Source organism: Methylophaga sp. F-2, assembly GCF_056859315.1.
Genome location: NZ_JBSXOF010000021.1, coordinates 1 through 57,671 on the forward strand (window position 1 = coordinate 1; position 57,671 = coordinate 57,671).

Sequence of the window (57,671 nt, forward strand, 5' to 3'; positions counted from 1 at the left end):
AAGAAGCGAGAATTATACAGCTCTCTGCCAGACTGTCAACTTAATTTTTTACATTTTTAAAACTGTAAACCTTAAGCCAAATGCCAATTCAATCAGCCTTTTCAGGTTCCCTCATCAGCAAGAGGAGCGCATATTACGCGAGGAAATTCATGAAAGCAACACAAAACCGTAATATTTTTGTCATTTTCCTTTCCCTTTAAAAGCAGACACCCCTTTACTCACCGATAACCAATTAATAAATAAGAAGGTAATTAGCAAAACACATTCCACTTACACTGTATTTAATTCTGCTTATGTCGGTATAACCACTTTCCATAAGCCAAGCTAAGCGCTGCCAAGTAGCCGTTTAGCTTATTCAAACGTTTAAAAATCTACTTGATAATATTAGCCAACGATACTGGCCTGTATATGAACAAACTCTTTAGAAAATAAAGCCGGAGTTTTGAGACCGCCCGACAAGGATGCTAGGCATCGCTAAATTTATTATAAAAATTTAGCTGATCATTCAATGGTAGGAAATCGAACAATGGTAGGAAATCGAAGTTGTTATTGATGGTATTAAATATGAAACGGAATGATTGATACGTCCGTATCTACTTTTCACTCGTCATAACGACCACAGATACATAATCCTAGTATGGAGAAACTTATTTTTTGGAAACAACGATTACAACTGAGTGGAGATAATTGAATTGTGCAGTTTTGTGATATGGCTCAAGCAAAGCATAAACTACAGGCAATAAAAAAGGGTTATGCTTTTAGCATAACCCTTTGAATTTGTGGTGGGCCGTCTGCGACTCGAACGCAGGACCATCGGATTAAAAGTCCGGTGCTCTACCAACTGAGCTAACGGCCCAAACCAAGCGGCATATAATACCGTTTTCTAAATAAATGACAACCCTTTTGGCGTATTTTTTTTAAATTAATTGTGAGGTGTCTATGATCAGCATTGCTAAACCTGATGAAGCGACACTAAAAACCGCTTTAAATAACGCCGAATTAATGCTCGAAACAGGCCATGATCATCAACATGTTGCTCAGGCATTATTGTATATGGATGAAAGAAACCATCTCATGAGCAATATTGTGAGCGCCGTAGAGAACTATTTTCTATTGGAGAACGAACAGGCCAGAAGTGATTTATTAACAGCGTTTAAACGTTTCAAAACATTTGAGATTGAATCAGCAACTGAAATAGAAGCTGAATTAACCTTAGATCAGTCTTGATAAGGTGTTGGATCAGTTATGCCTGCTTGCCTGAAACCTTCTTTGCGGAATCGGCAAGAATCACATTCACCACACGCCCGGCCTTCATTATCAGCTTGATAGCATGACACCGTGAGACTGTAATCCACGCCTAAGGAAATACCTTTTTCAATAATGGCCTGCTTACTTAAGTCTATTAGTGGAGTCTCTATCGTTAACTTATGACCTTCCACACCCGTTTTTGTTGCTAAATTGGCCATCGTCTCAAAAGCAGCAATGTATTCAGGACGACAATCCGGATAGCCAGAATAATCTACTGCATTGACACCAACAAAAATGGCATCCGCTTCTAAAACCTCTGCCCATCCTAATGCAATTGATAAAAATACTGTATTTCGTGCTGGCACATAGGTAATAGGAATGCCTTCTTCGTGCTGTTGTGGAACAGCTATGGACGAATCCGTCAGTGCTGAACCACCAATGGCAGTGAGATCAATATTGATAACTTTATGTTTAGTAACACCCATGGCTTCAGCAAGTTTGGCTGAGGCGTGTAATTCTGCTCGATGGCGTTGACCATAATCAAAGCTCATCGTGAAACATTTATATCCCTGCTGCTGGGCAATCGCCAGCACAGTCGCAGAGTCAAGTCCACCGGATAAAAGAATGACGGCTTTTTTCAACGTCCTTTCTCCTCACCCCATAGATATTTGTGCATCTGTATTTGCATTCTTACGGGTAAATTGTCTTCAACAACCCACTCAGCAAGCTCAGCTGGTTGTAACTGCCCGTGAATAGGGGAAAACAATACTTCACATCGTTCATTTAGCTGATGCTGCTGTAATTTCTCTTTTGCCCAGTCATAATCATCACGATGACAAACCACAAATTTAAGCTGATCGTGAGTATTTAATAGTTCGATATTCTCATAACGATTTTTACTTTCTTCGCCTGAGCCTGGTGTTTTCAGGTCCATAACGCGGCTGACACGTTTATCCACTTTACTTATATCCATAGCCCCACTGGTTTCTAATGACACCTCATAACCACGATCACACAATGCCGTTAATAGAGGTATACAGTTGGGCTGAGCGAGTGGTTCACCACCTGTCACACAGACATATCGAGGATTAAACGCAGCGACTTTGGCCACAATCTCATCGAGGTCCATCTTTTCTCCGCCATGAAATGCATACTCAGTATCACAATAACCACAGCGAAGCGGACAGCCTGTCAGCCTCACAAACACAGTCGGCAGTCCCACTGTACGGGACTCACCCTGTAGAGAATAAAAAATTTCCGTTATACGACATTGCGCCATAAAATTACCGGCTCACTGTCTTAATTAGCTTGCTGATTGATACGTTCTAACCTGGCTTTTGCGAGTCTGGCTGCAGAACTATTTGGGTACTTTTCTACTACTTGATTCAACGTAGCTTCAGCTCGTTGGCTATCCCCCATTTCCTGTTCGCTAAACCCTCTTTTCAAAAGCGCATCTGCTACTTTTGAGCTTGTAGGATATTCATCAATAACGATTTGGAAAAGCGCAGCCGCATCAGCAAACTGTCTTAACACATATTTTGCTTCACCTTGCCAATAATAGGCATTAGGTAAATACACACTGCCCGGATATTGTTCAGGGAATTTTGCTAAGGCATCAATTGCCTGTTGGTATTGACCGCTTCGCAGCGTTTGCAGTGCAGCTTGATAGGCGGCCTCACCATTTTCAACAGCGACTGGCGCTGCATCAGTGGGAGATGGCTCATCCGTTGTTTCATTAATACCAGCATTCGCCATTGAAGTATCTGCTGGCTCATCACTGCTTACTGAATTACTCGCATCCGTAGAGGCGTTGGTTTCTAATTTTTGCATGCGCTCGTCTAAGTCAATATACATTTCTTTCTGACGTTTTTGCGCTTGCTCTAGCTCATGCCTTAATGTTTCATTGTCACCATTAAGACGTTGAATTTCATTTTGTAACTGATCAACACGAGTTATCAGGTTCATCAGCCCCTGGCCTTGAATGATTCGCTCCAGCCTTTCTACACGCTGCTGAAGTGGCTCTGTCTCTGCCCAACTAATATTGGGCAGAGTAACAGCCAGAATCACGGCACAAATGAATTTTTTTTTGCCGTTAATCTGCATTTTTCTATCGACCTAAATAAACAATTTCTACACGACGGTTTTGCGCCCAGGCAGATTCATCAGAACCATCAACTGCTGGTCTTTCTTCACCAAAACTTGTTACCTGGAATTGACTGATGTCAGCACCTTGTAACATTAAAATTTGACGAATAGATAAAGCACGGCGTTCACCTAATGCAAGGTTATATTCACGCGAACCACGTTCGTCAGTATGACCTTCTAATCTGACTGTCACATTAGGGTGTTTCGCTAAATAAGCAGCATGTGCTTGCAATGTTGCCTGATCTTCCTGGCGAACATTCGCACTGTCATATTCAAAATAAACCACACGGTTAGATAATGGATTTGAAGGATCATTCAACTCATTACCTTGGTAGCCATCTTCACCCACAACAACCTGAGTTTCTGAGCCGTACTCACTACCGTCAGCATTACCTTGTCCATTAACTCCTGATGTTTGTGCACTTAGATCCTCTACAGCCACATCACCTTCATTCATACCTTTATTGGGTGTTGAACTACAAGCAGCTAACCATAGCAATGGAACTAAGACCGCAAACAATTTTAATTTTTTCATTTAATTGACTCCTATCACTTACTTTTTAAAAGGCGACCATGCCGGTTCACGTACCGCACTACCTGATTCTCCCAGGCGTTGTTTAATTCGGCCATCAACGGACACTGCCGCTAATACACCTCTGCCTTTTTGCTCGGTTGCATATAAAATCATGCGGCCGTTTGGCGCAAAGCTCGGGGACTCATCAGCTCGCGTTTCAGTTAACACCTGAACCGCGCCTGTCTCTAGATCCTGCACGGCAATATGAAACTTACCGTTAACGCCATGCACCATTGTCATCATGCGTCCATCAGGAGAAATATCTGCAGAGGCATTATAGTTGCCTTCAAAGGTAACGCGTTCAGCACGTCCACCATCTGCATTCACTTTATAAATTTGTGGTCTGCCACCACGGTCAGAGGTAAATAAAATCTCACGACCATTTGGCATCCATACTGCTTCAGTATCAATTGCTTGTGAATTGTGTGTCACACGCGACAATTTTCCAGTGCTTAATTCTAAGACATAAATTTCCGGGTTACCGTTTTTTGATAAGGTAACCGCTAATTTTTTGCCATCAGGTGACCAAGCTGGCGCACTGTTCAAACCACGGAAAGAAGCGACTGATTGTCTTTTACCCGTGCTGAGTTCTTGCACAAAAATCTCAGATTTTGCATTTTCAAAAGTCACATAAGCCAGACGATCACCATCAGGTGCCCAACTTGGCGACATGATAGGTTGTCTTGATTGCAGCACCGTTCTTGGGCTTGCACCATCGGCATCAGAAATTTGTAAGGCATAACGCTTACTACCATCTGCATTCTTAATTTCTGTCACAAAGGCCAGACGTGTCGAGAAGACACCTTTTTCACCAGTCAGGGTTTCATAGACAATATCGGCGATTTGATGTGCAAGATTACGCATACCGGACGCGGGCACATTATAGCGTTTACCTACCAGTTGCTGTGATTTGTATACGTCGTACAATTGGAATTGTACTTGATAGTTTTCTCCATCCTGGCTGCTAACCTTACCGATCAATAAGCCTTCAGAACGTAATAACCGCCAATCCGCAAAGTTCACCTGTTGGCCTTCATGTGGCTGCGAAATTAACTCGCTCTGTTTTAATGGTGCGAAGCGACCACTACTTTTCAGATCATTACTGATAATGCTGGAGATATCTTCCGGCGGCGCGAAGCCCTCATTGCCAAAGGGTACGACAGCAATAGGTAATGCCGCTTCCGAACCGCCTGTAATTTCGATTGTTAATAACGCATGTGCCGGCCATGGCACGAAAAACATTAATAGCGCGACTGTTTTTAACCAACGTGTGAACATCGCATCCATCCTCTATTCGGGTTTAAAGATAAATTGAAAATCTCGTAATGCTGCTGCAGCTTTTGGATCTGAAGGCTGCGGTAGCGGCGCTGCTTTATATACAGCTGACTCAGCAGATCGATCAAAGACTGCATTGCCACTACTTTTAACAATTTTTACATTCTTAACATCACCACCAGGTAACAGTGACACTTGTACTGTACATTGGAGTCCAGATTGAACATTAGCCGGCCTTAACCAATAACGTTTTACACGTTGTTGAATCATCAGACTGTATTGATCGACAACACCTTTTACCCGGCGTGCTTCACGCTCTTGCTGTTCCTGCTCAAGCTGGCGCTGAAGATCAGACTCGGCAGCTTTTCTACGAGCTTCCTCTTCGGCCTTACGTTTCGCTTCTTCTGCTTTACGTTTGGCTTCAGCTTCGGCTTTGCGTTTTTCTTCCTCTAAACGTTTCTTCTCAGCTTCGGCCTTTTGTTTGGCTTCTTCTGCTTTACGCTTCTCTTCTTCTAACCGTTTTTTCTCTGCCGCCGCTTTTTGTTTTTCTTCTTCTATAAGCTTTTTCTCAGCTTCAGCTTTGCGCTTTTCTTCCTCTAAGCGTTTTTTCTCGGCTTCTACTTTTTGTTTTTCAAGTTCAGCCTGTTTACGCTCAGCTTCAGCTTTTTGTTTACGTTCTTCTTCCAGTTTTCTTTGTTTTTCTGCTTCCAGACGTTTTTGTTCTTCCGCTTCTCTTTGTTTGGCTAGATCGGCAATACGCTGTTTTTCTTCTTCTGCAGCCTTCGCTCTCTGTTCTGCTTCGATACGAGAGCGTTCTTCCATGTCCTGATATTCCTGCTCCTTACGGGCAAGTTCTTTTTGTGTTTCTTCCAACTGCTCCTGCACTTTTTGCTGACGTTCCTGCTCAGCGTTTTTCTTATCTTGCTCAAGCTTCTCCAGACGAGCAACTTCCTGCTCGACCAGGTTTTCATCTAACACGGTTGCCTGAACAATTTCTTTTTGTGGTTCCTGTGCTAATGGTTTTGGCGTTGAAGTCAAATCCATACCAATGATGAACATGGCGAAAAGCACGACATGTAACACCAGAGATGATGCGCCAGCAAAAAGATTGTCGACGATATTGTGTTTCATAATATTACTGAGCGTTCTCGGTTGATTCTGGCTGTTGGGTAATCAGGCCAACACTCGGCGCACCCGCTTTTTGCAACAGCGCCATTGCAGAAACCACATTCCCATAACTCGCTGCACTATCGCCTTTTACCATCACTGGTGTTTTGGGGTTACGACTCAAGACTGCGCTGGTTATTGCCATCAATCTTTCTGGCCCAACAGCTTCATCTTGCTTGTCGCCTACAGCCGCATAAAAGTTACCTTCCGCATCAACAGAAACAACAAAAGGCTCTGTATTTTCTGGTGAGTCAACGGGGTTTGCATCTGCCTGTGGTAACTCAACCTGAACCCCCTGAGTCAACATGGGGGCAGTGATCATAAAGATGATTAATAACACCAGCATGACGTCGATATAGGGCACGACATTAATGTCGCTCATCGCCTTGCGTCGTTGTCGTCTGTTTGAATGTACAGCCATGACCTAACCTCGGGGCTAACTATGTTGACGCTGTAAAATAGAAGAAAACTCTTCCAGGAAAGTATCGTAGCGATTGATTAAACGCTCCACTTCGTTGGAGTAACGGTTATAGGCAATAACGGCTGGAATAGCAGCAAACAGACCCATTGCGGTAGCGATCAAAGCTTCTGAAATCCCCGGCGCAACCATAGATAACGTTGCCTGCTGTACATTACCTAATGCACGGAAAGAATTCATAATCCCCCAAACCGTACCAAACAAACCGATATAAGGACTGGTAGAACCTGCTGTTGCCAGAAATGGCAGTGAGGTTTCTAATTGGTCAATTTCTCTGGCCAGCGAAATTCGCATCACACGCTGGGCGCCTTCAAGTACATAGTTACTATCTGTTGAGGTTTTCTTTAAGCGGACAAATTCTTTAAAACCGACTTCAAAGATACCTTCCATGCCCCGGCTGGTGTGTGGTCGTGAGGAAATGTCTTCATAGAGTCGATTCAGCTCGTTGCCAGACCAGAATTTATCTTCAAAATTATCCGCGTCGCGTTTTGCTTTTGCCAACTCGCTTCGCTTACGAAAAATAATCAGCCACGAATAAAATGAAATCATTAATAACACCAGCATCACCAGTTTAACAATCAAACTAGCTTCAGCGATTAAGGTGATAATCGATAGATCAGCAGTCACTATGCAACTCCGTCAAAATAAAATTAGGTATGGGTTTGGGGCGAAATGTCTCTGCATTAAGACTCGCAACTCTGACCAAAGCATCACACAACAGTTCCTCACCGCGATAGATACTTTGCTCAAAAACAATACTGGCACCGGATCTTTTCTGCAGACGGGAGATGACTTGTAAGAGGTCATTAAATACAGCAGGACGCCGATAATTAATCTGCATTGAATGCACAGCAAACAACAAACCTTGTTGTTGTCTGAGTGTACTCTGCTCAACGCCTAACGCTCTTAACCACTCCGTTCTTGCCCGTTCCATAAAGTTCACGTATTGCGAATGATACACGACTCCGCCACTATCGGTATCTTCATAATAAACCCGGATTGGCCAAACAAATTCTTGCATAAAATTATTGGCCGTCCAATGTCAGATCAGGACTTAATCCCAGGTGCAGCCAGGCACGCTTGGTCGCGACACGACCACGTGGAGTGCGCATAATAAAGCCTTCCTGAATCAAGTATGGCTCAAGTACATCTTCTATCGTGCCACGTTCTTCACCAATGGCCGCCGCCAGGTTATCTAAACCTACAGGCCCGCCTTCAAACTTCTCAATAATCGCCAGCAGTAATTTCCGGTCTAACATATCGAAGCCATAATTATCGACATCAAGTAAGTCCAGTGCCTGTCTGGCAATTTCCGCTGTCACCTCGCCGTTAAAACGCACCTCAGCATAATCTCGAACACGGCGCAGCAAACGATTAGCTATACGCGGTGTACCGCGTGAACGTCGTGCTACTTCATGAGCACCACTGGCATCTAACTTTACATTCAATATCCGGGCACTTCGTTCAACAATCGTACTTAAATCCTGTGTATTGTAGAACTCCAGCCGTTGAACAATCCCAAAGCGATCGCGTAAAGGTGAAGTGAGCGAGCCTGCCCGAGTGGTAGCCCCCACCAGCGTGAAAGGTTCCAAGTCCAGCTTGATAGAACGAGCAGCAGGGCCTTCACCAATCATGATATCGATTTGGTAGTCTTCCATCGCCGGATAAAGCACTTCCTCAACGATAGGACTCAGTCGGTGAATCTCATCAACGAACAAAACATCATTAGGTTCGAGGTTAGTCAATAAGGCAGCCAAATCGCCGGGTCTCTCCAGAACAGGCCCCGATGTTTGGCGTAGATTGACCCCCATTTCATTGGCAATAATATTCGCCAGAGTCGTTTTACCTAATCCGGGCGGCCCAAAAATCAAGGTGTGATCAAGTGCCTCTTTTCGCTGTTTAGCCGCTGAAATAAACAAGTCCATCTGCTCACGGACAACCGGTTGACCAATATAATCCTCAAGCGTAATCGGACGAATTGCACGATCAATACGTTCTTCATCGTTATTGCTCTGTGGAGAGATAAACCGTTCTTCCATGTCAGTTTCTCTGTAATGCTTGGCGGATGATTTGTTCGGTCGTCATACCTTCACTATCGAAGCTGCGTATCATTTTATCGGCTTCGTTAGGTTTATAACCCAGTGCCACCAGCGCTTCAATCGCTTCGCTTTTAGCACCGGCTGTTGTCATTGGCATTTCCGAAACAATGGTATCAATGCCCATAGCTGAGCTGACTTCTTTAAGTCGGTCACGCATTTCGACAATCAATCTTTCGGCTGTTTTTTTACCTACGCCAGGTAAACGGGTGAGACTGGCGGTATCCCCCTCCTGCACGCTACGGGCAAAAGTATCCACATCACTGCCAGAAAGAATCGTTAAGGCCAGCTTGGCACCCACCCCGTTGACTTTCAATAGACTTCTGAAAAGTAAACGTTCACGTTCAGTCGCGAAGGCATATAAAAGCTGAGCATCCTCTCTCACCACCATATGGGTGAAAAGCATCACTTCTTCATTCACTGCGGGTAAATTAAAGAAGGTCGACATGGGTGCTGATAACTCATAACCAACGCCATGCACATCCAGAACAAGTTCTGGTGGCTGCTTTTCAATAATAATGCCCCGCAAACGTCCAATCATCGACTATATCTTCCTCCGCGCCGAGTGGTGCGCATACCCGCTGGTAATTTACTCTGGCTACCACCAATAGCAGAGTGATGTGCATGTGTAAGAGCGCAGGCCAAAGCATCGGCCGCATCCTCTTCGGGTGATTCAGGTAAACTCAAAATCACCGACATCATATATTGAATTTGTGCTTTATTTGCATGGCCATTGCCGACCACGGCTTTTTTTATTTGGGTCGCCGTATATTCTGACACGGTCAATTGCTGACTTACCGCCGCACAGATAGCCGCGCCACGGGCCTGCCCCAGTTTTAAAGCAGAATCGGCGTTTTTATGTAAAAAGACTTTTTCAATCGCCATCATATCGGGTTGATAACGTTCAATCAGATCCGTTAAACCTTCAAAAATTTGCCTTAATCTATCGGCAAACTCGCCATCACCGACCATTAGACGGCCGTTGATGACGTGTTTTATTTTTTTTCCATCAATTTCGATAATGCCAAAACCGGTTTTTCTTGAACCAGGATCAATCCCCAGGATACGTGGCATACCTTATGACATCAGCTATTCAGCTGAGCCATGACCTCATCAGAAAAGTCCGCGTTGGAATACACTTCCTGCACATCATCCAGATCTTCAAATGCTTCGATCATATTGATGGCTTTTTGGGCATCATCGACATCCAGACTGACAGTGGTATCAGGATGCATGGTTACCTGTGCTGATTCCACTGGCAATTCAGCCGCATCTAGCGCATCTCTTACAGCAGCATAATCTTCTGGAGTAGTGAATACATCGATAGAACCATCATCATTGGTCACAATGTCTTCAGCGCCAGCTTCAAGCGCGACTTCCATCACCGCGTCTTCATCAGTGCCACTGGCCAGTGAAATAATGCCTTTTTTGTTGAACAGAAAAGCGACGCAACCATCCGTTCCCATATTGCCGCCACGCTTGGTGAAAACATTACGTACAGCGGCAACAGTGCGGTTACGGTTATCGGTCATACAATCAACCATAATCGCGGTGCCATTAGGGCCGTAACCCTCGTAACGAATTTCTTCATAGTTAACGCCTTCCAGTTCACCGGCACCGCGTTTTGTTGCACGCTCGATAACATCTTTTGTCATGTTCGCGCCGAGCGCTTTATCGATTGCAGCACGTAATCGTGGGTTTGCTGCTGGATCACTGCCGCCCATTTTGGCTGCAACAGTAATTTCACGAATCAGCTTAGTGAAGAGTTTGCCACGCTTGGCATCCTGCGCACCTTTTCTATGCTGAATATTTGCCCACTTACTATGACCTGCCATGTACTTATATACCTCTTTTGTTGCCAGCCTGAACCTCGCTGCTCAAGCGAATAGTCCTAAGTTATCGAACTAATGTGTTCCAGTTTTTGTATACATCACTGCGACCATAAACCTGGTCAAAATACATTGCCTGAAGTTTTTCAGTGATAGGACCACGTGTACCCTCACCAATCGGACGGTTATCCAATTCTCTGATAGGAGTGACTTCAGCCGCTGTACCTGTGAAGAAGGCTTCGTCAGCGATATACACTTCATCACGAGTGATACGTTTCTCAACGACTTTCAGGCCAATATCACGTGCCAGCGTCATGACTGTTTCACGGGTGATACCTTCCAACGCAGATGTGAGTTCAGGTGTATATAAAACCCCATCACGCACCATGAAGAAGTTTTCACCACTACCTTCACACACAAAGCCTTGTGTATCTAACAACAACGCTTCGTCATAACCGCAACTGACCGCTTCTTGCAGCGCCATCATTGAGTTCATGTAGTTACCGTTGGCTTTTGCTTTACACATAGTGATATTGACATGATGACGCGTGAACGATGAGGTTCTGATGCGAATACCTTTTGTCATATTTTCTTCACCGAGGTAAGCGCCCCAGTGCCATGCGGCAACCATGACGTGTGTGTTCAGATTATCAGCACGGATACCCATGCCTTCTGAACCATAGAAACACATCGGTCTGATATAAGCTGAATCTAAATTATTTTCACGAACCACAGTACGTTGAGCTTCGTTGATCGTTTCCTTATCAAATGGCATGCCCATGCCTAAAATTTTGGCACTGCGGAAAAGACGATCAGTGTGCTCCTGCATACGGAAGATAGCCGTGCCTTGTTCTGTTTTATAAGCACGCACCCCTTCGAATACGCCCATGCCGTAATGAAGAGTATGTGTCAGGACGTGGACTTTGGCCTCACGCCACGGTACTAATTCACCGTCGAGCCAGATAACGCCATCACGATCTGCCATTGTTGCTACTGCCATATGCTTTATTCCAAGTTCATTGATTAATCTGAGTCTGATTTCAGGCGTTATCACCTAACCAGCGCTGCCAAATCTGCACAACCTGCTGCGGAAAGTCTTGTAACTGAGTTACTGACATTAATGTGGGTCTATCCTGTAAAACACAGTGGTTGGCTTCGTTCCGATAATAACGATAGGCGTCTGCCAACATTTCCCCTTCAGCGGGTTTAAGCTTTCCGGAAGCGACTAGCGCCTCCAAAATCCTAATATTATCGGTGTAAACGAGTAATTCAGGCAAGTCCATTGACCATGCCAATACTGCATATTGCACCATAAATTCGATATCAGTGATACCACCTTTACCCTGTTTTAGATCAAATAGTTGGCTATCACTCTTATCCAGTTGCTGACGCATTTTCGCACGCATCTCTCTGACTTGCTCCGCCAGCATCGCTTCGTCGCGGGGTCTCGCCAGTATATCTTGACGAACATCCGTCACTTTTTGCGCAAGTTGACGGTCTCCAATCACGTTGCGCGCCCGCACCAGCGCCTGATGTTCCCAGGTCCATGCTTCTTTTTGCTGATACTCGGTAAACCCTGATAATGGGCTGACTAATAAGCCAGATGCACCACTCGGCCGCAAACGCATATCCACTTCATAAAGAATGCCGCCGGGAGTCACCGTATTTAGAAGGTGGATCATGCGTTGAGCCAATCGGGTATAAAACACTATTAAATCAACTGGCCGCTCACCATTGGTCATGCCTTCCTGCTCATCATCAAAAATAAAGACAAGATCGAGATCAGAACCATAACCAAGCTCCAGCCCCCCCAACTTACCATAAGCAAGAATGGTAAAACCGCACTGCTGAGGATCATCATTATCGGTAACAGGTGGATAACCATGCTTAGCAACCAAGTGTTCCCAAGCGATGCGCCACACTTGCTCCAGAAGAAGTTCTGCAAGTTCTGTTAATTGATCACCGACCCCCATCAGAGGCAACACGCCAGTCACATCCGCGGCAGCCACGTGTAGAGTGGCAATCTGACGAAACTCACGCAGACGATTCATTAATTGCTCTAAATCATCGGCATCAACAGATGATAAAAACTGCAGTAACTGTATTTTTAGCTCTTCTTTTTCGGGGACTTCATAAAGAGAGCGAGGATCGAGCAGCTCATCCAGCAACACAGGGTATTTTGCCAACTGGGTACTGATTAGCGGACTAGCAGCACAGAGCTTGACCAGTTGCGATAATGCCATCGGGTTTTCTACTAATAGCGCCATATAGGCACTGCGACGCATAATGGATTCCATCAATGGAATTAAGCGTGGCAAACACGCATCAGCATTCTCGACATTACCTGTTGCTTGCAATAACAGCGGCAATAATTTTTCCAGCCGTTGCCTGCCGGTTTGACTCAAATTTCGGCAGATATGCAGATCAAGTAATTTATCGACAACGGCCAGTATTTCAGCAGGGTCGTCGTAACCACATTGTTCAATAAACGATAACTTTTCTTCAGGCTGAGCATTGAACAAAGAAATCTTTATCCCAGCGCCATCATCGCCGGCTTGTGGCGCCGTCAGCAACTGGTCAAAATGCTCTTGTATCTGTTGCCGATAGTCTTTGAGTACTGAATAAAAACTTCTCCAATCTTCAAACCCCATACTTTGCGCAAGTCGGTTTCTTGATGGGTCATCACTGGGCAAAATATGGGTTTGCTGATCGGCCCAGGCCTGAATACGATGCTCTGTTCTGCGCAGAAATTCATAAGCACGTTTTAACTGGCTTACCGCATAAATGGACAATAATTTTCTGTCCGCTAATAAATCGAGAATGGTCAGAATAGGTCGTTGTTGCAGGGGTCGATCACGCCCGCCATAAATTAGCTGAAAAACCTGGCCAATAAATTCAACTTCACGGATACCTCCTGCGCCCAATTTGATATTGTCGTCCATGCCACGGTGATGCATTTGTCCAGCAATCATTGACTTCATTTCACGTAATGAGTCAAACATGCCGTAGTCTAAATAACGCCGATAAACAAAGGGACGCAACATATCTGAAAGGGCTTTTTTATCGGCTTCATTGCCAGTGATAGCCCGGGCTTTAATCATGGCGTAGCGTTCCCACTCTCGCCCTTGAGTCTGGTAATACTCTTCCATCGCATCAAAACTCGAGACCAAGGCACCACTTTCGCCAAAGGGGCGTAACCGCATATCCACACGAAAGACAAAACCATCGACGGTCTGGTTATCCAGCGCCTGAATTAATTTTCGTCCTAAGCGAACAAAAAACTCACTATTGCTTAGCGGTTTTCTGCCGCCTTCGGTTTCCCCTTCTTCTGGATAAGTGAAGATAAGATCAATATCGGATGACAGATTCAGCTCTCCCGCCCCCAGCTTACCCATCCCCAGCACAATCATCTGTTGTTCTTGACCATCAGGCCCTCGGGGCACGCCATTAATTTCAACTTGCCAATGATATAGGATGTCCAATGTCTGTTGGATACAGACATCTGCCATCGTCGAAAGATCTGCCATGGTCTCGGCTAAATCAGCCAAACCGGCCAAGTCTCGCCAGATAATGCGTACCATCATCCATTGCCGGAAATGACGTAATTTCTGATGTAACTGCTCCTCAGTTGTGACGTCTTGCAGCATGGAAGCCAGCTGCTGAGCAATCTCCTCCTGAGAAAGCTTTTTTTGCAGTTGTTGTGATTCAAGCAACTGCATCAGCATCGTTTCCTGTCTCTGCCCCCAGTGATTCACATAATCACTTGCCGCTAACACTTTTGGTGCTTCATTAAGCAACTCTGGGTAAGTCTTTAAGGCATGCTGCCAAGGTTCTGGCAAAACAAATGCTGAGGACATAAACACTCCGGATAACGATGAGAAAAACACTACTTTAACCTATGGTTACGTAAAGCCAAATGTCCTTCGAAAAAAATGGGGATGGGCACTTGAATAGGCTTATTGCCTTGCACACAATCTTATTTGTGTTATTTTGAATCGGGTTCTTGATTGCCTCGGGTAGTCATTAACACCATAAAATTAATGAGGAGTAAGACATATGGATTTTTTTAGACGTTTGAACAAAGTCATTCCGGTTTTATCAATCATGGCTTTTTTGAGTATCTACATGGCACCTGTTCATGCAGCAATGATCGATAATCAACAACTTATTACTCAATCTCAAAGTGACATCACAAAACAAGAAGTGTTAAAACAACTTGACCGCCAGGAAGTCAAACAACAATTATTATCTATGGGCGTTGATCTGAATGATGCGAAAGCACGTATCAATCAAATGAGCGATCAGGAACTGGCACAATTAGCAAAAAACTTTGATGAAATGCCTGCTGGTAGTGGCATTATTGGAGCCATTCTCGTTGTATTTATCGTTTTAGTGATTACTGATATGCTAGGTGCAACCGACGTATTTGGATTTGTACATGATATTAATCACTAAACAATCATTTTTTAGTGAATTCAAAAACGCCAGACTTTCTGGCGTTTTTTTTATTCTGCTTTTCTTATCTGCTTGTGCCAGTGCACCACAAACCAAAGATTTACTGAATTCACCACCTGCTAACATTCCACTACAACACGAACTCACAGAAACAGCCTTTTTTCCTCAGGAAGAATACCAATGTGGGCCTGCAGCACTGGCGACCATATTAACGTCCGAAGGTATTGATGTAGTTCCTCAGGATTTAACGGCCAAAGTCTATCTACCTGAGAAAAAAGGCAGCTTACAGGTGGAAATGATAGCAACGGCACGTAGCTATCAGCTGATGCCATATAAACTCAATTCTGATATCAAAGCCATCATTGAAGAAGTTAACTCGGGCAGACCTGTATTGGTTTTTCAAAACCTGGGCCTAAACTGGTATCCCGTGTGGCATTACGCCGTGGTTATTGGTTATGAATTAGACAATCAATTACTTATCTTGCGTTCAGGCACCGAAAAAAGACATCAGGTAAGTTTTCAAACCTTCGAACGTACCTGGCAAAGAGGCAACTACTGGGCCTATGTTTTCGTAAAACCCACTGAAGTCCCTGTCACCGCCAATCTTCTTAGTTATACCCGTGCAGCCGATGCTCTAATGCAAGTAGGGCAAGATAAGAATGCCTTGTTGGCACATAAAACCGCCACACAGCAATGGCCAGAGCAGACCTTATCTCATATGGCTCTGGGTAATGCCGAGTTCAAAGCTGGACATTACAAGGAAGCTGAATTAGCTTTTGAGAATGCCATAAGAGTTGCCCCGGAAAACGCTCAGGCATGGAATAATCTGAGCTATGCATTAATGAAAAATAATTGCCGGTTTGCGGCGACTCGTGCCATCGTCTGCGCCACCAGAATAGCTCCTGACGATGACAATTTAAAAGACAGTCTGCAAGAAATTATCGGACAACGATCAGTGCCTGGCGGTCAGTGTGAGATTCCAACGTGCCCTGAGTTTTAAAGGATCAATCATGTTAAGTCGTCTGTTCGTGTTGCTAACTTTATTCATTAGTTTCCCTGTTTTTGCTCATACAGAAACTGACTGCGCATCAGCCTTTACCACACTGGAAATTAATGCGTGTCTTAATGAAGAACTTCAGCAAAAACAGGACATCATGAAACATTATCTGGCAGCAGCAAAACAACGTTATCACGATGAAACTCAAGTCATAGAAGCGATTGAAACAGGGCAAGCCGCCTGGGAGGCTTATAAAAAAGCTTATTGTGACAGCATTTACATCATTTGGATGGACGGCACTATTCGTGTTGCCATGTCGCTTGGCTGTCAGATAAAACTGACTGAGATAAGAACACATGAAATCTGGTCGAGCTATCTCACTTATATGGACAGTACTCCAGCTATCATGCCTGAACCAGCATTAACGTATGAGTAAACTCATTGCCCAATCATAATGAGCTTGCCGGTTTTCGGATCGCGATAAACTTGGCCAACAGACTCATATCCATCAGCCCCACCCTGCATTCCCTCCGGCATCTGCGGTAACTCTTTCATCGACTGTAATTCTGTCAAAGCATGATCTGCCTGACTGTTCTCTGACTGGAAATGGTCTTGTAACTGACTGCTCATTGAAATCAATGCCGCGATCAAGCCGCAGGCAAACACCAACATTAAGTCTAGTAGATTGGCCATAGGGCCTAATGGCTCATCATCATTGCCATCAAAACGACTGTTGCGCCAACGTCTAGCCATGAGCCTGTTCCATTGAAGTCAACACCTCGTCATACCAACGTCGTCTCAATCGCCCTAAAACAAAACCGATAATGCCGACAAACAAACCCAACACCGTAGTATCGAATGCCACACTCATCGCGGTGGTTAAAATACTTAATTCGCCATTACCCAAGGCTGATAAGCCGGGGCCAAGAGGAATAAGCGTTCCCATCAATCCCAGCATCGGAGCAATTCTCGCTAAAAAGTCGCTACGTTCGATACGTTTAAACGCTAAGGTTTCAAACGCGTCAGTTTGACCAGACTGTTGCCACTTTTTTAAACCAGAAAAACGCTCGGCCAGTGCAATACCAATATCTATAACGCTTAAGGCAGCAAACAACATCAGCGCCCAAATGACCGGTTCCAGTAAAAACCCCACTAAGTGATGCATCACACCTATCGACTGTGAACTCAACATAACTTACTCCTTAGCCTTTGAAGCAGGTGCACGCGCCCCTTTTGCGATACCGACCAGTACCAATAACATCACCAGACCTAATATCAAATACAGCCAGAAACGTTGTTGCTGGTTTTGTTCTTGCTGTTGTTCCTCAGATGAATTTGTTTGTTGTTGCTCAGCCTGAGTCGCTGTTTGCTCAGTGACCTCAGCAATATGGCTTGGCGCATTAGGCAAATCCGCTTCTGGCATTTTTGCGGCGTTTAACATCTCAGCTAATTGCTGTTGGTGCTCCGCGTCTAAATAATCATTCAACCAGACATACATCGGATGTGTCGGCGCGGTATGACCACTTCCCGGCAGGCCATTTGCTGCAATCAGATCGGTAAACTGCTGTGCCAGATCGTGTAAGGTTGACTCATCTGCCTGCCAGAAGCCTTTATATGCCGCGACCAGCATAATCGCCAGCATATTGCTTTTCACATGCACATTGTGGTCTTGTTCAAGGAACTCATCTAAGCCGAGATCCAGACCATCATCGACATACACACGTTTGACTTCATCCCATACCCAGCTTTTCACAATACCGGGATTGGTCACCTGCCAGCCCCATAGATACTCTAAAAACTCACTGCCCATGGTACGCGCGCCAGCATAACCTTCATTCATCAGAGGTTTAAGCCACTGAGGATTCAAGTAGCGGCCTCGTAATTCGCTCAACAACACACTTTGTAAGGGCTCGACCCGTAAATCACTACTATCACTATGTGCCAGAATATAATTATTCGGCGCCTGACCACGGCTGGTTTCAATGGCTAAACTCAGTCCCCCCAGATAATCAAAGGCATCATTGTTATCCATGACGCCATACAAATTGCTGCCTCGCCCCAAATAGGTTTGGCCGACATGTTTTAACCGCTGTTGAAACAGGGCCTGCTGTGCCTCGCCGTCCAGCTCTGCGCCATAAGCATGGCCCATGCGATGAATATACGTTTCCGCGACTTGTTCACGATTTTCCCAAGCGCCTGAACGCTCCACCAAACGATTCACTCCCGCGCCATACGCGCCGGGAGGTGCGCCAAAAATACGGTAACTCGCTGTCAACCCGGCTTCTTGTTCAGATATCCCCGCTCGTAATGCCGCACTGGCATCTGCCACCCAACGAGCGGCTACTTGATTCTGCTCCAAAGATTCGAAACCCGGCTTTTCTTTTACCTGCAAACGTTCCAGGGCAGCATCTAAAGATAATGTTAAAGCAGGATAATCATGGCGAATCAGTCCCGAAGAGGCATCCAAAGCCATTAAGACTGCCTGCTCCAACCACACTAACTGCGAACCATACAAATCACGAAATAAACCCGATGTGGTCAGTAACATATCCCGACGAATACGCGGCGGGTTTGAAGTAGAGTCTGTAGAGCTCAGATCTAAACGCTCTAATCCGCTAAAAATCCCACGGCTATTCCAGGTCGGTTTTACACCTAACATATCGTAGGCAAAGGCGATCATCGCGCCTTCATCACGCACCACATCCGAGGCCCATAACACTAAAGCATCACTGTCCTGTTTAGCATTAGCTGGCGACTCAGCACGGGCTTTTTCAGCTAAAGCAATGCCCACTTTGTAGCCTAACCGAGATGGAATCAAACTATCATCCAGGGCATAGAAATTACGCCCCGTAGGTAAAGCCGATGGTGTGCGAATCGGATCATTCCCTTTACCGGGCTCGACAAAATGGCCGTCCAGCGCAGCCAGTAAAGCCGACATTTCTGCCGCCGGAGATTCCCGTAACAGTGGTTCCCAGTTTTCCGTGGTTTGTTTGCCATTATTCATCGACGTCAGCATGGTTTGAATGGCTTTTTCAGACCACTCACGACCAAAAACATGCAAACCTAACGGCATGAAATCTTCTTGTAGTGTGGTCAGGTAATGGCCGATTTCATGCACCAGTAAATCATCATCCACCTGCTCAAATGAGCTTAAACCACGCACTTCCAGTTCAGCTGACATATTAGCTGTCAGCTCATCTTCCAAATTCAACTCGGTAACCAAACGTTTCATTTCATCAATTGCACGGTCACGCATTGCACCGGCATTCACAGGCGCCGACTCATAACTTTCAACCACCTGACGAAGCGCCAATAATTGGTCATATAGCTCCGTACTTGCCAAAGGTGGGGTAAGGTGATCAATCATCACGGCTAAACCACGACGTTTCGCCTGAATGCCCTCGCCAACCCCGTCCACAATGTATGGATAAATACTGGGTAAATCAGCCAGAATCGCTTGTGGATAATCATTTTCCGCCATACCCACACGATGTCGCGGTAGAAACTCGTAAGTGGAATGTCGGCCTAAATGCACTAAAGCATCGGCATGAAACTCATTTCTTAGCCATTGGTAAAAGGCCATATACTGATGTGGCGGTGGAAATGATAAGTTCGCATGTAATAACTCTTCATTCAGCTCCCAGCCTCTTGGCGGTTGAGGCCCAACAAAAATATTGCCAAATTGAATACCGGGAATCAGGATTTTATGATCAAACACCATCACATTACCCGGTGCTTCTCCCCAGCCTCGTACACCTTCAATCCACTGCTGACTAATCGCCGTAATTAATTGCTCAGCCTGCTGCCAATCCATCTCGTCTGAAGGTTGCTGATAAAGGATCTGGAGTTGAGTGAGTAATTGCAAAACACGATCCCGACCAGCATGATCTGCCCCATCCACCACATGGCGGATATCTTCCATCACTCTGGCTAATAAGTGTTTTGCAATACTGGGATCTTTTAACGCTTTCGCTTGTTTTAAATTGGCGTGCAATAAACCCAGCGGTCCATTGATCATTTCCTGCTGTAGTGACTCCGGTAAGGTATGAAACCAGGACAGATAAGTTTGGTTGTCAACAGTATTCACGACGGATGACATGGCGGCCAGTGCTTCATGATCTTCTGGCAGGTTCACACCACGCTGTTGTAATAAGTCTAATAACTCCGCTGATGTTTTTGGCAGTTCACCCGTGTTGTAGCCACTATTGTTGAGTGAATGCAAAATATCGAATAAAGACTCCACCACATTTAAATTATCCGCCCCGATATTGTGACGCCCCGGCGGATGGTTGTAATAAATGATGGCGACTTTTTTATCCTGATTCGCTTTATTCTGCAGTTGTTGCCAGCGTTTTAGACGCTGTGACAATAAGCTCACTTGTGAAGCAACTGGCTCAGAAAAAGCGAGTCTGGCACCGGTGAGCTTATCGACCTCAGCAGGTGTCATCGTCGCGACGACCATCGGTTGAGAAAGTCCCTGCAACTCAGGCATAGCGACCCGGTAATGCACTGAATCCCAGCTAATCCCAGCTTCAGACAGTTCCCAGTCGGCACGAGTACTGTCACTTAAACGCATCGCTTTGATAACTGGCACATCCAGTTCTTTTAACTCATCAGTGACCGCTTGCCTATGTTCAGAGCCACCTATTACAAAGTCTTGTAATGATACTATCGAGCTGATCTGTGATTTATGTTCTGTCAGTAGCTTAATCGCAGATAAACTGGCATCCCCCCAGGCAGTAAGCACTGACACACACCCGGTCTTTTCATCAGCTATGTTTTCACAAACTGCATCCAGCAAAGCCTTTTCTCCGGGTCGTTCCCCGGTTTCATAATCGAGCAATACCACCCATGAAGGTTTTGCTGAAAACTCAAACTGCTCTGGTAAGGTGATTTTACCTTGATGATAAAGCCTGAGCTGTGCAGCTAATTGCGGACGCTGAATCGTATCTTCATGTCGAACGATATGATGCAGATGATTAATTAAACCCTGCATATTTTCACTGTTTCTTCCTAACCAGAAGAAGCGCGTGATCAGCCAGGCTTGCTGTTCAGGATGTTGCTGTAATAGCGATGCCATCCATTGTTCAGTTGATAAGCTGGGATCAGGATGTTGCATCAACTTATCAGGCGGCCCGGCTAATAATGCTTTGCCATCAAGACTTGAGGCCATCACCAGACGTTGATCACTATGCAAAGCAATAAGATTATTTAACAAACCTTTTTTGCTATATTCCACCAGTTGATTGGCGGTTTCGCCAAACACACCGCCAGCAAACACTAAATCTGACTGCTGCAATAACTGTGATTGCTTTTGTGTGGATAAATCTTGCCACTGCTCTGTTGTACGTATTTGTACAGAGACGGGCTGTTGCGATGTGTCTTTTAAAAATTCATGTGCACCTGATACCACTTCCGGTACATTCCTTGGCGTCACAATCAGTAAGAGTTGCTCAGCGAATGCTGATGCAGAGAAAAGAAACAGGACTAAACAGAGAACAATTCGGTTATACACAGCGCTTTCCATCAATATATAAAAACACTGAGCTATCAAACCATGCCGGAAACCCACACACCGCTTAACAACTCAAAGATGATTCGCCATTAAACGGTTTCCCGCTCCAACTGCACACCCCGGCCATCGGATAACAACGTTTTTATGGCAGATATCCTGGCTCACGCTTCAACGTTTCCGACTCACCTTCCCGAAATCGACTAATTTCAGTGGTTTTACATCATCGTTGTCGGAAACTTCACGTATACAGTTGCGGGGACAGCTTCGGTTAAGAATTCCCTTTTAACTCTGGTAAGAGACCATAAAGACCTGAATTATACGTACATCACTTAATAACAACCACGGTTTGGTGACGCAGACAAAATCGCACACAATATTCATGCGCCAACTAAAGCTAGACAGTCAAAATAGCGATGGCTAATATCGCACAGAGACGCCATGTTTAATCGAGTGGCTCTGCTCCCTAATTTTCAGCGAAAAAATAACAAGAGGAATAAAAAGGATGTTGAAAGAATTCAAAGAATTTGCAATGCGTGGCAATGTGCTAGATATGGCTGTGGGTATTATTATCGGTGGTGCGTTTGGCACGATTGTCAAAAGTCTGGTTGCTGACGTTATCATGCCACCTATCGGCCTGTTACTCGGAGGTGTCGACTTTTCAGACTTATTCGTTACCTTGAAAGAAGGAACTGTAGCGGGACCATATGCCACCCTCGCTAATGCTCAAGAAGCCGGCGCCGTGGTGATCAGTTATGGTGTCTTTATTAATGCGGTGATTAGCTTTCTGATCGTGGCTTTTGCTGTGTTCTTATTAATCCGCTCAGTCAATAAACTACAACGTGAAAAAGAAGCGGAACCAGCCCCTAAAGAAGCCACCAATAAAGAATGTCCGAAATGTTTTTCAACCATTCTAATCAAAGCAACCCGTTGCCCACATTGCACATCTGAAATTGCCTAAACAAAAAAGCCCCGACCAACTGGCCGGGGCTTTTTTTAGCTTTAAAGGCTGAGGGATGATTACATCATGCCGCCCATGCCACCCATTCCGCCCATATCAGGCATTGAAGGTGCATCATCTTTCGGCAGTTCAGCAATCATCGCTTCTGTTGTCAGCATCAGACCAGCAACAGAACCTGCATTTTGCAGTGCAGTACGAGTCACTTTGGTTGGGTCAAGAATACCCATATCGATCATATCGCCGTATTCGCCTGTAGCCGCGTTGTAACCGAAGTTACCTTTGCCTGCAGCGACTTCGTTCAGGATAACAGAGGCTTCAGCACCCGCATTTGTAGCGATTTGGCGTAAAGGTTCTTCCATTGCACGACGAGCAATTTTGATACCCATGTCTTGATCATGATTGTCACCACGCAGTTCACCCAGAGAACCTTCTGCACGAACCAGAGCAACACCACCACCTGCAACAACGCCTTCTTCAACTGCGGCGCGAGTTGCATGCAACGCATCTTCAACGCGTGCTTTTTTCTCTTTCATTTCCATTTCGGTAGCCGCACCGACACGGATAACCGCAACACCGCCAGCTAATTTAGCCACACGTTCTTGCAGTTTTTCTTTGTCGTAGTCAGAAGAAGATTCAGCGATTTGTGTACGAATTTGTTCAACACGTGCTTGGATTTCATCTGCACGGCCAGCACCATCAACGATAGTTGTGTTTTCTTTGCTGACAGTGATTTTCTTCGCTTGACCTAAGTGATCTAAAGTCACTTTTTCCAGGCTCAGACCGACTTCTTCAGAAATCACAGTACCACCAGTCAGAACAGCAATATCTTCTAACATCGCTTTACGACGGTCACCAAAGCCAGGGGCTTTAACCGCACAGACTTTCACGATACCGCGCATATTGTTCACAACCAGTGTTGCTAGTGCTTCACCTTCCACGTCTTCAGAGACGATCAGCAATGGACGGCTTGATTTAGCCACTTGCTCCAGAGCTGGCAGCAAATCACGGATGTTTGAGATTTTTTTGTCGAATAACAGCACGTACGGATCTTCCAGTTCTGCTGTCATAGTTTGTTGGTCGTTAACAAAGTATGGAGACTGATAACCACGATCAAACTGCATACCTTCAACGACGTCTAATTCGTTTTCAAAGCCGCTACCGTCTTCAACGGTGATAACACCTTCTTTACCCACTTTCTGCATCGCTTCAGCAATAATTTTACCAATTGAAGCATCAGAGTTAGCTGAAATAGTACCGACTTGAGCGATCGCTTTATCATCATCACATGGTGATGACATGGTACGCAGTTGTTCAACCGCAGATTGAACTGCTTTGTCGATACCACGTTTCAGATCCATGGGGTTCATACCAGCAGTAACGGCTTTCATACCTTCACGCAGAATAGCTTGTGCTAGAACTGTCGCTGTAGTTGTACCGTCACCAGCAGCATCAGAAGTGTGCGAAGCCACTTCTTTTACCATTTGGGCACCCATGTTTTCGTATTTGTTTTCCAGTTCGATTTCTTTCGCGACTGAAACACCGTCTTTCGTGACGGTAGGTGCGCCGAAGCTTTTATCTAAAACAACGTTGCGACCTTTTGGTCCCAGTGTGACTTTTACTGCGTTAGCCAGTGTATTCACACCTTTAACCATTAACTGACGTGCGTCTGCACCAAATTTGACTTCTTTAGCAGCCATTGTAGTTATTCCTCTTATTCTTTAATAAAGCAAATGAATCCAGGGATTAGCCTTCGATAACAGCAACAATGTCATCTTCACGCATGACTAACAGTTCTTCACCGTCAACCTTAACTTCAGTACCGGCATATTTGCCAAACAGTACTTTGTCACCCACTTTTACCGCCAAAGGGCGAACTTCGCCTGAATCTGTAACCTTGCCATCACCTGCAGCAAGAATTTCACCGCGAGATGGTTTTTCTGCGGCGTTATCAGGGATAACGATACCGCCAGCGCTCATTGTTTCTTCTTCCATGCGACGAACAATCACACGATCATGAAGGGGACGAAGATTCATCTGTATTTCCTCCGAAAAAATGTCTATTAATGACTAACTTAAATTGTAGGGAACTCATAGAATGGGGTTACAAAACCCGCTTTCAAGGGGGCTAAGCAAAAAAATTTAAAAATTTTTATCGAAGATGATGTTTATCATCGTCATCGACCACTTCCCCATCAATCACATCACCTTCACGATAATCTGATCGATAGCGTTGTTGTGAAAAAGCATCACCACGCTTTTGTGTGTAAAAAATACGACTATTCTTGGCTAATTGTTTAATCACACTCTGCCTGACGGCTGGCACTAGTAGCAAAAAACCAAAGGTATCGGTGACAAACCCGGGGGTTAGTAACATCGCCCCAGCGATAACCAAGCACACCCCTTCCAACATCTCTGTGGCAGGAATTTGGCCGCTGGCCATGGAGCTTTGTGCTCGTTGTAATGTTTGAAAACCTTGTAAACGAAGTAAAAACGCACCTAGAACAGCGGTGGCCACCACCATAAATATAGTCGGTAATGCACCAATCACATCGCCAACCTGTATCAACACATAGATTTCAACGATGGGGATAATTAAAAAAATCAGTAATAAAATTCGAAACATAGGACGTCCAAAGGCATAGTCATATAGATGGATATTGGTGCGGTTTTCCTTATTTCAAGGCCTGATCGCCATTGTCGCTTAAATACAACAAAAGTCAGCTTTTGTATCAATGTCACAAAACTGTAACGTTTTCTTCATCATGCTGAAACATAACAAGCCTAAGGTGTGCGGGACTTCGGCTCTTACCGAATTGATAAACCAACCTAGAGGATAGTCCCTTGAAATTGAAAACAACATCTTTATTAATTGCCGGTACCTTGTTTGGTGCAGCAATGTTGCCTGCTCAGGCAAACAACGAAGCGATGGCTGACCTGTTAAAAGTCCTTCGTGACAAAGGCACCATCAGTGCAGAAGACTACAACATGCTGAAAAACGCTGCAGCAGCTGATCAAGAAAAAACTGAAGCTGCTCAAGCTGAAGTGAAAAAACAAGTCGCTGAAGCAACTGCAGATATGCCAAAAATTACCACTGATGGCAAGTTAGTTGTTGCAGACAGAGAAGGTAACTGGGAATTCCAACCTATCGGTCGTGTGATGTGGGATGCCATCTCTGTAGACAATGATGGTTTATACGACGGTACTGCAGGTGTAGGTGATAACGAAGGTCGAGGAACTGAATTACGTCGTGCACGTTTGGGTTTCCAAGGTTCGATTTATGACTGGAGCTACAAATTTGAAGCTGACTTTGCTGGCGGTGATGCATCAATTAAAGATGCTTATGTTGGTTACGGCAACAAACTAAACGACAGCACCAAATGGGGTGTAAAACTTGGTCAATCTCACATAGCTTTTGGTTATAACACTAAAGCTAGCTCTAAATACATGAGCTTTATTGATCGCCCATTCTATGCTGATTCAGCTTTATCACCTGCTCGTGAGAGTGGTGTTGCATTCCAGTTGAATGACAAAGATTATCGTTGGTTATTAGCATCATCTTTAACAAGCGGTGAAATCGACGGTGGTGAAACTGATGTAGATGATGCAGATACATGGGCAGTTCGCGGTTCATTCGTACCATTTATGCAAGACAGCAAACACATGTTACAAGTTGGTTTGGGTTATTTGAACCGTGGTAACGGTGATGGTTCATTCCGCTACCGTCAACGTGCTGTTAGCCACATTACTTCAGAGCGTCCAATTGACACTTCTGTAGCAGATTATGATGGCTCAAAAGCATTCACAGCTGATGTTTTAGGTATCTACGGTCCATTCCACGCTTTAGCTGAATACGTAGACTACACAGCTGAAAGTAACTCAAACTCAGATCAAGAATTCACTGGCTATTCAGTTGAAGCTGGTTACTTCCTGACGGGTGAATCTTACAAGTGGAAAAAAGGTTATAACTCTGGCGTTTCACCTAAATCTCCATATGGTGCGTGGCAGTTAGTTGCTCGCTTTGAAAACATTGAAACCGAAGGTTTAGTCGGCGGAAGTGTACAAACTGAAGACGAAGCAGATAAATTTACATTGGGTGTGAACTACATTCCACGTAAAAATATTCGTTTAATGCTGAACTACGACAAAGTTACCGATCTGACTGTCGATGGCGCAAGTTCAGATGCAGAACCATCTGCACTTAAATTCCGTGCGCAAGCATTCTGGTAGGTCTTAACACTGGAAAGCACTGATAAAAGCCTCACCCCAGGGTGGGGCTTTTTTCTGATTAGGAGATAATAGCGAAAGAGAGAAGACGATGACTCAAGAAGAACTGCACCACTACCATTCATTACAGGAAATTCTCAGTCAAGGACGTCTGACAGCGCTGTTTCAACCTATTATCTCGCTACACAACCAACAGATTTTTGGTTATGAGGCACTTATCAGGGGCCCGTCTGATGGTCCATTGCATTCACCTCTAACCTTGTTTGATACAGCCCTTAAACATGATTGTCTGGCTGAACTGGATTTACTTTGCCGAGAAACGGCCATCAAACGCTATGGCCAACTCGGTCTCAAAGAAAAACTTTTCATCAATACGACCCCGGTCGCCATTTTAAATAGTGATTACCCACACGGCTTAACGCTGCAATATGTTGAAGAAGCCGGGCTATCAGCACAGCAAGTCATTATTGAATTAACAGAACAATATCCAATTGATGATTATGAGTTAATGCGAGCAGCCACCGAACACTATCGTGATATGGGCTTTTCTATTGCCATAGATGATTTGGGCGCGGGCTATTCTGGCTTACGCACCTGGTCTGAACTCAAGCCTGATTTTGTCAAACTGGACCGCCACTTTATGCAGAATATTCATGAAGATCGGCAAAAGCGCCAATTTGTGCAGTCCATGATTGATATTGCTCAAAGTATCGGCTGCCAGGTGATTGGTGAAGGCATTGAAGTTCGTCAGGAATATATCACCGCACAAAGTCTGGATATGCGCTTTGTACAAGGCTATTACTTTGGCCGCCCTAATCGCAATCCACAGAAAGAACTCGATAACAGTCTGTTTGCCCAACGCAAAGAAACAACGATACAACGAACAGGTCGTCCAAGAGCGAATACCCTTGTTAGCAGCTTGCTGACAGATTTAGATCCGGTCAGACATAACGATACCATTGAGCACATTTCTGATCGTTTTCAGAAAGCGTTAAAACTGAATGCGTTGCCGGTTGTTGATGATAATAATCGTGTCGTGGGTATCATGTGGCGCGATGATTTTATGACACTTTACGCCAGCCGTTTTGGTCGTGAACTGTACGGAAGAAAACCCATAAAAGACTTTATGGATAAAAATCCCATCGTCGTTGAAACTGAGCTGCCATTGAAAAAACTTAGTTATCAAATCACCAGCCAGGAAGCACATCACCAGCACAGTGCGTTCGTCATTACTGAGCAAGGTCGTTATCGCGGTGTAGGTAGTTTAATGGACTTGCTACGTCAGATTACCGATATGCAAATCACCATGGCTCGCCATGCCAACCCGCTGAGTGGTCTACCAGGAAATGTGCCATTAAGTGAGCATACCCGTGAGATTATCGAGCAAAATCGGGATGTCACTGTCTGCTATTTTGACTTGGATAACTTCAAACCCTACAACGACATTTATGGTTACGGTAAAGGCGATAAGGTGATTAGCCTCACAGCTAAAACGTTAACTGAACATGTCGACCAGGAAATCGACTTTGTCGGGCATGTGGGTGGCGATGATTTTATCATCTTGTTTGAAAGTAAAGACTGGCGACAGCGTTGCCAAAAGATTCTGGAAGCATTTGAGGCACTTTACCCACAGCTATACAATTTGCGTCATCTGCAACAAGCAGGCATCAATGCGGTTGATCGCCATGGCAATGAAACCTTTTATTCACTGCTTAGCTTATCTATAGGTGCTGTGCGCATTTTAGACTTTCCGAATATCCAGGCAGAGATTGATCTGACCGAATACGCCAGTAAGGCAAAATCAATGGCTAAACGAATAGCTGGAAACAGCCTCTATCAGCTAGAAGCGACAGAAAAAAATATGATTAATCAGAAACCGAAGATACGCTTGGTCACGGAGAAATAAACGGCTTAAACTGCCGCTTCGTAAGCAACCTGTTCGAGTACAAACTCGACACGCTGACGAACTTTCTCACGTGTTTCGCGGAAGATGGCCATCACTTCCTCTTCACTACCCCGCAGCTTGGCCGGATCAGGCAAAGGCAGATGCACCTTAACTGTATGCGGGCTGAGTAGAGGGCACTGCTCTTCAGCGTTATCACATAGTGTGACTAACAAATCTGCCCATTCCAGCATTTCACCATTCACACGAATTGATTCCTGCTGAGAAATATCAATGCCGACTTCAGACATAATTTTGATGGCACGTTGGTTTTGTCCATGTGCTTCAATACCAGCCGATTTAATTTCAATTTCTTCGCTGGCCAAAGCTCTTGCCCAACCCTCAGCCATTTGTGAACGACACGAATTGCCAGTACACAAAAACATGACTCTAATCTTTTCCATTTCTAACCCTTTCTTTATAGCAGGCCGACCTTAACAAACCAATATGACAACGCCGTTACGGCAACATAACATTCTGATTTATTGTTAATTCCTAATTCAGACTTGAAGCGAACAGCATCGCTTCTGTTAAAATGCCTGTTTATCAAAGAATAAAGACGTCCATTGTGAAAAAACTGATCGCACACATCCTCATCTCAGCGGCACTGTTGACTCCCGTCCTTGCTCAAGCTCAAACCACACGTTATGTATCTGATAAGCTCGAAATCACCATGCGGAATGGTCAAGGCGTGAAGTTCAATATCCGTAAAATGCTCGAGTCTGGTACACGACTCGAAGTACTGGAAACGGATCCAGCAGGTTATTCAAAAGTCAGAACGACAGATGGCGTTGAAGGCTGGGTGTTAACCCGTTATCTGACCAACACACCGAGTGCTCGTGACCAACTTGAAGCCAGTCAAAAGCGTGTGGCCAATTTAGAACTTGAAATCGCTAAATACAAAGAAGAAATTTCATCACTCAGTAATCAAAACTCCGACGTTGATACACAAAACATGTCGTTGAAAGAAAAGTCACAACGTTTGAGCAAAGAACTGGACGACCTCCGTCGTACCGCATCAAATGCTGTGGCTTTAGATAATGAAAACCGACAGCTAAAAGAAAAGCTGCAAGAAATTGATCATGAGAACCAGTCATTAGTTATCGAAAACAATGCCTTAAAAGATAACAGTACCCGAAGCTGGTTCCTTATTGGCGCCGCTGTTTTATTTGCAGGTATCTTGTTAGGCATCATCCTACCGCGACTAAAAGTTCGTAAAAAGGATAGCTGGGGCAGCCTCTGATAACAGTTTATTATCTCGTCAATAAAAAAAGGACGCATCGAGCGTCCTTTTTTTGCTTCATATAACCAGTCAATTAAGCACGCTTTTTGTGTCCATCTCTCAGATGAGACAAGCCTTCTCCAGCTAAAGAGCCACCATCAATCTGATACGCCTTACCAAAGCCTTTCACATAACGGCCACCGATAGGGTTTAGTTTGAATAACTTAAAGTCACTCAATTGACTTAAGTTTTGTATGCGATCGCCATGACGATCGGTTAAACACTGAATACCGACATCCCAGTCAGCAGAGTCAATTGGCAATAGTTCTGTGGTCACATTGTACTGAACACGAAGACGAGCAAATAACTCCGCAGCAGAGTCTTCATCCTCAATAATTAATACTGAAGCTCTGGGGTGATGCTGCAAGTTTTTAGCGTGAACCGCGATTTCACTGATTAATACATATAAACAATCTTCTCCCACCGCAAATGGTGCATAGGAAGCATAAGGTTCGTTTTCTTCAGTTAATGATGACAGCAGCAAGCTTTTACGACTATTTACCATCGCCATAATTTCCTGGCTGATTTGAGCTTCTAAGCCTTTATTGTTCATAATTCATTCTCACTGATAGTGTTGTTGCATAGCCAAAAAACGTTGCTTTTGTTCCGCTAACAACTCACCTTTTTCATCCCTGCCCAGAAAGACCTTAAAGATCACCTCATCATCCGCATTTTCAAAAACGAAGGCATAGCTTTCGCGTCCTCTATGCGGTTTATCCTGAAAGCGAATCTGCTTCACTTGTTTAAGGTTTAAATGACCGTGCAAACCGGGCACAGGCCCACTTAAATTATAAAAACCTTCAGCGACTTTGCCCTTGGGAAACGGACCTTTGAATTCAAACACACTGCCAGCATGAATGATAATCGTCACCATCGTACCCCAGTCGGACAGCGTTTCTAGTAATTCTTGAGCCTGCTCTCCCGGCATGCTTATATCAGACATATCCACTCCTCAAAATCCTATCGTACACCTAGCAAGGCATATTCACCCAGTATGCATGAGCCAAACACGAATACTGCTTATTAGCTTGTTTATCACTAAATCAGGGTAAAATAATCTTCTATATGCCATACCCACGGAAAAATTGGCACTCATAATGGTCACACCATTGAGGTTTGATTTTCTCAATGACTGACACCAACCTTAAAGTAACGTTCTAATTTTAATGATTATCTATGATTGATAAAAACAGCTATGAGCTGAGTAGCATCCTTAAACAAGCCCTTTTGTATAAAAAGCATCTAGTTAAAGCCAATATCATTGCTTTACTGGCGACACTCTGTGCCGTGCCAGTCCCCTTATTGTTGCCGCTGATGGTCGATGAAGTGTTGCTCAAGCAACCCGGCTCAACTGTCGCATTTATTCAACAATTTACCCCGGATAACTGGCATGGTCCGGTACTGTATATTCTAGCGGTGTTGTTATTCACTTTAGTATTGCGTGTGGCGTCGGTTATTTTAAACGTCGCTCAATCACGTTATTTCACGCTTATTGCCAAACGAATTACGTTCCGCATTCGACAAAAACTCATTAAACGACTGGGCAGAATTGCCATAAGTGAATATGAAACGCGCGGTAGCGCCGGTATCGCATCACATTTTGTAACCGATATTGAAGTGATTGATAACTTTATTGGTAACACCATCAGTCGGTTTATTGTGGCAACACTGAGTATTATCGGCACCGCAGTCATATTGCTGTTTTTGCACTGGCAACTGGCCTTACTGATTTTGTTTATGAATCCATTAGTGATTTATTTCACTATGGTGGTCGGTAAACATGTCAAAGAGCTTAAAAAGAAAGAAAATGCCGCCTTTGAAATTTTCCAACAGAGCCTGACTGAAACACTGGATGGTATTCAGCAAATACGTACCGCTAACCGTGAAAAACATTATCTGCTGCGTGTTATCGATAATGCTCGGCAAGTCAGAAATCATGCTTCTGAGTTTGCCTGGAAAAGTGATGCGGCAAACCGTTTTTCCTTTGTGATATTTCTGTTTGGCTTTGATGTGTTTAGAACTGTCAGCATGTTTATGGTGGTTTTCTCTAATTTAAGTATTGGTGAGATGTTCGCGGTATTTGGTTATCTGTGGTTTATGATGGGGCCAGTGCAGGAAATACTGAATATTCAGTATTCCTTTTACTCAGCCAGTGCTGCAGTCTCTCGCCTTAATAGTTTATTCAGTATGCATGAAGAAGTTCGTTACAAAACAGAGATTAATCCTTTTGTGAATGGGCAACCGAGTAGCATTCGCATTGAAAACTTACACTTTAAATACGGGGATAATAATAAAGTCCTCAGTGGCGTGTCGCTGAATATCAACGCCGGTGAAAAGGTCGCCTTAGTCGGCGCCAGCGGTGCAGGGAAATCAACACTGGTGAATGTCTTACTGGGTTTATATCCCGCTGATGAAGGCATGGTATTTTTTAATGATGTGCCTGTCAGTAAGATCGGTTTAGATACCGTTCGGGAGCACGTCTCGACTGTACTGCAAAGCCCCGCTTTATTTAATGATACCGTTCGTCAAAATATAACCATGGGCCGTGTTTATAAAGATGAAGCTATCTGGGAAGCCATTCGAATTGCTCAGATAGAAACGGTGATTCAGGATCTCCCTCAGCAACTAGATACCATCATAGGTCGTGATGGCGTGAAGTTATCCGGTGGTCAACGTCAGCGTCTGGCGATTGCCCGCATGGCATTAGTGAACCCCAGCGTTGTCGTGCTCGATGAAGCCACATCGGCTTTAGATAGTGAGACCGAATACCAGTTACATAATGCCTTAGAAAACTATCTGCAAAATCGTACTACCATCATTATTGCTCACCGCCTGAGTGCCGTAAAACAGGCCGATCGGATTATTGTGTTTGATGGTGGCGAAATTATTGCTGAAGGCAGCCATGATTCACTAATTAATCAGGATGGTTTGTACCAAAAGCTTTACGCACAACAGATATAAAAAAAGCCCGGTCGAACCGGGCTTTTTTTATTTTCTAGCGACGCTTGAGTTGTTCCACATCCCGAACAGCGCCTTTCGCCGCCGAAGTCGTTAATGCTGCATAGGCTTGCAGCGCTAAACTCACTTCACGTTCACGGCCAACAGGTTTCCAGGCATCATCGCCTTTTGCTTCCATGGCTGCACGACGATGAGCCAATTCTTCGTCACTTAATTCAACATTGATCTTACGATTAGGAATATCAATATGAATGATATCGCCTTCTTCAACTAAGCCAATATTACCGCCTTCCGCTGCTTCAGGTGAGGCGTGACCAATAGACAAACCCGATGTACCACCAGAGAAGCGACCATCGGTTAACAAAGCACAGGCTTTACCCAAGCCTTTTGACTTCAGATAACTGGTTGGGTACAACATTTCCTGCATGCCTGGCCCACCTTTCGGACCTTCATAACGGATAAGGACAACATCACCTTCTTTGATATCTCCCCTTAAGATAGCCGCTACAGACTCGTCTTGAGATTCAAAAATACGGGCTGGGCCGGAAAAGGTCAGGATAGATTCATCCACACCTGCCGTTTTCACAATACAGCCATCTTCAGCCAAGTTGCCATATAACACCGCAAGGCCACCGTCCTGACTGTAAGCATGTTCAATATCACGAATACAGCCATTTTCACGATCTAAATCCAGCTCGGGCCAACGACAATTCTGACTAAAGGCTTGTTGAGTTGGAATACCTGCGGGACCAGCAAGATAGCGTGTCAATGCAGGCTCATATTGGCTACGTTTTACATCCCATTGTTTTAAGCCTTCACCCATGGTTTTGCTGTGAACGGTGGGTATATCAGTATGTAACAAACCACCAGCGGCTAATTCACCAAGAATTGAAATGACACCACCAGCACGATGTACATCTTCCATATGGTATTTATTAGTAGCGGGTGCGACTTTACATAAATTCGGGATTTTACGAGACATGCGGTCAATATCTGCCATGGTGAAATCGACTTTCGCTTCATTCGCCGCAGCTAATAAATGCAGTACGGTATTGGTCGAACCACCCATCGCGATATCCAGAGCAATGGCATTTTCAAACGCGGCTTTAGTTGCAATCGAACGTGGCAGTACGTCAACTTCGTCATTTTCATAATAACGTTTTGCTAAATCGACAATACGACGACCTGCTTCCAGAAACAGTTCTTCCCGATCTGCATGGGTCGCTAATAAAGAGCCATTCCCAGGTAAAGACAACCCTAAGGCTTCTGTCAGACAGTTCATTGAGTTTGCCGTGAACATACCTGAACATGAACCACATGTCGGACAGGCGCTACGCTCAACCTGCTCAACATCAGCATCACTGACATGCTCATCCGCCGCTTGAACCATGGCATCAACCAGATCCAGTTTGACGTCTTTGCCGGCCAATTTTGTTTTACCGGCTTCCATCGGGCCACCTGAAACAAAAATAACCGGAATATTCAGCCTCATGGCGGCCATTAACATCCCAGGTGTGATTTTGTCGCAATTTGAAATACAGACAATCGCATCCGCACAGTGCGCGTTAACCATATACTCAACAGAGTCAGCGATAATGTCGCGCGATGGCAAACTGTACAACATGCCACCATGCCCCATGGCGATACCGTCATCAACGGCAATGGTATTAAATTCTTTCGCAACACCGCCCGCTTTTTCAATTTCGCGCGCAACCAGTTGACCCAGATCTTTTAAGTGAACATGTCCTGGAACAAATTGCGTAAACGAGTTAGCCACGGCGATGATAGGCTTGTTGAAATCATCATCTTTCATTCCTGTAGCCCGCCACAAGGCGCGTGCACCAGCCATATTTCTGCCGGCAGTAGATGTTCTTGAACGATATTGAGGCATGCGAAATCTCTCCAAAATCTGTTTTGCTCCATGTAATCCTTAGATCACACGGTAATAATCTGATAAATTTTACACGACACTTGGCAAGCGTGCTGAGTCTGAGATAAAAAAGAACATTAATGAACGACACTGTAAAGCCTGTTACGCCACAAAACTTAGCCACAACAACAAGCTGGTTTCGTACTGCCGCGCCTTATATTCATAGTCATCGTGGCGCTACATTTGTCATTGCTTTTGATGGCGAAACTATCGATAGCCAAGAGTTTGAACCGTTACTGCATGATATCTCTATTCTTAATAGTTTAGGAATCAAACTTGTACTGGTATACGGTGCCAGACCGCAAATTGAAGCAAGTTGCATTCAACAGAATGTTCCTGTCCGTTATCACAGTGGTTTGCGAGTCACTGATGATGTCAGTCTCGTTATCGCCAAAGCAGCAATTGGTAAACTTCGCCTCGACATTGAATCGAAATTATCTTTTGGTTTACCTCATACTCCGATGGCCGATGCTCGCATTCGCTGCATCAGTGGCAATTTAGTTATCGCCAGACCGGCAGGCATTATTGATGGTGTCGATCTTGGTCATACTGGTGAAGTTCGTCGCATTGATAGCGAAGGTATTAACCAGCAGTTAGCAGCAGGAAATATCGTATTACTCCCCCCGCTAGGTTACTCGTTAACCGGTGAAAGCTTTAATGTGTCAGCAGAATCTGTCGCGACCGAAGTTGCGACAGCACTACGCGCTGACAAACTCATTTTTATTGGTCACAGTAACCAGGCCATGCCTCGTGAACTGACAGTTGATGAAGCACAAAAAACGTTGTCTTCTCATCCCTCATTACCCGCCGCGGTCAAGGCATGTAAAGCCGGTGTGACTCGGGTTCATATTCTGGACAGAGCCATCAATGGCGTATTGTTACAAGAACTATTTAGTCGTGATGGTGCCGGCACCCTGGTCACCGCGACCTCGTTTGAAACCACAAGACAAGCGGTGATCGATGACGTCGGCGGAATATTAGAATTACTCCAGCCATTGGAAGAAAAAGGCATTGTTGTAAAACGGTCCAGAGAATTGCTCGAACGTGAAATTGATCATTTCACCGTGATGGAACGTGATGGCAGTGTGGTCGCTTGTGCTGCGCTCTACCCTTACCCTGAAAATGATATGGCTGAGCTCGCTTGCCTTGCGGTTTCCAATCACTATCAAAGCCATGGTCGGGGTAAACAATTATTAGCGGTATTGGAGCAATCCGCTCAGGCGCAAGGCATCAATCATCTCTGTGTGCTCACCACACAAACAGCGCATTGGTTTTTGGAACAAGGTTTCAAGCCTGCAGATATTGCAGACCTCCCCGTAGCCAAGCAAGCGCTGTATAACTACCACCGTAATTCACGGGTGTTTAGAAAGCAGCTGGCTTAGCGATTCTTTTTATTACTTAGCTTGCGACGGTACTCGGGGAATAACAATGGCGCAAATTCGTGTAATGCTTTTTCATAAACGCGACGTTTAAAAAACACAATCTCATCAACAGGGGTCCAGTAATCGACCCAACGCCAGTCATCAAACTCCGGCTTTTCATGCAGGTTGAGTTTGACGTCTTCTTCCTTGCCGGTGAAGCGCATTAAAAACCAGCGCTGCTTCTGGCCAATGCAAAGCGGCTTATTACCGTATCGCAGGTAACGTTTCGGCAACCTGTAACGCAACCACCCGCGAGTGGAAGCAATTAACTCAACATGTTCTGGCAGTAAACCCACCTCTTCCGTAAGTTCACGATAAGCCGCTTGCTCAGGAGTTTCATGGGATTTAATCCCCCCCTGAGGAAACTGCCACGAATCATGTTGCGCACGTTGCGCCCACAACACCTGATTCTCTTCGTTGCAGAGTATTATCCCTACATTAGGCCTGAAGCCATCTTTATCAATCACGACTTAAGTCTCTGGCTGGCTGAGCGCAATCGCCCCCAGCGGTTTATTCTCAATTAGTGATTAGATTATTAAAAGCACTGTCAGTATGCAATGCATTTTGACATACAATAGTCGTATTTTTGATTAAAACGGGGACTTTTCCTGCATCATGGCGTTAGCAATTTTTGATTTAGACAATACTTTATTGGCTGGTGATAGCGACTATTTATGGGGCCGATACCTGTGTGAAAATAACATTGTAGATGAGGCGGCATACAGAACTGCTAATGATCATTTCTATCAGCAATACGTCAACGGTACCTTGGATATCTACGAATTTCTGGAATTTGTATTTACTCCTTATGCCAATCACTCTATGCAGGAATTAGAATCTTGGCGCGCGGCTTATCTGGAAGAAAAAATTAAGCCGATTATATTGCCGGCGGGTATTGAGCTCATCGAAAAACATCGTGCTCAGGGTGATACCTTATTAATTATTACCGCCACCAATAGCTTTCTGACTCAACCTATTGCCGAACTGTTGGGTATTGAACACCTGATTGGAACCGAACCTGAAATGATCAATGGTGCATTTACCGGCAAAGTCTCCGGCACCCCGTCATTCCAGCATGGCAAAATCGAACGTTTGAAAATGTGGTTAAACCACCGGGATGAAGATATGGAAAACAGTATTTTTTACAGTGACTCCCATAATGATATTCCGTTATTAGAATTAGTGGATACTGCCGTGGCTGTTGATCCGGATGACAAGCTTGCGGCTGTCGCCAAGGAAAAAGGCTGGAAAATTCTCAGTTTGCGTTAATAATTGTTACAATTCATCGTTTTTTATCATTCATAATCAGGCCGTCAATATGGAATGGGAAGTTGTTATTGGGTTAGAAATTCATACCCAACTCGCCACCAAATCTAAAATTTTCTCTGGTGCTGCCACCGCATACGGTGCGGAACCCAACACACAAGCATGTGCTGTTGATTTAGGTTTACCGGGCGTATTACCTGTACTCAACGCCGAAGCCGTCAGAATGGCGATTAAATTTGGCCTCGCCGTTGATGCTGAAATCTCTGATCGCTCAGTCTTTGCGCGTAAAAACTACTTCTACCCTGATTTACCTAAAGGCTATCAAATCAGCCAATATGAGCTACCCGTGGTTGGTAAAGGCCATATCAATATTGAGCTGGAAGATGGCACAGAAAAGGTCATTGGCATCACTCGTGCTCACCTGGAAGAAGATGCCGGTAAATCGCTGCATGAAGACTTTGATGGCGAAACCGGTATTGATTTAAACCGTGCCGGCACGCCTTTATTAGAGATTGTTTCTGAACCCGATATGCGTAGTGCAAAAGAAGCCGTTGCCTACATGAAAAAAATTCACTCTCTGGTTCGCTATCTCGAGATCTGTGATGGCAATATGCAGGAAGGCTCCTTCCGCTGTGATGCTAACGTTTCTGTTCGCCCCAAAGGCCAGGAAAAATTTGGTACCCGAGCTGAACTGAAAAACATCAACTCTTTCCGTAATGTCGAACGCGCTATCAATTATGAAATCGAACGTCAGATTGATGTTCTGGAGTCCGGCGGTGAAGTGATTCAGGAAACCCGTCTGTATGATGCAGACAAAAATGAAACCCGTGCTATGCGTAGCAAAGAAGAAGCGAATGATTACCGCTACTTCCCCGATCCGGACTTGCTACCGCTTATTATCGATGAAGTGACCATCAACGAGATTAAAGCGACATTACCGGAGCTACCGAATGAAAAACGTGATCGTTTTGTTAATGAGTTAGGTTTATCTCTATATGATGCTTCAGTACTGACAAGCAGCCGTGAACTCGCTACTTACTTTGAGTCATTGCTGGCAGCCACAGGTGGTAAGGATCCGAAACAATGTGCTAACTGGGTCATCGGTGATGTCTCGGGGGCCTTAAACAAGGCTAATCTGGATATCTCAGAATCCCCTGTCAGCGCAGAACAACTTGCCAGCGTATTAAACCGAATCACTGACAACACCATCTCAGGCAAGATTGCTAAAACAGTGTTTGAAGCATTATGGGCAGGTGAAGGCAAAGATGCTGATGAAATCATTGAAAGCAAAGGCCTGAAACAAGTGACAGACACCGGTGCCATTGAAGCGATGGTGGATGAGGTTCTGGCAAATAACCCCGATCAAGTTCAACAATACCGCGATGGCAAGGAACAGCTCATTGGCTTCTTTGTAGGTCAAATTATGAAAGCATCAAAAGGTAAGGCCAATCCGGCCCAGGTCAATGAATTACTGCAGAAAAAACTTAACGGGTAATCAATATCCTGACCTAAGCGAAACCGAAAAAGCCGCATTTATGCGGCTTTTTTATTTTCAATTTTACGTTCTCATTGTGAGGCAGCTCACAAATTCCTGTTCGCCTGATTCCCCTTAACCACTAAACGTTGTAGTATCACTTGATGGATTTGTTACGCTTTTTTGACAACGGCGCTAAAAGCCAATGATGGAGCAAAGGTTCACCAACCAATGAAGTTTGTACAGGAGCACCTCCCCGCCAAGACGGGTTTGAATAAATTACCGTCGGCCTCTCCCTTACCTGAAGCCAATTGGGTTCTCGTTTTCGGTTCTGTGAGCCGCTTCAATGATAAAGGTTTCACAAAAACCTTAAAAAAACGTTATCCAAAGGCAGAAATTATTGGCTGCACCACTTCCGGCGAGATTACTGGTGATGGCGTTTATGACGACAGTATCCATATCACGGCCATGCAATGGGAGCGAAGCACCTTAAGGTTTATTAGCAAGCCCGTTAATAGCATGGAACAGTCTCATGCGCTGGGTGCACAAATCGCTGCTGAATTAAAAATGGACGATCTGAAAGGCGTCTTTGTGCTCAGTGATGGTTTAAATGTCAATGGTTCAGAGTTAGTAGAAGGGCTTCAGGAAATTTTACCAAACGTTCCTATCACAGGGGGATTAGCAGGTGACTCTGCGGCATTTAAACAGACCCTGTTAATCAATAATGACAAAATTCAGGATCGTGTAGTGATTGCTGTTGGTATTTACGGTGAGGATGCCATCGTCACCAGTGGAGCCTTAGGTGGCTGGCAGCCGTACGGCCCCCCCAGACAAATTACGCGTTCAAACAAAAATGTGGTGTATGAGCTGGATAATAAACCGGCTTTACCTCTTTATAAAATGTATATCGGTTATTACGCTAATCAATTACCGGCTTCCGGGCTGAATTTCCCATTTGCCATCATGGATGAGAAGAATGTTAATGTCATCAGAACATTGCTCGCCATTAATGAAAAAGAAAACAGCCTGACCTTCGCCGGTAATATTAAAGAAGGTTCAACAGTACGTTTTCTTAAATCAGACCATGATCGTTTGGTTTTAGGTGCCAGTGAAGCTGCCAGACAGATTCTGCAAAAAGACGTGAATATCAATGACAAAGCACTAGCGATTTGTGTGAGCTGTGTCGGTCGTAAACTGGTGATGGAATCACAAGTCTCAGATGAAGTCTTTGCTGTTCAGAGGCTACTGGGTATGCAGACAGGTATTACCGGGTTTTATTCCAACGGTGAAATCTGTTCTGGGGAAGATGACAGTCATAGCCTGTTACATAACCAAACAATGACTATCGCCTATTTAAGCGAGCACAACGCCTGATTTAATCAGGCGATTTCTCTTGCTGCTGCTAATAATGCCAGTCTGGCAATCACACCATAGGCATAAAAACGATTAGGTTCAGCATCGGGCAGATCGCTCTGATCCGGTGTACTACAAGATTGAGCAAAGGCTAATGGCTCAAAATGCATGCCAGGCGCATTTAAATTCTCATTCACACCACGTCCGGTGTGCACTCGATAAAATCCACCAATGACATAGTGATCCATCATATAGATAACGGGTTCAGCCACCGCTTTCTCTGTCCCCAAAGTTTCAAAGGTATAGACCCCTTCCTGCACCAGCACATTATCAACTACTAAGCCTTCTTTTGCCGATGACATTTTATTTCGCTGTTTACGATTAAGGTTCTCAATTTCCTCAGCACTTTTGACCGTCATGATTCCCATACCATACGTACCAGAGTCCGCTTTCACTACCACAAAGGGTTCTCTGTCGATATCGTATTCAGCGTACTTGGCACGAATAGAGGCCAATAAATTATTTACATTTCTGGCCAGACATTCTATTCCCGATTTTTCTTTGAAGTTTACCTCTCCGCATTGCAGTGTGAGTGGTGAAACCAACCAGGGATCGATACCGATCTGTTCTGCAAATTCTTTTGCCACACCGTTATATTGGGTGAAATGATCAGATTTTTTTCTGGTAGACCACCCCGCACGTAATGGTGGGATAACTTCTTGCTCAAGGTTTTCCAGAATTTCAGGGCGTCCCGCTGATAAATCATTATTCAATAAGACAAGGCAAGGTGAGAAGTCACCGACAGCAACACGATTACCATTTCTAACCAACGGCTCCAGAGTAATTTTTTTACCTGATGGCAAATCAATACTCATAGGTTCTTTAATATCTTCTAACAAACTCCCAATACGCGCTTCCATCCCGGCTTTCTGAAAAATATCACGCAATGTCTCCAGGCTTTCTAAATAAAATAGATTCCGGGTGTGATTTTCAGCCACAATTAACACACGCTTTGCAGTAGGACAGGCACGTTCAACCGCCGCCTGAGCCGCATGAATACATAAAGGTATGAATGACGGATTGAGATTATTAAAGCCTGCGGGGAAAAGATTCGTATCTACCGGAGCCAGTTTGAAACCTGCGTTGCGTAAGTCAACAGAAGCATAAAAAGGCGCAGGTGTCTTCAACCACTGTTGCCTTAACCATGTTTCGACTTGCGTCTGCTTTTCTAACAATATTGCCTCAAGTTTAAGAAGAGGGCCATTGAGTGCTGTAGTTAAATGTGGGACACCTGAAGTCATGGTTGGCTCGCTTGTGATTTTAAAGTGTAGAGAACAGTATAAATGTCGATAAGAAGAGACATGGGACACAAATTTGATATTTCAAGTCATTCATACTTAACCATTGTGAAATTGGGGCTCGCTGATATCGTTATTCAACTCAAGTCATCACTAGCCTGTAAAACAAAAATGGGTTATCTTCGTCTGCATTACAATTATAAAATAATTCAGGTATAGCATTGTCGTGAGCCAGAGTGATAACGAATTTAACGGCCTAAAGGTGATGGTGATTGATGACAGTAACACCATTCGCCGCACAGCTGAAACACTGTTAAAAAAAGCTGGTTGTGATGTACTGACGGCTGATAATGGATTTGAAGCTTTACCCGTTATTAGCGCTCATCACCCAGATATTTTGTTTATTGACATCATGATGCCACGACTGGATGGATATCAGACCTGTGCATTAGTTAAAAATAACCCTAAATTTAGGGACATACCCGTAGTAATGCTCTCCAGCAAGGATGGTTTATTTGATAGAGCAAAAGGGCGCGTTGTAGGGGCTGAACAATATTTAACCAAGCCTTTTACCCGTGAAGACTTACTCGGTGCCATCCGAACACATTTGCTGGAAAAAACTCAGGACGCAAATTAACTTATGGCTCGAATTTTAATCGCTGACGATTCCCCTACTGAAGTTTATGTTCTACAAAAACTATTAGAAAAACATGGCCATCAGATTCTGGTGGCAGAAGATGGTGAACAAGCCGTAACGATGACCCAAACAGAACAACCAGACCTTGTTTTGATGGACGTGGTAATGCCAAATCTGAATGGCTTCCAGGCAACGCGGATTCTTAGTCGTGATGATGAAACCCGCCACATTCCCATCATTATTGTCTCCTCAAAGAACCAGGAGACCGATAAGATGTGGGGGCTCCGCCAAGGAGCAAAAGGGTATCTTGGTAAACCGGTCTCAGAGGATGAGATCATTGAGCAGATTCAATCATTGCTGGATAAATGACTATGATGCAACCACAATCTCCAGAAGACATCATTGCCATACTGCAGGACATCGAACGCCGCAGTAGACAGAAAGCCGCAGGCTTGACACAGCAGGAAACGCTCGGACAAAGTTGGACGGCTATTGGCTTTCGTGTTGCTAATCATCACTTTGTCATTCCATTAAACGATTCAAGAGAAGTTTTTCCGGTACCAGATCATATCACCGCTGTTCCCAAAGCTAAGTCATGGGTATTTGGCATTGTGAATCTGCGAGGTGAGTTATTGCCAGTGCTGGATCTGAAACATTACCTTATCGACAAACCAAGCAGAGTCTCTAAACGTAGCCGCATCATCGTCATTAATGACGCTGACATCAATAGCGGTTTATTAGTCGATGAAGTCTATGGGCTTAAACATTTTCAACGTGAACCGGATGAAATAGATACCCCATCTCATAAAGATATTTCGCCTTATCTAACTGGCACGGTTTACCAACAAGACACACAATGGGACGTTTTCAGTTTTTCAAAACTTATTGAAGATGAAAGGTTTATTAATGCTGCCGCATAATAATTTGATATCAGGACAAGATATATGAACTCAACCAGCAAGCTTTTATTTTCGTCGCTGAAAAACAGTAAGAACTGGCCAGGATTATTTGCCTTTATCGTGCTGTTTGCTCTGTCATTGGCAGGTTTAGCCCTGATTGCTACCGGGTTTTACACGCTTATCTACCCCAACCTGCTGTTTGTTGTCATTGGGGTTGGCGTATTATTTATTCTCAGTACGCTTGCAGCGATTAATCTCTGCTTTCCCACTATCCAGCAGTTAAAAGTTTCACTGGATAAAATGGAATTGCAAAACCGTCATAATCAGGATGCCATTCTGCGCTTACTCGATGAAATGGGCGATCTAGCTGATGGTGACCTTACAGTGAGCGCGACCGTGACTGAAGACATTACGGGTGCAATCGCCGACTCAGTCAACTACACGATTGACGCATTAAGAAGTCTGGTTGAGCAAATTAACTCGACCACCATGCAAGTGGCTTCCGCCGCACAAGAAACTCAGGCAACCGCATTACACCTGACTGATGCCAGTGAGCATCAGGCCCAGCAAATTACTGAAGTAAGTTCATCGATCACTCAAATGGCAGGGTCTATCGAACAGGTATCCCGCAGTGCCAGCCAGTCATCTGACGTGGCAAAACAATCTGTATCCCTGGCAATCCAGGGTAACAGTGCGGTGAAAAAAGCCATTCACGGCATGGATACCATTCGTGAACAAATCCAGGAAACATCAAAACGTATCAAACGTCTGGGTGAGAGCTCGCAACAAATCGGTGACATCGTTGAACTCATTAACGACATTGCTGAACAAACCAATATCCTGTCATTAAACGCTGCTATCCAGGCGGCCATGGCAGGTGAAGCCGGTCGTGGTTTTGCGGTCGTTGCTGATGAGGTTCAGCGTCTGGCTGAACGTTCGAGTAACGCAACCCGGCAGATTGATGCGCTGGTTAAGACCATTCAAAGTGACACCAATGAAGCGATCAGCTCAATGGAACAAAGTACGACGGAAGTGGTTGCTGGAGCCAAGTTATCTCAGGATGCCGGTACTTCTCTTGAACAGATTGAAAGCGTTTCTCATCAATTGGCCGAACTTATCAACAACATCTCTGATAATGCCAAACAACAGGCAACAGCGGCGGTGACAACCTCTGAAAACATGAATGTTATTCAGGAAATCACTATGCAGACATCAACCGGCACGAATGAAAGTGCAGCCTCCATTGGTCGATTACTTGAGTTAACCAATGAACTGCGTAAGTCTGTCTCTGGCTTCAAGTTGCCACGCTAAGCTTATCTGGAGAAAGTCATCTAATGGCACAACTCATCAAAGGCAATTATGATGCATTAGTCTGGCTGCAAGATGAATTGCAACAGTCACTTGCTCATGCCTTAGCGGCCATGAATAATTTTCTTGATGGTCAGGCTGACGATAAACTACTCACCGACACCATCGAGTCTCTTTATCAAGTGAAAGGCACATTGGACATGATTAATATGTCTGGTGCTGCCATGCTGACAGATGAAACGCTAAAAACCGTCAGAGCCTTACAGAATAATCAAGTAGCCAATACATCCATGGCACAAGATGCCATTGTGAAATCACTATTACTATTACCTAATTATTTAAAACTGCTGAATAACGACTTCCAGGATCATCCACTTGCCGTACTGGAATTGATCAATGAACTAAGGAAAGCTTACAAAGCGGACGCAAAAACTGAAATGGAGATGTTCAACCCGAGCTTCTCCGTAGTATTACCGGATAGCATTGCCCCTAACCCGGCACGGAAAATCCCGGCATTAAATATCGAGCAACGTAAGCTGGGTCACGTTTTTCAAGTATTGTTATTACAGTGGTTACGCAAGCAAGATGAGGATAGTCTGAGACAAATGCATGCGATTGTGCATTTTTTACGATTATCCAGCCATCAGGAAAAAGTCTGTTTATTCTGGTGGACAGCTGAAACCCTTATCGAAGCCATTCAACAACAAGGCCTGACCTCTGCAGGCCAGATAAAACCCTTACTAGGCAAGCTGGTTCAACCGATCAAGCAACATAGCGAATCGGGTGAGGCGGCAGTGCAATTAAACTTCCCAGACGATCTGGAAAAGCAACTGCTGCTTGCTATCGCTAGAGCCAGCAGCCGTGGGCCCAATGTCACACTATTAAAAGCCACTTTGCAGCTCTATTTCTTTGATCAACGCTCACGTATCTATGGCATGAGTGATAACGCATTAGGCGATGCCCACCTGGCTTTACTTGAGCAGCTTCAGGACATTAAAGATCAGCTCGATCAGCATGCCCATGACAATAACATCACTGTTGAAACCATTGAATCAACGACAAAGCAACTACAAAGCATGTCCGATACTCTGGCCCTACTTGCCGAGTACGAAGCCAGTAATTTATTACACCATCAGGTCGAGCAACTTAATGCCATTAGCAGCAGAGGTGATGTTCCGGGAGATGATGATCTAACCCAGCTTGCTGATAGCCTGTTGCAGGCTGAATCACTACTGCAATCATCAACACAGGCGAATGTTAACGATCAATTACGCCAAACAGTGATGTCTGAATGTTTGCTTGAATTATCCAACATCAAAGAAACCCTCACTTTGATGGAAAAATCCGAGCGTTACAACGATGGACTGGGCGACACAGAACAACAGCTCATTCTGATAGCCGGAAGTCTGGATATGCTGGCTCAGTCTGCCGCAGCGGAAATAATCAAACTGACCGCAGACACATTGTCTGAATATAAGCAGGGTAACAATGATTTTTCTGCCATTAAATTACAAAAGCTGGCGGACATCATCGCCTGCTGTGAACTCTATATGGAAGGAATTCGTCATCATGGTCATGCGGATGATGATTATTTAGCAACAGCAAAAACAAAACTGCATCAATTTGATAGTGAAAGCGAAACACCTGCTGAGCCTGAATTCACAGCCGAACCAGAGATAATCCAAGAAGAGATTGCTGCAGAGCACGCTGAAACGGCTATTGAGCCTATCATGTCAGATGCTGAGCCAGCATTGTCTTTTGCTAATGATGACGAAACGCCAATTAGCTTCTCTGAAGAAGATCAGAGCCTTTCAGTTTTAGATGATGTAAAAAATAGCGATTTACCCGCTGCCGAGCTTTGGCAATTTGCTGAAGGTATCGATAGAGAAGTCGCTGAAATATTTATCGAAGAAGCCACAGAGGTGTTACAGGAATTAGCTCATCAGATTCCCGCCTGGATCGATGAACAGGATGAGACCGCCCGGGCAGAAACCCGTCGTCATTTCCATACTCTAAAAGGCAGTGGTCGAATGGCCAATGCGACAGTCATAGCCGAGCTCTGCTGGGCTGTTGAAGATGTATTAAATCATGTGATAGAAGGCAATCGCGATGATAATCATCTGGTGAAAAAACTGGTGCAAGAGACCTATCAGGTATTGCCCGATTTATTATCACGCTTCACTCAAGCTGATATCAGCACACCTGATAAAATCAATGCCTTGTATGAACTCAAAGAAACCTGCCTCAATCCGCTACTGAAAGAAGCAAAAGAACAACCTGAACAGTATCGACCGACTTCTGTTGAACGCTATATCCAAATTCGTAAGGCCCGCGATGAGGCAAGACTGGATATTGATTTAACAACGTATCAGGCACAGCACGATGCTCAGAAATTCCCAGCAAAACCACTGTTTGAAATAGATGCTATTATTCCTACCAGCGTTGAGCGTTATATCCGAGATAAATGGGGTGTTGAACTACAGCCTGCTAAGGCAGCCACCAACGTTGAAAAATACCTCCAGAGACTGGCGTCAAAACAAAAACAATCATCTGAAGAACCTCAACAAACTGGTGTTGAACGCTATATTGCACAACAGAATCGACTGACAGAAATTGATGCATTCCGCTCAGCGCTATCAACACCGAAACAACAGACATCGCTAAGCTCTGTTGACCATTACATTATTGAGCTTGGGCAAAAAAATACCGGTGTTTCTGAATACATAAAAGCAAAAGCCTTATCTGAAGCAGAAGCGGATGAAATTGCTGATGAAGAAGATAACGAATTATTATCGATCTTTGTTGCTGAGGCTAAACAGCATATTGCCAACCTCAAACAAAGCCTTAACGATATTGCTTTCTCAAGACAAATTACCTCTCCTGTCTTACGTTCAGTTCACTCACTAAAAGGCTGTGCCAATATTGCAGGCGTTAAAGCCATGGCGATGATTGCGACGGAAATGGATCAAGCCGTCAAACAGCTTCATATGAATGATGTTGTGTTAGACAATCATCAGATGAAACTGATGAATAGTGTGGTAGAAGGCTTTGAGCTGGTACTGCTGCATATTATCGGAGAGGGTGAACAGCCTGATCTTATTGAATTATCATCATACATCTCAGAGCTCATGCCATCAGGTGGAAATCTGCAAGCACCAGTCATTGATCCTGAATTTTTAATGACACTGCTGGAAGAAACAGACGAACTGCTTGAGGACTACACAAAACAATTAAAGCAATGGCAACAGGTCCCATCTGATCAAGAAAATATTGAAGCGATAACGGCTACCCTGAGTAAACTGGAACAAACAGCATCGGACGCACAACAAAGGTTGATTGCAAACACCTATGCCAGCCTGAGTAAACTTATCAATCACTGCCATCCCCAAGATATCGGTTTAAATGCTTTACTGGAGCAGGGATACGAACAGCTCAACCAGTTTATTGAAAGCTTGTTGCAAAATAAGCCTTTATCAACCTCCTCTGATTTTCCAACGCGTGTTGATAATTATTTAACGCAGAAAGCGCTGCATCAAGAGGGCATTGACTTAGACGAAACCGACTATGCCATCCCTACAGATGTGGATGATGATCTGTTGTCAGCCTTTGCGGCTGAAGCACAAGAGCTACTCGACTCCAGTCGTCAGATCATCAAAGCTTGGGTAAGTAATACCCACACTGAACAAGACACATTACAACTTCAACGTGATCTACATACACTAAAAGGTGGTGCCAGACTGACAGGCATTATGCCTATGGCAGATCTGACGCACCAAATAGAAACCTTAGTGCTGGCGGTCAGTGATGGTCTTCAAAAAGCGGACGAAGACTTCTTTGATTTATTGCAGCGCTGTCAGGATAAATTGGCTGAAATGCAGGAGCAGTTAGCTAATCAACAAGCCGTCAAAACCGCTTTATCACTGATTGCTGAAATCACTGCGCGCACACAAGGTCAAGATTTACATATTGAAGACAGGCCATTACCTGCACCTGAAAAAGTTAAACAAGCCGAGCGCGATGCGGATGGATCAGCTGATATTTTACCTGTTGCACCATCGCAAACAGATGTCGCCGTTACCCCACAACATGTTGAGCAAGTCAGGGTAAGAGCTGATCTTCTGGATTATCTGACTAATTTTGCTGGTGAAGTGAGTATTTCTCGTGATCGTGTAACACAACAACATGTTGCGCTTCGTCAGCAGTTGCATGAAATGGAAGAAACCGTTGCCCGCCTGCATGATCAGTTACGTAATTTAGAGATTGAAACGGAAACCCAGATTCTTTTCCGTTACGAAGATGAACGGATCAAAAACGAATCAGATTTTGACCCTCTAGAATTAGATCGCTTCTCGATGATTCAACAACTCTCACGCAGTCTGACAGAGAGTGTTATCGACTTACATGACATCAGCCATTCAATGAACACGCTGGTGAGAGAGACTGATGCAATATTACTTCAACAGTCTCGACTGAATACTGACTTACAACAAGGCTTGATGACTACGCGACTTTTGCCCTTTAGTGGCATCGTTGGCAGACTGGAGCGAATTGTCAGACAAACAGCATCCGAGCTGGGCAAAAAAGTAGAGTTAAAGATCCGAGGCTCAGAGCTGGATATAGACAGAACCATTCTGGATCGACTTGTCGCACCGCTGGAACATATTCTTCGCAATGCGATTGCGCATGGTATTGAAGATAGTGACGAACGTATCAATAATGGCAAACCAGACAATGGACTGTTGTCATTGGTGATCACTCGTGAGGGTTCTGAGATTGTCATCAATATCAGTGATGACGGGCAAGGTATCAATATAGACAAGGTTCGTGAAAAAGCATTATCGATGAACCTCATCAGTCACGATAACATGCCATCAGATGATGAATTGATACAATTAATTCTGAGTTCAGGCTTTAGCACCGCAGACAATGTTTCTCAACTTGCTGGCCGCGGTGTTGGCATGGACGTCGTCAGTAATGAGATTCGTGGCATGAAAGGTCGCCTCAGCATCAAGTCTGAACGTGGCAAAGGCAGCACCTTTATTATTCGTCTGCCGCTGACCTTGTCGGTCATTCAGGCCCTGCTCATTCGAGTTCAAGATGAGCAATATGCCTTACCGCTTAACACCATAAACGCTGGTCAGCGCATTAGCGTTCGCGATATCAAACTGATGTTAGGCACACATAAACCGCACTATGATTTCCATGGAGAGAAATATCGGTTTATGCCGCTCAGTTCATTACTCGACAAGCCATTGTCACTGTCTGATAACTTAAAACATCAAATGCCGCTACTGCTATTCCGCTCAGGTGATTTGCGCATTGCCCTATTAGTCGATGATATTGTCAGTAATCGTGAAATTGTCATCAAATCAGTCGGTACTCAGCTTGGACATATCTCGGCGATCAATGGTGCTACCATTCTGGGTGATGGTCATGTGGTATTTATTCTGGATATCCCGACATTAATGGATAGCAGTCAACACATCACGCTGGATACTGACGATGCAATTAATCTTGAACGAGAGTTAGAGCAATTACAGGACAGATTACCAACAGCCATGGTCGTTGATGACTCGATCACCATGCGCAAGGCTACAGGCAATTTACTACGTCGAATCGGTTTTGAAGTCATGACAGCTCGTGATGGCGTGGATGCTCTGTCGCAACTACATGAACAAAAACCGGACATCATTCTGTTAGACGTTGAGATGCCGCGCATGGATGGATTTGAGTTCGCATCGATTGTTCGCAACGATAAAGAATTCAGGCATCTTCCTATCATCATGATTACCTCAAGAACAGGTAATAAACACCGTGAAAGAGCTCTCGAAATAGGTGTCAATGCTTATTTAGGTAAACCTTATCAGGAAGAAGAGCTTATCTGGCAGATGCAAAAGCTGCTCGGTAAAGACACGTTTCAAGAACCCACACAGTAGATGTCAGATATGGAAAAACCAGCTCAAGCCCAATTTATTCATTGCATGCTGATTCCATTGCAAAAGCATTACCTGCTGCTGCCGAACAGTACGATTACTGAAGTTATTCCGAAAGCCACCATCAACTCCTCCTCAACAAAAACAACACCATGGTTGGAATGGGTTGATTGGCAGCAAAAATCGCTGGCAGTTGTCGATCTTGAAACCTTGTTAGCACAGGATGTAGAAACAGTTTATCCGGCCAATAAACTCTGTATCATCGAAGGCATCAATGCTGAAGCAGATGTCGGTTTTTATGCTATTCCCTGCACAGGCTCCCCCCAACTCATCACCTTAAATGCATCTGCGTTAAAAATGACGCATGATCAGAATGCTTCTGAGTACTTATATTGTCAGATTAAAATCGGCAATAAAGTCGCGTTCATCCCTCATCTTGATAACCTTGAACTGGCTATCAAAAATGCCAGTTAATTAGTCTGAAACGATTAAAATCCGACCTTCGATTAACACAGTCAATCGCTCTCAATTTTTATTTATTGATGGGCTGATTTTGTTTGTATATATGGTTTAACATAGTAGCTATGAAACTACTCAAAACACTGCCGTTTTTTATTCTCTGTCTGCTGTTAAGTCCTCTGGCTTATAGCGATGATGCCACGCAACTCACAAAACAGCGTCAATTATTTCAACAGGCCAAAAAAGCATTACAGGACAACCAGATCCCCCGCTATCAAGCGCTTTATAAACAACTGGATGGTTATCCACTACAAGGATATTTACAGTATCTTTACCTCAATGGCCGACTCAATCAGGCAAGTAATGCATCGATGCATGAATTTCTGACAAAAGAAGATGGCAGCTTTTATGCAGAACGCTTACGCAACTTTTGGTTAAATAAATTAGCTCAGCAAAAAAGGTGGACTGATTATCTGAGCTTTTATCAGGCACCACAAACAGCAACAAGGCAATGTTATTACCTGCAAGCTTTACTGGCTACCGGCCAAAAACAAAAAGCATTCGAGCAGGCACCAGAATTATGGCTTGTTCCCCACTCTCAGGAAAAAGCGTGTGACCCGGTATTTTCAGCCTGGGAAGCCGCTGGCTTATTAAATAAAGATCTACGTCATCGACGCATGATGTTAGCGATTCGTGATAATCAGTTTTCTATGGCCAATTACTTAGCCAAATCAACAGCCAATCCTGAACAAAACCAGCTATTGGTCAAACAGTGGCAATCCATTCATGATAACCCTCTCCCTGTTTTGAATGGAGTGGCTAAAGACAAAACATTAAGCAAGGATAATGCGCTAAACCGCGAAATCATTATTCATGGTCTACAACGACTGGCCAGACGCTCGCCAGAACAAGCCTTCAACAGTTGGTTAAACATCAAACCTCGCTATCAATTTACGCAACAAGATGTCATTGAAGTCAGAAAAGCCATCGGTAAATGGGCGGCACTTAACCGCGATAAAAAAGCACTGACCTATTTCGGTGATATCCCTGGCGGCGAATGGCAGGCTCGCGCAGCTTTGTGGCAAAAAGACTGGAAAGCCGTAGAGAAAGCTATCAAGCTAATGAACATTGATGAGCTGGGCTCGACACGCTGGCAGTATTGGCTGGGCAGAAGTCAGGAAGCGCAGGGACAAAAAGCAGCGGCTAATCAGACCTTTTCAGCCATTCTCGGCAAACGTGACTATTATTCGTTTCTTGCTTCCGACCACTTAACCCAGCCTTATAAAATGAATCACCGGCCCATACCGGTTACTAAAGAAGAAATGGCAGCACTGAGAAAACAGCCTGCTATTCAACGTTTACATGAGTTTTTTCTGCAAAATATGCATTTGGAAGCGGGCCGGGAAGCCTATCACTTGAAACAGACACGGCCAGATCGCGAGCTTCAGATGATCGCCATGATCACTCATGAATGGGGTTGGCATAATCAAACCATCGCTTTATTAGGTAAAGCACAATACTGGGATGCCCTGGACCTGCGTTTCCCAGTTGTCTATGACGATGCCATGTTGCAAGCTGGAAAAGCTCAGGGGCTGGATCCATCCTGGCTGTTAGCCATTGCCCGTCAGGAAAGTGCCTTTAACCCTGAAGCTAGGTCTCATGCCGGTGCGATGGGCCTTATGCAGTTAATGCCGGACACCGGACGATTAATCTCCAAAATCATTAATCGTCCACTCAAACAACTTAGTGAGTTGTACCGTCCAGAACGTAATATCGAACTCGGCAGTGCCTATTTACGCCGTATGTATGATGAAAACCAAAAAAACCCAGTTCTGGCCACAGCCGCCTACAATGCCGGACCACATCGCGTGAACAAGTGGTTGCCAGACAGCTCACTTGATGCTGATATATGGGCTGAAAATATTCCTTTTAATGAAACACGGCATTATGTTCAGACAGTGATGAGCTACGCGGCTATTTTTGATAGCCAGCGTAACCAATCCATTAAACCGTTGTCTGAAAGAATGCCCAAAGTAAAATCGGAGTAAGGTCGTTATCGACACCATACAAACTTATCTTGTAGGCGGTTGCGTTCGAGACAAACTGCTTGGAAAACCCGTCAAAGATCGTGACTGGGTGGTAGTTGGTGCCACTACAGACTATATGTTAAAAAACGGATATAAACCCGTAGGTAAAGACTTTCCGGTTTTTCTTCATCCTAAAACTCAGGAAGAATATGCCCTCGCCAGAACGGAACGAAAATCCGGCCATGGTTATCAGGGCTTTACTGTTTATGCCTCACCAGAGGTTACATTAGAAGAAGATCTTGCTCGGCGTGATCTCACGATTAATGCCATTGCAGAATCAGTGGATGGCGATCTTATCGATCCCTTCAATGGCATCAATGATCTAAAGAAAGGCATTCTCCGTCACGTCTCTCCTGCATTTGTTGAGGATCCTGTCAGGGTTCTGCGAATAGCCCGCTTTGCTGCACGCTTTAATTTTGCCATTGCTGAAGAAACACAACAGCTGATCAAACAGATGGTAGCCAGTGGAGAGTTAGAACATCTTGTTGCTGAACGCGTCTGGCAAGAATTATCAAAAGCGTTACAAACTGACCAGCCATCGGTCTTTTTCACCAGCCTTCGACAGGTGAACGCCCTTTCATGCTTATTTCCTGAAGTGGATCGGCTGTTTGGCGTGCCACAAATTCCAAAATGGCACCCTGAAGTCGATACTGGAATTCATGTGATGATGGTTATTGACCAGTCAGCAAAACTAAGCGATGACCTTGCTGTCAGATTTGCCGCTTTATGTCATGACTTAGGCAAAGGTCTAACGCCAAAAGACATCCTCCCCAGTCATGCCGGTCATGAAGCGACAAGCATAGAACTCACTAACAAGTTATGCCAACGTTTACGAGTCCCCAAAGATATTGCCACGCTTGCCGCAAAAGTAGCGGAATACCACACCGATGTTCACTTATTATTTGAATTGGATGCGGCAAGAGTTTTGGAGGTTATCGAAGGGCTGGATAGTTTTCGACGCCCCGAACGCTTTGAGCAGTTTTTACTCGCTGGTGAAGCCGACTTTCGTGGTCGTCCTGGTTATGAAACCGTCGATTATCCTGAAAAAAGGGCCTTTGCAGAATGCTTCCAACAAGCGGCACAGATCGATATCAAGCCACTACTTGAACAAGGTTTGGCTGGTGAACAAATCAAACAAGCCATACGCCAGCAGCGATGCGATGCCATTGAGCGCGTGTTATCGACCCATCGTAGAGGCTAATGACCTTGCATAAGCGAGCCATTCATCACGTATAATCTAAGCAACTTTTTTCGACTCTAGCTATAGGACGTTACAATGAGCACAGACATTTCAGCCAAATGGACCAGTGTAAACGCTGCCTGCCAACCTCTCGTAGATGCATTAATTGATAATGCTGAAGCATTGCAACTTGAAATAAGTACATTAAGTAATGGCACCCGCGTCGTTGATGCAGGTATCAATTGTACTGGCGGTCTTGAAGCTGGACGTCTTATTGGCGAAATTTGCATGGGTGGTCTGGGTACCGCCACACTTGGGACGAACAGTGGTTTTGCTAACTGGCCATGGTCAGTTAATGTTCATGCCAAAACACCGGTATTGAGCTGCCTTGGTAGTCAATATGCAGGATGGAGCTTATCTCATAAAAGTGAAGACAGTAAGTTTTTTGCTTTAGGATCAGGCCCAGGTCGTGCACTGGCAGCAAGAGAAGAAATCTTCAAAGAGTTTGGTTACAAAGATGAAGCAGAATCTACCGTTATTGTTCTGGAAGTGGATAGTTTCCCACCAGTAGAAGTGGCTGAAAAAGTGGCTGATAACTGTGGTATCAAACCAGAAAATCTAACGTTTATTCTTACCCCGACATCTAGTCTGGCGGGCGTTATGCAAATTGCTATTCGTGTATTGGAAGTGGCCATGCATAAAGCCCACGAACTGCATTTCCCGTTAGAGAAAATTGTTGATGGTTATGGCTCAACACCTGTCGCACCACCAGGTGGAGACTTTATGACAGCCATGGGCCGCACTAACGACGCTATTCTGTTTGGTGGTCAGGTTCATTTATTTGTCGATGCCACCGATGAAGAAGCGAAAGATCTGGCTGAAAAAATGCCCAGCAATACCTCATCAGATTATGGCCGACCTTTTGCGGATATCTTTAAGTCATATGAATACGACTTCTTCAAAATTGACGGCATGCTGTTCAGCCCAGGTAAAGTCATTGTGACGAGTACTAAAACAGGTAAAAGTTTTACTGCTGGTGAGCTGAATCAGGAATTACTCAACCTTTCTTTCGGACTTTAATTATCTATGGCGACAAATCGCCTTGTTATTTTTAATGACACACATGGCTGGCACAGTGAACAATTAACGCATTCACTGAGCCAGCTGGGTGTTGATGCTGTACTAACTGACTTAGCGGCCTGCCGTATTGACCTTGATTCCCCATCCGGATTGTATATTCCAGGTTTTGATAATGAGCTACCCGCCGCCGCAATGGTCCGTGGAATTGCGCCAGGATTTCTGGAACAAATCACCCTCCGTATGGATGTTTTACATACCTTGGCTGAACTGGGTGTTCCCGTTTTTAACCCGGCAACTGCGATTGAATACACGGTAGATAAAGCCAGAACATCATTACGCTTGCATCAGGCAGGATTGAGCACCCCCAGAACCTGGGCTTGCGAAGACAGTAGCATGGCAAAACACATCATTACCCGGGAATTGAATATGGGTAATAAAATTGTGATGAAACCCCTGTTTGGCTGTCAGGGTAAAGGCATTACCTTAATAGAAGAGTTAGGCCAATTTGAACAGCTCGCTCCCGTCGGCGAGGCTTATTACCTTCAGGAATATATTGCACCTGAGAAAGAAGGGATCTGGCAAGATTGGCGGTTATTAGTCATCGATAATGAAGTCTGTGCAGCAATGAGCCGACGCTCAAACAAATGGATCACCAATTTTGCTCAGGGTGCCAGTTGCTTTGCGACAACAGTCACCGAAGACATGAAACAATTAGCGATAAAAGCCACTGCAGCAGTGAATGCAGATTACGCTGGCGTTGATCTGATTCGTGATAAAGATGGTCATTTTACGGTATTGGAAGTCAATAGCGTCCCAGCGTGGAAAGGCCTTTATCAAGCGACTGGCGTTGATGTTGCTATGCACTTAGCACAAGCACTAATCAGACGAATAGAGCAGAAACAAGCCACACATGCTCTCTGAATCAGACATTAAAGATGCTGTGTTCTGGGCCTGTCAGCAGGAAGTATTAGCACCTAAACCTGGTAACGTAAATGTCATCAGTGACGGCCATAATATGGTGGTGGAAGATTTTATTAAAAGCGCTCGTGCAATTGCACCCATTATGGCAAAAACTGGCTTGACCGTAGGCGAACGTATTTTGCAATCGGTTCAGGCAACACGACAGGTTGTTAACTGCAATACCAATTTAGGCATCGTTTTACTATTTGCACCACTTTGCCAGGCGATCCAGTATTGTGAATCATTTGATGAACTTCCACAGCGGCTCCAAGTCGTACTCAAGAACCTGACTGTTGATGATGCAATTCATTGCTACGAAGCAATACGTTTGGCTGAAGCGGGAGGACTAGGCAAGGAAGACGAACATGATATCAGCGCAGTACCAACCATTACCTTGCTTGAAGCCATGGACTTAGCAAAAAACCGTGATCAAATTGCCCAACAATATGTCAATAATTTCAAGACGCTATGGGATCTGAGTTTGCCAGCATTGACAAAAGCGATAAATTCTGGGGAAAGTGTTGAATGGGCAACCGCTTTCGCGTATCTTAAGTTGTTATCGAAGGCGTTGGATAGCTTGATATCCCGTAAGCAATCCACTGCGCTGGCAACCAAAGTCAGTGAGAGAGCAAAACAGTTTGTGATCCAAATAGAAGAAACGGGTAATTTAGACACCCATTTTGATGCACTCTCTCTCTGGGATAAAGAATTAAAAGAGAAAGCAATTAACCCGGGAACATCGGCAGACCTCATCGCAGCGACGTTATTACTGCACAGGTTTGGTCGACTGCTTTCTTTTAATGAATTTCAGTACCACGAAGCATTTAGCGGACGGCACTGAGCAGGTGATACGTTCCTTTATTACGTATAAACCCTTCCTTTCACAATAAGGAGGGAAAAAAATGAGCCTTTTTGACAATTTTTTTGGAACAGGAAAATATAACATGCCAGTTATCGATCGCGTACTTGTAGGTGAATCATTGGTCATCGAAGATGGTGACTTAGACAACGTAGCTCACATTGACTTAATCATGGGTCCACGTGGCTCAGCAGCAGAAGATGCTTTCTGCCGTACACTCACCGACCAGAAACAAGGGGTTAATGGCTTGTTGGCTGTTGTTGCGCCTAACTTAATGGTTAAGCCAGCGACTGTAATGTTCAACAAAGTCACCATCAAAAACATGAAACAAGCCGTTCAAATGTTCGGCCCAGCACAGCGTGGTGTTTCACTTGCTGTTGCTGA

The 57,671-nt window shown here is 44.6% G+C and carries 52 protein-coding genes, 1 tRNA gene and 1 riboswitch (1 of these 54 running past the window's edge); of the genes, 25 read left to right on the forward strand and 28 right to left on the reverse strand.

Translation table 11 applies throughout. The features are described from left to right. Window positions 1–780: 780 nt before the first annotated feature. Window positions 781–856 (reverse strand) — tRNA-Lys (locus AC13DA_RS14620). Between the two features lie 83 nt (window positions 857–939). On the opposite strand from AC13DA_RS14620, the gene AC13DA_RS14625 reads away from it, so the two are divergent. Next, window positions 940–1,227 carry a hypothetical protein gene (locus tag AC13DA_RS14625; RefSeq protein WP_007143895.1) on the forward strand — a complete coding sequence of 96 codons (288 nt, stop codon included), beginning with the start codon at window positions 940–942 and terminating at the stop codon, window positions 1,225–1,227. Here the strand turns inward: AC13DA_RS14625 and queC are convergent. From queC to glnE, 15 genes are all read right to left on the reverse strand, one after another. Beyond that, entirely contained in the window at window positions 1,218–1,889 is a 672-nt protein-coding gene (queC, locus tag AC13DA_RS14630) for a 7-cyano-7-deazaguanine synthase QueC (RefSeq protein ID WP_284452242.1), read from the reverse strand. The genes AC13DA_RS14625 and queC overlap by 10 nt on opposite strands. After that, entirely contained in the window at window positions 1,886–2,527 is a 642-nt protein-coding gene (queE, locus tag AC13DA_RS14635; RefSeq protein ID WP_284452241.1) for a 7-carboxy-7-deazaguanine synthase QueE, read from the reverse strand. The genes queC and queE overlap by 4 nt, the downstream gene beginning before the upstream one ends. Window positions 2,528–2,547: 20 nt before the next feature. After that, window positions 2,548–3,351: a tol-pal system protein YbgF gene (gene ybgF / locus AC13DA_RS14640; RefSeq protein WP_284452240.1), complete on the reverse strand. Its 804-nt coding sequence runs from the start codon at window positions 3,349–3,351 to the stop codon at window positions 2,548–2,550. A 4-nt stretch (window positions 3,352–3,355) separates the two neighbouring features. After that, window positions 3,356–3,928: a peptidoglycan-associated lipoprotein Pal gene (pal, locus tag AC13DA_RS14645; RefSeq protein WP_273178379.1), complete on the reverse strand. Its 573-nt coding sequence runs from the start codon at window positions 3,926–3,928 to the stop codon at window positions 3,356–3,358. An 18-nt stretch (window positions 3,929–3,946) separates the two neighbouring features. Continuing rightward, window positions 3,947–5,245, reverse strand: a complete 1,299-nt coding sequence (tolB, locus tag AC13DA_RS14650) for a Tol-Pal system beta propeller repeat protein TolB (protein WP_273178380.1) — start codon at window positions 5,243–5,245, stop codon at window positions 3,947–3,949. A 12-nt stretch (window positions 5,246–5,257) separates the two neighbouring features. Next, entirely contained in the window at window positions 5,258–6,373 is a 1,116-nt protein-coding gene (gene tolA / locus AC13DA_RS14655; RefSeq protein ID WP_284452239.1) for a cell envelope integrity protein TolA, read from the reverse strand. 4 nt (window positions 6,374–6,377) lie between these two features. After that, on the reverse strand, window positions 6,378–6,830 hold the full coding sequence (gene tolR, locus AC13DA_RS14660; protein ID WP_284452238.1) for a protein TolR: 453 nt from the start codon (window positions 6,828–6,830) through the stop codon (window positions 6,378–6,380). 15 nt (window positions 6,831–6,845) lie between these two features. Next, window positions 6,846–7,514, reverse strand: coding sequence for a protein TolQ (tolQ, locus tag AC13DA_RS14665; protein WP_284452237.1), 669 nt, complete (start codon window positions 7,512–7,514; stop codon window positions 6,846–6,848). Next, on the reverse strand, window positions 7,504–7,908 hold the full coding sequence (ybgC, locus tag AC13DA_RS14670; RefSeq protein ID WP_284452235.1) for a tol-pal system-associated acyl-CoA thioesterase: 405 nt from the start codon (window positions 7,906–7,908) through the stop codon (window positions 7,504–7,506). Before ybgC ends, tolQ begins: the two co-directional genes overlap by 11 nt. 4 nt (window positions 7,909–7,912) lie before the next feature. After that, complete coding sequence (gene ruvB, locus AC13DA_RS14675) at window positions 7,913–8,926, reverse strand: Holliday junction branch migration DNA helicase RuvB (RefSeq protein WP_273178384.1); 1,014 nt, start codon at window positions 8,924–8,926, stop codon at window positions 7,913–7,915. 1 nt (window position 8,927) lies between these two features. Continuing rightward, window positions 8,928–9,524 (reverse strand): Holliday junction branch migration protein RuvA, encoded by a 597-nt coding sequence (gene ruvA, locus AC13DA_RS14680; RefSeq protein WP_284452234.1) that lies wholly within the window; start codon window positions 9,522–9,524, stop codon window positions 8,928–8,930. After that, window positions 9,521–10,057: a crossover junction endodeoxyribonuclease RuvC gene (gene ruvC, locus AC13DA_RS14685; RefSeq protein WP_284452233.1), complete on the reverse strand. Its 537-nt coding sequence runs from the start codon at window positions 10,055–10,057 to the stop codon at window positions 9,521–9,523. The genes ruvA and ruvC overlap by 4 nt, the downstream gene beginning before the upstream one ends. A gap of 11 nt (window positions 10,058–10,068) precedes the next feature. Then, on the reverse strand, window positions 10,069–10,818 hold the full coding sequence (locus AC13DA_RS14690; protein WP_284452232.1) for a YebC/PmpR family DNA-binding transcriptional regulator: 750 nt from the start codon (window positions 10,816–10,818) through the stop codon (window positions 10,069–10,071). A gap of 61 nt (window positions 10,819–10,879) precedes the next feature. Next, window positions 10,880–11,812 (reverse strand): branched-chain amino acid transaminase, encoded by a 933-nt coding sequence (locus AC13DA_RS14695; RefSeq protein WP_284452231.1) that lies wholly within the window; start codon window positions 11,810–11,812, stop codon window positions 10,880–10,882. Window positions 11,813–11,852: 40 nt separating this feature from the next. Then, window positions 11,853–14,669 carry a bifunctional [glutamate--ammonia ligase]-adenylyl-L-tyrosine phosphorylase/[glutamate--ammonia-ligase] adenylyltransferase gene (gene glnE, locus AC13DA_RS14700; RefSeq protein ID WP_284452230.1) on the reverse strand — a complete coding sequence of 939 codons (2,817 nt, stop codon included), beginning with the start codon at window positions 14,667–14,669 and terminating at the stop codon, window positions 11,853–11,855. A gap of 199 nt (window positions 14,670–14,868) precedes the next feature. On the opposite strand from glnE, the gene AC13DA_RS14705 reads away from it, so the two are divergent. Genes AC13DA_RS14705 through AC13DA_RS14715 form a run of 3 tightly spaced genes read left to right on the forward strand, consistent with a single transcriptional unit; the run spans window position 14,869 to window position 16,700 of the window. Beyond that, the gene (locus AC13DA_RS14705; RefSeq protein WP_284452229.1) at window positions 14,869–15,267 is read left to right on the forward strand and encodes a PA2779 family protein; all 399 of its coding nucleotides are present in this window, start codon (window positions 14,869–14,871) and stop codon (window positions 15,265–15,267) included. Further along, window positions 15,251–16,267 (forward strand): PA2778 family cysteine peptidase, encoded by a 1,017-nt coding sequence (locus AC13DA_RS14710; RefSeq protein ID WP_284452228.1) that lies wholly within the window; start codon window positions 15,251–15,253, stop codon window positions 16,265–16,267. The genes AC13DA_RS14705 and AC13DA_RS14710 overlap by 17 nt, the downstream gene beginning before the upstream one ends. Window positions 16,268–16,277: 10 nt before the next feature. Further along, window positions 16,278–16,700, forward strand: coding sequence for a lysozyme inhibitor LprI family protein (locus AC13DA_RS14715; RefSeq protein WP_284452227.1), 423 nt, complete (start codon window positions 16,278–16,280; stop codon window positions 16,698–16,700). Between the two features lie 2 nt (window positions 16,701–16,702). On the opposite strand, the gene AC13DA_RS14720 is transcribed toward AC13DA_RS14715, so the two are convergent. From AC13DA_RS14720 to AC13DA_RS14730, 3 genes are read right to left on the reverse strand one after another with little or no spacing between them, the layout of a single operon-like run. Further along, the gene (locus AC13DA_RS14720) at window positions 16,703–17,017 is read right to left on the reverse strand and encodes a DUF2149 domain-containing protein (RefSeq protein WP_284452226.1); all 315 of its coding nucleotides are present in this window, start codon (window positions 17,015–17,017) and stop codon (window positions 16,703–16,705) included. Next, complete coding sequence (locus tag AC13DA_RS14725; protein WP_273178393.1) at window positions 17,010–17,456, reverse strand: MotA/TolQ/ExbB proton channel family protein; 447 nt, start codon at window positions 17,454–17,456, stop codon at window positions 17,010–17,012. The genes AC13DA_RS14720 and AC13DA_RS14725 overlap by 8 nt, the downstream gene beginning before the upstream one ends. Before the next feature lie 3 nt (window positions 17,457–17,459). Further along, entirely contained in the window at window positions 17,460–21,779 is a 4,320-nt protein-coding gene (locus AC13DA_RS14730) for a cobaltochelatase subunit CobN (RefSeq protein WP_284452225.1), read from the reverse strand. A 129-nt stretch (window positions 21,780–21,908) separates the two neighbouring features. Further along, window positions 21,909–22,098, reverse strand: a riboswitch (cobalamin riboswitch). A 183-nt stretch (window positions 22,099–22,281) separates the two neighbouring features. On the opposite strand from AC13DA_RS14730, the gene mscL reads away from it, so the two are divergent. Beyond that, window positions 22,282–22,737: a large conductance mechanosensitive channel protein MscL gene (gene mscL / locus AC13DA_RS14735; protein WP_273178395.1), complete on the forward strand. Its 456-nt coding sequence runs from the start codon at window positions 22,282–22,284 to the stop codon at window positions 22,735–22,737. Between the two features lie 59 nt (window positions 22,738–22,796). Here mscL and groL read toward each other — a convergent pair whose 3' ends face one another. From groL to AC13DA_RS14750, 3 genes are all read right to left on the reverse strand, one after another. Further along, the gene (gene groL, locus AC13DA_RS14740) at window positions 22,797–24,434 is read right to left on the reverse strand and encodes a chaperonin GroEL (protein WP_284452224.1); all 1,638 of its coding nucleotides are present in this window, start codon (window positions 24,432–24,434) and stop codon (window positions 22,797–22,799) included. A 46-nt stretch (window positions 24,435–24,480) separates the two neighbouring features. After that, on the reverse strand, window positions 24,481–24,771 hold the full coding sequence (groES, locus tag AC13DA_RS14745) for a co-chaperone GroES (RefSeq protein ID WP_007143920.1): 291 nt from the start codon (window positions 24,769–24,771) through the stop codon (window positions 24,481–24,483). Between the two features lie 115 nt (window positions 24,772–24,886). Continuing rightward, the gene (locus AC13DA_RS14750) at window positions 24,887–25,360 is read right to left on the reverse strand and encodes an FxsA family protein (protein WP_273178396.1); all 474 of its coding nucleotides are present in this window, start codon (window positions 25,358–25,360) and stop codon (window positions 24,887–24,889) included. A gap of 218 nt (window positions 25,361–25,578) precedes the next feature. On the opposite strand from AC13DA_RS14750, the gene AC13DA_RS14755 reads away from it, so the two are divergent. After that, window positions 25,579–26,964 carry an OprO/OprP family phosphate-selective porin gene (locus AC13DA_RS14755; RefSeq protein ID WP_273178397.1) on the forward strand — a complete coding sequence of 462 codons (1,386 nt, stop codon included), beginning with the start codon at window positions 25,579–25,581 and terminating at the stop codon, window positions 26,962–26,964. An 88-nt stretch (window positions 26,965–27,052) separates the two neighbouring features. After that, window positions 27,053–28,867 carry a GGDEF domain-containing protein gene (locus tag AC13DA_RS14760; protein WP_284452222.1) on the forward strand — a complete coding sequence of 605 codons (1,815 nt, stop codon included), beginning with the start codon at window positions 27,053–27,055 and terminating at the stop codon, window positions 28,865–28,867. A gap of 5 nt (window positions 28,868–28,872) precedes the next feature. Here AC13DA_RS14760 and AC13DA_RS14765 read toward each other — a convergent pair whose 3' ends face one another. Beyond that, entirely contained in the window at window positions 28,873–29,307 is a 435-nt protein-coding gene (locus AC13DA_RS14765) for an arsenate reductase ArsC (protein WP_284452221.1), read from the reverse strand. Between the two features lie 164 nt (window positions 29,308–29,471). Between AC13DA_RS14765 and AC13DA_RS14770 the strand changes: the two genes are divergently transcribed. After that, on the forward strand, window positions 29,472–30,146 hold the full coding sequence (locus tag AC13DA_RS14770) for a TIGR04211 family SH3 domain-containing protein (RefSeq protein WP_284452220.1): 675 nt from the start codon (window positions 29,472–29,474) through the stop codon (window positions 30,144–30,146). 73 nt (window positions 30,147–30,219) lie between these two features. Here the strand turns inward: AC13DA_RS14770 and AC13DA_RS14775 are convergent, their stop codons facing one another. Continuing rightward, window positions 30,220–30,738 (reverse strand): HugZ family pyridoxamine 5'-phosphate oxidase, encoded by a 519-nt coding sequence (locus AC13DA_RS14775; protein ID WP_284452219.1) that lies wholly within the window; start codon window positions 30,736–30,738, stop codon window positions 30,220–30,222. A gap of 9 nt (window positions 30,739–30,747) precedes the next feature. After that, the gene (gene hutX, locus AC13DA_RS14780; RefSeq protein ID WP_284452218.1) at window positions 30,748–31,128 is read right to left on the reverse strand and encodes a heme utilization cystosolic carrier protein HutX; all 381 of its coding nucleotides are present in this window, start codon (window positions 31,126–31,128) and stop codon (window positions 30,748–30,750) included. Window positions 31,129–31,361: 233 nt separating this feature from the next. Here hutX and AC13DA_RS14785 point away from each other — a divergent pair, with 233 nt between their 5' ends. Next, window positions 31,362–33,146, forward strand: coding sequence for an ABC transporter ATP-binding protein (locus AC13DA_RS14785; RefSeq protein ID WP_284452217.1), 1,785 nt, complete (start codon window positions 31,362–31,364; stop codon window positions 33,144–33,146). Window positions 33,147–33,180: 34 nt separating this feature from the next. On the opposite strand, the gene ilvD is transcribed toward AC13DA_RS14785, so the two are convergent. Beyond that, window positions 33,181–35,034 (reverse strand): dihydroxy-acid dehydratase, encoded by a 1,854-nt coding sequence (gene ilvD / locus AC13DA_RS14790; RefSeq protein WP_273178404.1) that lies wholly within the window; start codon window positions 35,032–35,034, stop codon window positions 33,181–33,183. Between the two features lie 119 nt (window positions 35,035–35,153). Between ilvD and argA the strand changes: the two genes are divergently transcribed. Further along, the gene (gene argA / locus AC13DA_RS14795) at window positions 35,154–36,455 is read left to right on the forward strand and encodes an amino-acid N-acetyltransferase (RefSeq protein ID WP_284451584.1); all 1,302 of its coding nucleotides are present in this window, start codon (window positions 35,154–35,156) and stop codon (window positions 36,453–36,455) included. On the opposite strand, the gene AC13DA_RS14800 is transcribed toward argA, so the two are convergent. Further along, entirely contained in the window at window positions 36,452–36,961 is a 510-nt protein-coding gene (locus AC13DA_RS14800) for an RNA pyrophosphohydrolase (RefSeq protein ID WP_083821400.1), read from the reverse strand. The two genes, argA and AC13DA_RS14800, sit on opposite strands and share 4 nt — an antisense overlap. 148 nt (window positions 36,962–37,109) lie before the next feature. On the opposite strand from AC13DA_RS14800, the gene AC13DA_RS14805 reads away from it, so the two are divergent. The 3 genes from AC13DA_RS14805 (at window position 37,110) to AC13DA_RS14815 (ending at window position 40,608) form a co-directional block, all read left to right on the forward strand. Then, window positions 37,110–37,763: a histidinol-phosphatase gene (locus tag AC13DA_RS14805; RefSeq protein WP_273178406.1), complete on the forward strand. Its 654-nt coding sequence runs from the start codon at window positions 37,110–37,112 to the stop codon at window positions 37,761–37,763. Window positions 37,764–37,812: 49 nt separating this feature from the next. Next, a complete protein-coding gene (gatB, locus tag AC13DA_RS14810) occupies window positions 37,813–39,255 on the forward strand; it encodes an Asp-tRNA(Asn)/Glu-tRNA(Gln) amidotransferase subunit GatB (RefSeq protein ID WP_284451583.1) in 1,443 nt (480 codons plus the stop codon). A 210-nt stretch (window positions 39,256–39,465) separates the two neighbouring features. Then, window positions 39,466–40,608, forward strand: a complete 1,143-nt coding sequence (locus tag AC13DA_RS14815) for an FIST signal transduction protein (protein WP_284451582.1) — start codon at window positions 39,466–39,468, stop codon at window positions 40,606–40,608. Window positions 40,609–40,613: 5 nt separating this feature from the next. Here the strand turns inward: AC13DA_RS14815 and gshA are convergent, their stop codons facing one another. Next, window positions 40,614–41,888 (reverse strand): glutamate--cysteine ligase, encoded by a 1,275-nt coding sequence (gene gshA, locus AC13DA_RS14820; protein WP_284451581.1) that lies wholly within the window; start codon window positions 41,886–41,888, stop codon window positions 40,614–40,616. A gap of 262 nt (window positions 41,889–42,150) precedes the next feature. Here gshA and AC13DA_RS14825 point away from each other — a divergent pair, with 262 nt between their 5' ends. From AC13DA_RS14825 to fae, 12 genes are all read left to right on the forward strand, one after another. Then, window positions 42,151–42,522, forward strand: coding sequence for a response regulator (locus tag AC13DA_RS14825; RefSeq protein WP_040576291.1), 372 nt, complete (start codon window positions 42,151–42,153; stop codon window positions 42,520–42,522). A gap of 3 nt (window positions 42,523–42,525) precedes the next feature. After that, window positions 42,526–42,891, forward strand: coding sequence for a twitching motility response regulator PilH (gene pilH, locus AC13DA_RS14830; RefSeq protein ID WP_284451580.1), 366 nt, complete (start codon window positions 42,526–42,528; stop codon window positions 42,889–42,891). A 2-nt stretch (window positions 42,892–42,893) separates the two neighbouring features. After that, window positions 42,894–43,442: a chemotaxis protein CheW gene (locus tag AC13DA_RS14835; RefSeq protein ID WP_284451579.1), complete on the forward strand. Its 549-nt coding sequence runs from the start codon at window positions 42,894–42,896 to the stop codon at window positions 43,440–43,442. A gap of 24 nt (window positions 43,443–43,466) precedes the next feature. Continuing rightward, on the forward strand, window positions 43,467–44,732 hold the full coding sequence (locus AC13DA_RS14840) for a methyl-accepting chemotaxis protein (protein WP_284451578.1): 1,266 nt from the start codon (window positions 43,467–43,469) through the stop codon (window positions 44,730–44,732). A gap of 23 nt (window positions 44,733–44,755) precedes the next feature. Next, on the forward strand, window positions 44,756–50,665 hold the full coding sequence (locus AC13DA_RS14845) for a hybrid sensor histidine kinase/response regulator (RefSeq protein ID WP_284451577.1): 5,910 nt from the start codon (window positions 44,756–44,758) through the stop codon (window positions 50,663–50,665). Window positions 50,666–50,674: 9 nt separating this feature from the next. After that, window positions 50,675–51,136, forward strand: a complete 462-nt coding sequence (locus tag AC13DA_RS14850; protein ID WP_284451576.1) for a chemotaxis protein CheW — start codon at window positions 50,675–50,677, stop codon at window positions 51,134–51,136. A 110-nt stretch (window positions 51,137–51,246) separates the two neighbouring features. Beyond that, window positions 51,247–53,169, forward strand: a complete 1,923-nt coding sequence (locus tag AC13DA_RS14855; RefSeq protein ID WP_284451575.1) for a transglycosylase SLT domain-containing protein — start codon at window positions 51,247–51,249, stop codon at window positions 53,167–53,169. A gap of 16 nt (window positions 53,170–53,185) precedes the next feature. Further along, on the forward strand, window positions 53,186–54,409 hold the full coding sequence (locus AC13DA_RS14860) for a multifunctional CCA addition/repair protein (RefSeq protein WP_284451590.1): 1,224 nt from the start codon (window positions 53,186–53,188) through the stop codon (window positions 54,407–54,409). A gap of 75 nt (window positions 54,410–54,484) precedes the next feature. Beyond that, entirely contained in the window at window positions 54,485–55,468 is a 984-nt protein-coding gene (gene mch, locus AC13DA_RS14865; protein WP_007143949.1) for a methenyltetrahydromethanopterin cyclohydrolase, read from the forward strand. 6 nt (window positions 55,469–55,474) lie between these two features. Next, entirely contained in the window at window positions 55,475–56,389 is a 915-nt protein-coding gene (locus AC13DA_RS14870; RefSeq protein WP_284451574.1) for an ATP-grasp domain-containing protein, read from the forward strand. After that, window positions 56,379–57,269 carry a triphosphoribosyl-dephospho-CoA synthase gene (locus AC13DA_RS14875; RefSeq protein ID WP_284451573.1) on the forward strand — a complete coding sequence of 297 codons (891 nt, stop codon included), beginning with the start codon at window positions 56,379–56,381 and terminating at the stop codon, window positions 57,267–57,269. Before AC13DA_RS14870 ends, AC13DA_RS14875 begins: the two co-directional genes overlap by 11 nt. 103 nt (window positions 57,270–57,372) lie before the next feature. Further along, window positions 57,373–57,671, forward strand: partial view of a formaldehyde-activating enzyme gene (fae, locus tag AC13DA_RS14880; protein ID WP_007143952.1) — the 5' portion only. 220 nt of this gene lie beyond the right edge of the window; the window shows 299 of its 519 coding nt (coding positions 1–299); its start codon is at window positions 57,373–57,375; its stop codon lies beyond the right edge, outside the window.

What these genes read in the sequence shown, in the direction of transcription:
- ruvB (WP_273178384.1), bottom strand. Translation starts at nt 8,926, where the DNA reads ATGGAAGAACGGTTTATCTCTCCACAGAGCAATAACGATGAAGAACGT.
- AC13DA_RS14725 (WP_273178393.1), bottom strand. Translation starts at nt 17,456, where the DNA reads ATGTTGAGTTCACAGTCGATAGGTGTGATGCATCACTTAGTGGGGTTT.
- argA (WP_284451584.1), top strand. Translation starts at nt 35,154, where the DNA reads ATGAACGACACTGTAAAGCCTGTTACGCCACAAAACTTAGCCACAACA.
- AC13DA_RS14690 (WP_284452232.1), bottom strand. Translation starts at nt 10,818, where the DNA reads ATGGCAGGTCATAGTAAGTGGGCAAATATTCAGCATAGAAAAGGTGCG.
- AC13DA_RS14825 (WP_040576291.1), top strand. Translation starts at nt 42,151, where the DNA reads ATGGTGATTGATGACAGTAACACCATTCGCCGCACAGCTGAAACACTG.
- mscL (WP_273178395.1), top strand. Translation starts at nt 22,282, where the DNA reads ATGTTGAAAGAATTCAAAGAATTTGCAATGCGTGGCAATGTGCTAGAT.
- AC13DA_RS14625 (WP_007143895.1), top strand. Translation starts at nt 940, where the DNA reads ATGATCAGCATTGCTAAACCTGATGAAGCGACACTAAAAACCGCTTTA.
- AC13DA_RS14875 (WP_284451573.1), top strand. Translation starts at nt 56,379, where the DNA reads ATGCTCTCTGAATCAGACATTAAAGATGCTGTGTTCTGGGCCTGTCAG.
- AC13DA_RS14785 (WP_284452217.1), top strand. Translation starts at nt 31,362, where the DNA reads ATGATTGATAAAAACAGCTATGAGCTGAGTAGCATCCTTAAACAAGCC.
- groES (WP_007143920.1), bottom strand. Translation starts at nt 24,771, where the DNA reads ATGAATCTTCGTCCCCTTCATGATCGTGTGATTGTTCGTCGCATGGAA.
- AC13DA_RS14775 (WP_284452219.1), bottom strand. Translation starts at nt 30,738, where the DNA reads ATGAACAATAAAGGCTTAGAAGCTCAAATCAGCCAGGAAATTATGGCG.
- AC13DA_RS14870 (WP_284451574.1), top strand. Translation starts at nt 55,475, where the DNA reads ATGGCGACAAATCGCCTTGTTATTTTTAATGACACACATGGCTGGCAC.
- ybgC (WP_284452235.1), bottom strand. Translation starts at nt 7,908, where the DNA reads ATGCAAGAATTTGTTTGGCCAATCCGGGTTTATTATGAAGATACCGAT.
- tolR (WP_284452238.1), bottom strand. Translation starts at nt 6,830, where the DNA reads ATGGCTGTACATTCAAACAGACGACAACGACGCAAGGCGATGAGCGAC.
- AC13DA_RS14815 (WP_284451582.1), top strand. Translation starts at nt 39,466, where the DNA reads ATGAAGTTTGTACAGGAGCACCTCCCCGCCAAGACGGGTTTGAATAAA.
- queE (WP_284452241.1), bottom strand. Translation starts at nt 2,527, where the DNA reads ATGGCGCAATGTCGTATAACGGAAATTTTTTATTCTCTACAGGGTGAG.
- mch (WP_007143949.1), top strand. Translation starts at nt 54,485, where the DNA reads ATGAGCACAGACATTTCAGCCAAATGGACCAGTGTAAACGCTGCCTGC.
- ruvA (WP_284452234.1), bottom strand. Translation starts at nt 9,524, where the DNA reads ATGATTGGACGTTTGCGGGGCATTATTATTGAAAAGCAGCCACCAGAA.
- tolA (WP_284452239.1), bottom strand. Translation starts at nt 6,373, where the DNA reads ATGAAACACAATATCGTCGACAATCTTTTTGCTGGCGCATCATCTCTG.
- ilvD (WP_273178404.1), bottom strand. Translation starts at nt 35,034, where the DNA reads ATGCCTCAATATCGTTCAAGAACATCTACTGCCGGCAGAAATATGGCT.
- AC13DA_RS14715 (WP_284452227.1), top strand. Translation starts at nt 16,278, where the DNA reads ATGTTAAGTCGTCTGTTCGTGTTGCTAACTTTATTCATTAGTTTCCCT.
- tolB (WP_273178380.1), bottom strand. Translation starts at nt 5,245, where the DNA reads ATGTTCACACGTTGGTTAAAAACAGTCGCGCTATTAATGTTTTTCGTG.
- ybgF (WP_284452240.1), bottom strand. Translation starts at nt 3,351, where the DNA reads ATGCAGATTAACGGCAAAAAAAAATTCATTTGTGCCGTGATTCTGGCT.
- AC13DA_RS14705 (WP_284452229.1), top strand. Translation starts at nt 14,869, where the DNA reads ATGGATTTTTTTAGACGTTTGAACAAAGTCATTCCGGTTTTATCAATC.
- gshA (WP_284451581.1), bottom strand. Translation starts at nt 41,888, where the DNA reads ATGACTTCAGGTGTCCCACATTTAACTACAGCACTCAATGGCCCTCTT.
- gatB (WP_284451583.1), top strand. Translation starts at nt 37,813, where the DNA reads ATGGAATGGGAAGTTGTTATTGGGTTAGAAATTCATACCCAACTCGCC.
- hutX (WP_284452218.1), bottom strand. Translation starts at nt 31,128, where the DNA reads ATGTCTGATATAAGCATGCCGGGAGAGCAGGCTCAAGAATTACTAGAA.
- AC13DA_RS14750 (WP_273178396.1), bottom strand. Translation starts at nt 25,360, where the DNA reads ATGTTTCGAATTTTATTACTGATTTTTTTAATTATCCCCATCGTTGAA.
- AC13DA_RS14720 (WP_284452226.1), bottom strand. Translation starts at nt 17,017, where the DNA reads ATGGCTAGACGTTGGCGCAACAGTCGTTTTGATGGCAATGATGATGAG.
- AC13DA_RS14805 (WP_273178406.1), top strand. Translation starts at nt 37,110, where the DNA reads ATGGCGTTAGCAATTTTTGATTTAGACAATACTTTATTGGCTGGTGAT.
- AC13DA_RS14840 (WP_284451578.1), top strand. Translation starts at nt 43,467, where the DNA reads ATGAACTCAACCAGCAAGCTTTTATTTTCGTCGCTGAAAAACAGTAAG.
- AC13DA_RS14835 (WP_284451579.1), top strand. Translation starts at nt 42,894, where the DNA reads ATGATGCAACCACAATCTCCAGAAGACATCATTGCCATACTGCAGGAC.
- AC13DA_RS14695 (WP_284452231.1), bottom strand. Translation starts at nt 11,812, where the DNA reads ATGGCAGTAGCAACAATGGCAGATCGTGATGGCGTTATCTGGCTCGAC.
- AC13DA_RS14765 (WP_284452221.1), bottom strand. Translation starts at nt 29,307, where the DNA reads ATGGAAAAGATTAGAGTCATGTTTTTGTGTACTGGCAATTCGTGTCGT.
- pilH (WP_284451580.1), top strand. Translation starts at nt 42,526, where the DNA reads ATGGCTCGAATTTTAATCGCTGACGATTCCCCTACTGAAGTTTATGTT.
- ruvC (WP_284452233.1), bottom strand. Translation starts at nt 10,057, where the DNA reads ATGCCACGTATCCTGGGGATTGATCCTGGTTCAAGAAAAACCGGTTTT.
- AC13DA_RS14855 (WP_284451575.1), top strand. Translation starts at nt 51,247, where the DNA reads ATGAAACTACTCAAAACACTGCCGTTTTTTATTCTCTGTCTGCTGTTA.
- AC13DA_RS14760 (WP_284452222.1), top strand. Translation starts at nt 27,053, where the DNA reads ATGACTCAAGAAGAACTGCACCACTACCATTCATTACAGGAAATTCTC.
- groL (WP_284452224.1), bottom strand. Translation starts at nt 24,434, where the DNA reads ATGGCTGCTAAAGAAGTCAAATTTGGTGCAGACGCACGTCAGTTAATG.
- AC13DA_RS14845 (WP_284451577.1), top strand. Translation starts at nt 44,756, where the DNA reads ATGGCACAACTCATCAAAGGCAATTATGATGCATTAGTCTGGCTGCAA.
- glnE (WP_284452230.1), bottom strand. Translation starts at nt 14,669, where the DNA reads ATGTCCTCAGCATTTGTTTTGCCAGAACCTTGGCAGCATGCCTTAAAG.
- AC13DA_RS14710 (WP_284452228.1), top strand. Translation starts at nt 15,251, where the DNA reads ATGATATTAATCACTAAACAATCATTTTTTAGTGAATTCAAAAACGCC.
- AC13DA_RS14850 (WP_284451576.1), top strand. Translation starts at nt 50,675, where the DNA reads ATGGAAAAACCAGCTCAAGCCCAATTTATTCATTGCATGCTGATTCCA.
- pal (WP_273178379.1), bottom strand. Translation starts at nt 3,928, where the DNA reads ATGAAAAAATTAAAATTGTTTGCGGTCTTAGTTCCATTGCTATGGTTA.